Below are 55,740 nucleotides of genomic sequence, written 5' to 3' on the forward strand. Positions count from 1 at the left end.
ATGGGGTCACCTCCGTCAAAAGTAGCATTTTATTTATTTGCCTTATAGTTCACAAAGCAGCATTTATAGTATAAATTATACATGATGATAAAAGGCGTTGGCGTGGACATCATTTCAGTGGAACGTTTTGATCGTGTTTTGCAAAAACACGGAGACAGGTTATTAAATACATATTTTGCAAAAGAAGAACGGGAAATGCCGTTGCTTTCCTTAGCAGCTCGTTTTGCAGCCAAGGAAGCGGTTAAGAAAGCACTGAACACTCCCAAGATATCTTTTAAAGATATCTTCATACCGTCTCCTGCAAAGGAGGCAGTGTTACGTAATATTGACATAGACGGTCGCATCCTTGTATCTATAAGCCATGAAAAAACGATGGCGGTAGCCGTAGCCATTTGGGAGAGTGATTAGTATGATTCCCTTGGTTGGCAGAAATATGAAGCATATTGAGGAAAACCTTTTTAATACATTCGCTGTTTCACCTTCTGCCCTGGTAGAACTGGCAGGGCAATCAGCCTTTCGCGAAATAGTTACATCTTTTGATGTAAAACATGTCGGTGTTGTGGCAGGTAAGGGAAATAACGGAAATGATGCTTTAAGCTGTGCTCGTTTCTTGCTTAATGCTGGATACATGGTTGACGTGTATTCTCTTTCGCAATCATCGCAACTAGATTACCTAAAGGCATTCGGTGCTCATCTGTCATTGGATATTTCCGAACTAAAAAACGCTGAGCTGATCGTAGATGGCATGTTTGGTTACGGATTTGTTCCTCCGCTGTCCGACAATCTTAGGCATGTGGTAGAGGTTTTAAATGAATTAAGATGCCCTATCCTTAGTTTAGATATTCCTTCGGCTCTTCCAGCTGAAGGTGCGTTGGACGATTTAATGGTTCATTCATCAGAAACGGTTATCATGGGACTTCCCAAGCTCAACGAAGTGACAGGATTGGGGTTGATAAACAGTGGGAAATTGGTTCTAAATAACTTCGGGTACCGTGGGTATTTTTATGGTGTAGGTGCTGATGCTTATATGGTTGAAGAGAGCGATGCTATCAACTTTTGGAAAAAAGCACAAAAAAATACATACCACAAACGCGATGCAGGCCAGGTGACCATTGTAGCAGGTTCTGATCAGTTTCCGGGTGCAGCCATTCTTGTGGCTAAAACATTGGTCTACATGGGCACTGGTTTGATATATATATCCGGTAGTGAATCTGTGCAGAATATGATTGTGAATCTTATTCCGCAGATTATAAAGGGGAATGGCAATGGTGTCTATGTAGCTGGGCCTGGCGTTGTAGAACCCTATTCATGCGTAAGATATTTGCCTGCTGATTCAATAAAGGTTTTAGATGCAGGAATGCTAAGAAGCGATATCCTTGAGGATGTTGATAATGCGGTAATAACGCCTCACGAAGGTGAGGCCGCTCGTCTTTTAAACACAACACCAGAAGTGGTCAGGATGAACCGTTATAAAGCAGCAAAAGATCTTTTTGATAGATTTGGACATGTGGTGGTACTTAAAGGTCCGGGAACCATCATTTACGATGGTTCTTCATACTTTGTTATACCAATCAATGAACCGAAATTGTCCACTGGTGGTACAGGAGATGTCTTGTCTGGTCTCATAGCTTTCTTCCTATGCCATGGATTGGGTTTTGTGAAGGCTTCTATAGCGGCTGTCTATCTGCATGCTTTTGTTGCGAAGTCTTTCACTACGGGTTTGGATTTAAACAAGTTCATTGAAAAACTTTCAGAATGCTGGTGGTCGAACTGTGACCGTTGATGAAGCGGCTGTTTACATACGTAATAACGTTGACATTGTAGAAATCATTTCCCGATATGTTTCTCTGAAGAAAGTCGGACGAAATTACTTTGGTCTTTGCCCATTTCATAGCGAAAAAAGTCCTTCTTTTAGTGTGAATCAAAGCAAGGGCATTTTCAAGTGTTTCGGATGTGGCGAAGGTGGAGATGTCATAAAGTTTTTGTCAAAAATAGAGAACATTTCTTATAGGGAAGCTGTTATCCGTTTAGCTGGAGAAATAGGCATCACTGTTGAAGTGGATGCTAGAACTGAAGCTCTTTTCAAGCTAACTGAGGATTCTCAGAAACTTTTGAATACTGTTTTAGAAACGAAGGCGGGTAGTCTGGCTTTAAGTTATCTGAAAGACAGAGGAATAAAGGACGAAACAATAAAAAAGTTTGGTATCGGGTATGACCCTGCAAGAGATTTTTTGCAGAAGGGTTTGACGAAACGTGGCTACAAACTGGATATGCTTCGAGCTGCAGGCTTAATAAATTCATCTGGCAACGACTTTTTTGCGTATCGTGTGGTCTTTCCCATAGATAACATGAGTAAGCGGGTGGTTGGGTTCGGTGGGCGCTCGTTAGACAATAATAATCCAATAAAGTACTTAAATACTGGAGAAACGCCATTGTTTAAGAAATCGAGAGTACTTTATGGACTTAGGCAGGCTTTGCCCATTATTGATAAGAGCAAGTCAGTCATTTTAGTGGAAGGGTACTTCGATACAGTAGTATTAAGTCAAGAAGGGTTTATGAATGTGGTTGGCATCCTTGGAACTTCTGTTAGTCCTGAACAGTCCAGATTATTGAGCCGTAGGGTGAGGCGTGCCATATTGCTACTTGATGCCGATGATGCAGGCATAACAGCAGCATTAAAAGGGTGCTTTGCCTTACTTTCCCAGAATGTGGAACCTGTGGTGGGCATTTTACCTGAGGGTCTGGACCCCGATGAGACAGCGTTAAGATACAAAGACAAACTTATGGATATTCTGAATGCACCCATGAATCTTGTACCTTTTATAAGCTTTGTAGCAACCAAGTATTTCAAGGGAATTAGGTCGCCGGAGTTCCTCGAGGTGCTTTCTCAGAATCTCCGTGGTTTATCTACCTCTCCTCTGCTGGAGATGGCCTTAAAAGAAATCTCCGAGGCTATGGGGGTGGAGCCAAGGACGTTACTGGGATTTGTTTCTATGAAAAGCAATTCTTCAGAAAATGATTTTAGTGACCGCTCAGTGCAAACGCAGAGAAAGTTAAGTGATGTGGAAAATATTGAAGAGCAGATGGCACGGCTTATCGCAAATACTCCTGAATTGAGTACTGTAGTTATGGCGGATGAATATTTTTATCCCTATACTCCTGGTTTAAAAGAGGTTATGGACGCTGTGACAAAATGGGATCCAGAAATCCACAATGCAGAGAATTATATAGATTTATTTCCCGATTACCTAAAAGACTTTGTTGAAGAATCGCTTGCAGAAAACTTTGGTACATATGAACAAAAAGAAAAACTGGTGAAAGAACTACTTGGGAGGTGGCGAGTAAAAGATTTGGATAATTTCATTAAAAAACTCAGAGAGCAGATTGAACACGCTCCAAGTGATAATTTACTGGAGCAATTACAGGAAGTGCTTAAAGAACGTGAGGAGGTAAGTAGAGAACTTCAAAATATAGAATAGTTTAAGAAGTTCGTTTAATCTTATTATATTTTGGGTATACCATTATGGAGAATTCTTAAGGCAGAGGTGGTGTTTTGGAGAATATGGCCAGTAGAGGGAAAAAAGCGAAAAAAGATTTGAGTGAAGAATTAGAAAACCTCTACAACAGTAAGAAGTTTGGCTTAATGGAAGAAGATTTAGATTTGCTCATCAACAGTTTGGATCCTGAAGAACTGGATGTGGACCAAATTGACCTGTTTTTAGAGGAAAAAGGTATTAGTTTAATTCCTGAAGAGCCTCGTATTTATGGAGAAAGTGTTTCCTATGAACAAGGACTTCCGGAAGAGGAGGAACAGGTAAGAGAGCTCATGCAGGTTTACCTGCATGATGTGGGACAATACGACTTGCTTACCGCTGAACAAGAACGTATTCTTGCTCAGAGAATTGAGAAGAATGATTCCGCAGCACGTGAAGAACTCATTAAAAGAAATCTACGTCTGGTGATTTCTATTGCAAAGAAATACACTAATAAAGGCCTCAGTTTTATGGAACTTATACAAGAAGGTAATATAGGGCTCATAAAAGCAGTAGAAAAATTCGATTGGCGCAAAGGTTACAAGTTTTCTACTTATGCTACGTGGTGGATAAAACAGGCGATAACGCGTGCTTTGGCAGACCAGTCAAGGCTTATTAGACGCCCTGTTCATATGGTTGAAGCATATCACCAATTCCAGAAGAAGTTAAATGAGCTGTACAACCAATTAGGTAGAGAACCTACAGCTCAAGAACTCGCTACTGCTCTTGGATTTAGTGAAGATAAAGTTCTGGCTTTGAAACAAATGTCCAACCCGGAACCGCAATCTTTGGATGCTACCATAGGTGACCAAGATGACAGCCGCGTACAGGATTTTGTTCCTGACACAGGTGAGGGTGCTGCTGATAAGTATTTCTGGGAAGAAGAACGTAGACGTGTCCTTGAAGAAGTCCTCAGTACTCTTAACAAAAGAGAACGAGAAATAGTCGAGATGAGGTATGGCTTAGTTGATGGCGTGGAGCACACGTTGGAAGAAGTGGGAGCGAGCTTCAATATAACACGGGAACGAGTTAGACAAATAGAAACTAAAGCGTTGAGAAAACTTCGTCATCCAACAAGGATTAGAAAGCTTAGAGAATATCTGGATATAGAGTAGGCATGAAGGAACAATTTCGTGTAGAAGCGCCGTTTGTACCAAGTGGCGATCAGCCTGAAGCTATTAATCAATTGGTTCAGGGAATAAAGAACGACTATCGTTTTCAGACGTTACTTGGTGTTACTGGTTCTGGAAAGACATTCACTATGGCAAAGATTATCGAAGAGATGAACATGCCAACTTTGGTAATATCTCCTAACAAGACATTGGCTGTGCAACTGTACTCAGAATTTAGAGAGTTCTTTCCTCATAATGCTGTAGAGCTTTTTATGAGTTACTATGACTACTATAGACCAGAAGCGTATATCCCAGAGACGGATACATACTTGCCAAAAGACGCAGCAATAAACGAGGACATTGATAAAATGCGTCTTTCGGCAATCTCTTCTTTGCTTTCACGCCGAGATACGATAGTCATTGCTTCTGTGTCATGTATTTATTCTTTAGAGAACCCTGAAGTGTTTGCTGGTTCTTCCTTCACTGTGAGCGAAGGCATGAAGCTGGATACGAAGTTATTCATACGCCGCTTATCCCAGATAAGTTATGAAAGGAATGATATCGAATTAAGACCAGGTAATTTTAGGTCTCGAGGTTTTAAAGTGGATGTTTTTCCTCCACATGCCCAAGGAACTATTTCTGTGGTGTTCGATGACGACATTGTCGAAGATATTTATGAAACAGACCCACTCACAGGTGAACGCTTGTTTTCTTACCATTCTTATACGTTCTTTCCTGCAAAGTATTTTGTAACTTCAGAGGAAACAATTCGAAAAGTTGTCGATCAAGTTATGGTAGAGCTTCAACGCCAAGTACAGCAATTCAAAGAGGAAGGTAAGTTCATAGAAGCTCAGCGTATTGAAGAACGTACTAAGTATGATATGGAAATGCTCTTGTCAACTGGCTACTGCAGCGGCATAGAAAACTATTCCCGCTACTTTAGTGGACGACAGGAAGGACAAAGGCCTTATACTCTTTTGGATTATTTCCGAAAACCATACTTGTTATTTATCGATGAGAGTCATCTAACGGTCCCTCAAGTGAGAGCAATGTATCACGGAGAAATGCAAAGGAAAGAAACATTGATTAGGTTTGGATTCAGGCTTCCCTCAGCGAAAGACAACCGTCCTCTTAATTTTGATGAGTTTTTGTCGCTGTTGGACAAAGTTGTTTTTGTTAGTGCAACGCCTGGACCTTTTGAGCTAAGCGTTTCTGATCAGGTGGTAGAGCAGATTGTGCGCCCCACAGGGTTGGTGGATCCTCAAGTAGAAGTAAAACCTGCAACTAACCAGGTGGAAGATGTGGTTAGAGAACTCACAGAGATTGTCAAGCGTGGCGAACGTGCTTTAGTTCTTACATTGACGAAACAAATGGCTGAGCGTCTTTCAACATACCTAAGTTCGCTCAAGTTTAAGGTGCGATATTTACATTCAGAAATCGATGTTATAGAAAGGTCCAAGGTATTGAAAGAACTCAGAACAGGTGTGATCGATGTGGTTGTTGGTATTAACCTTCTTAGGGAAGGGCTTGACCTTCCAGAAGTATCTTTGGTCGCAGTGTTGGATGCTGACAAAGAGGGCTTTTTGAGAAGTGAACGGTCACTTATTCAAATGATAGGACGCGCGTCACGTAATGTAAACGGAAAAGTGATTTTATATGCTGACCAACTAACTGATTCCTTAAAGTTGGCTATCGATGAAACCAACAGAAGACGAGAAAAACAGTTGGCTTACAATGAAGAACACGGTATCACGCCTCAAACTGTTCGTAAGAGAGTTGTAGATTACCTCGATTTCATAAGTGGTCAAGCAAACAGCGCTCGTATGAGTAGAGAAGAAGTTAGCTCTATGCTCATGCAGCTTGAACAGCAGATGTACGATGCAGCTGAGGCACTGGAGTTTGAAAAAGCTATTGAAATTCGCGATAAAATAAAAGAACTAAAAATGGCATATAAAGTATAGCCGATACTCCTGTCAGCAGCAGGGTTGAAAGCTTTTCATGTTTTAATGTTCTTTCCTGTGTTCAATTGCATGCCTGTTCTTTTTATGTTATAATGTCAACCTGAAATGGTTGACAGAAAACGTTTTGACAGAAATGTTCGTTTGTTGGACATATATGGAAAAGTATTGTCACAAGCAGAATTTGAAGTGGCGAGAGACTCTTTATACTATGAGCTCTCTTTATCTGAGATTGCATCTCAGCGGAACATAAGTAGGCAAGCAGTTGAAAAACAACTAAAAAATGCCTTGGCAAAAATGGAGCGGTTGGAAAAGCAAGTAGGTTTTTTACGATTTGTCGACAAAATAGTAGACGCTTTACCCCAATCGGAAAAAGAAATACCCATGAAGATTCTGGAGGAGAATAGCGATGTTTGAAGGATTGGCAAGAAGGATTCAAAACATTTTTGCGCCGTTTAAATCTAAAGGCATACTGAAGCAGGAAGACATCGATCAATTCTTGAAAGACCTTCGCTGGCTCCTCATTGAAGCAGATGTCAGTCTTCCTGTGGTTAATGAACTTATTGAACGATTAAAGAATACACTTAAACCACAAACAGGTGTTGTTTCACCACAGGATTATTTACTAAAGACCGTTTACGAAGAACTTACAGGAATTCTTGGCTCATACAGACCATTAAAAAACAATCCCAAAGGCGTATCTATTTACCTGTTGGCTGGTTTGCAAGGTTCTGGTAAAACAACCACTGCCGCCAAGTTGGGTTACTTCTTGAAACGCTCTGGGAAATCCGTGGTTTTAGGGGCTGCTGACCCTTATAGGCCAGCAGGTGCAGAGCAGCTAAGAGTTCTGGCTCAAGAAAACGGTCTTAATTATGAGAGCTTTATCGAAGATGGCCATGTTAATGTGAACAAGATCAAAGATTTTGCCAAGCGCAGTCTGCATGATGTACTTATTCTCGATACAGCAGGTCGTTTGCATGTCGAGGCAGACATGCTTAAAGAACTTAGCATGCTAAACGCGCAACTAAATCCACAAGAGGTATTGCTCGTTGTGGATGCCATGTTAGGACAGGAGGCTGCAAACATTGCTAAGTCCTTCAAAGAGGCAGCTCCGGTAAGTGGTGTTGTCCTAGCTAAAGCAGATGGAGATGAACTCGGTGGCGCTGCGTTGTCTGTTGCCTTTGTTTCTGGCGTGCCTATTTTGTTCATGGGAACGGGAGAGCATATTAAGGATTTTGAGCCCTTTGACCCAGCGGAAACAGCGGCCATGATACTGGGCATAGGAAATCCAAAATCATTTATGCGGAAGATCATGGAACTTCAGCAGGAGATGGAGGATAAGCCTTCAGCAAAGGGCAAAGAAGAAAAATTCGATATGAGCATGTTGCTGGATGCCTTTGATTCCATAAGCAAAGAATCGTTAGTGGATTATATGGCTCGAGCTCTTCCTGTAAATGCTAATGTGGATCCTGAAGCATTGGAACAAGGTAAGGAACGCATTAAACATATGAAAGCTATTATTCAGTCCATGACTGCTTATGAACGTAAGCACCCGGAGGTGCTCAACGCCTCTCGGAGGCGCCGCATTGCTAATGGTAGTGGAACGACAGTACAAGAGGTTAACATGCTTATGAAACAATATGGAATGATGCGTAAATTTGCTAAGAACCCTTCTCAGCTCAGAAAGATGCTGAAGGGCGGTCTAATATAAAAGGAGGTGTTTTGTAGTGGCAGTAAAGATGAGATTGTTACGTGTAGGAGCCAAAGGTCAACCGTCTTATCGTGTGGTAATTGCAGACGAGCGTTCGCCTAGGGATGGTAGGTTTATTGAGATTGTGGGATTTTATAACCCGAGAACAGAGCCAGAAACCATTCAGTTAAAAGAAGACCGTGTGAAGTATTGGCTTAGCGTCGGTGTACGTCCTACAGATTCTGTAAGAATGCTCCTAAGGAAATCAAACATTTTAGGCTAATGAGGAAGTGATGTCATGCAAGTGAAAAGAAATGTTGTTATTAAAGGGATTGTCACGCCGTGGCTTAGGGACGATTTGAGAGCAAAAGCCAATGCTTTGATAAAACAAACAGAAATAGAAATGCAAACATTGGAGCGTCAGATGCGTCAATTGTCTGTTATGGTGCCTGGAGAGAATGATGCTCAGAAGAATATGGTTCGGCAGCAGCTCCAGTTGGAACTGAACGATAGGGAAACATTGATCAGGCAGTTGAAATCGGATTTGGCTAACATCGATAAGCTCCAAGACGGTGAAGAAGTTGTTTATGCAGTTTTAGAAGGCTTTGTGGATCTGCAGCCTGGTGATGTATTTGAAGATAAGATCAACAAGGCTGAAGTTATCATAAAAGATGGAGCAGTCGTCGAACTGAGAAATGCCTAAAGAGAAAATTTGCTTGGGAAGTTTCGGTAGAGTCTTCGGCGTTAAAGGTGAGATTTATTTTAACCTTTATGGATCTCCTGATATATTGCAAACGGCCGATTCTTTATTCTTAGATGATGGAACAGCGCTAGTGATTCAGCACGTAACTTTAGGTCCTGATGGGCGTTACTTAATAAAATTCCGTGGTGTTAATAGTGCCGAACAAGCCGAAACACTTGTGAACAAGAAGGCGTACGTAAAGGGACGTACTGGATCAGGTGATTTCTATACTACCAGTGAGCTTATAGAGATGGACGTAGTGTTAAACGGGAGTATCGTCGGCAAAGTCTTGGACTTGCAAGGTACAGAAGATGCTCCTTATCTTGTATTGGATATAAATGGAAAAGAAATGCGCACACCGTTCATTAAGGAAGCATTGAGAATCGATCGTGAGGCTAAAAAAGTAGAAATAATAAGCGAGGGTTATTTGGTGTGAAGAAATTCGTTGTGGTTACGCTTTTCCCAGAGGTCTTGGATTGTTGGCTAAACGCAAGTGTCATAGGTAGGGCTCGTGGTAACGTCTTTGATGTAAAGTATGTGAATCCAAGAGATTTTTCCACAGATAACTACCATTCCGTTGATGATTATATGTTCGGAGGCGGAAGTGGCATGCTTATGCGCTATGACGTGTTGAAGCCTGCTTTAGAGCACGCCAAAGCTATGAGCACTAATCCGTTTTGTTTGGCTTTTTCCGCTGGCGGAAGGGTTTTGAAGCAAGACATGTGCCAAGAGATGAGCGAGTATGATGGAGACATCGTCCTGATGTGCGGTCATTACGAAGGCATGGATGATAGAATCATGGACGATGTTGACTTAGAACTCTCCATAGGAAACTTTGTCCTCAGTGGTGGAGAAGTGGCTGCAGCAGTTTTAATGGAGTCAATAATACGTCTGCTTCCTGGTTTTGTGGAAAAACCTATCAATGTGCAAAAGGAAAGCTTTGTTGATGGACTTTTGGAAGAACCTCAGTTCACACGTCCTCGTGTGTATGAAGGTAAGAGCGTTCCTGATATCCTGTTAAGTGGCCATCATGAACGTATCGAACAATGGAAAAGGGAACAAAAGCTAAAAAGAACTTTACTGCAAAGACCTGATTTATTGCTTTCTACACATTTAGATAAAAAGGACATGCAACAGCTCAAACAAATTTTCCAGGAATTAGAAGACGTGAAGAGGGCGATATTTAGTGGACAATAGTAATGGGCAGTCTGAGCGAAGACATTGCAGTTTGTCTATTGCTCTTATGCATTATCCCATGTATGATCGTGAGTATAAGGTTGTCACCACATCCATTACAAATCTCGATATTCACGACATTGCCCGATTGAGTAGAACATACAACTTATCGGATTTTTGGGTCATTACGCCCATAAAGGCGCAGCAGGAGCTCGTAGGGCGCATTATAAAGTACTGGAGTTCTGATGCGGGTAGGTCTTACAATCCCCATCGGGGTGATGCTTTGTCGTTGGTAAGAGTTGTTGATGATATTGAGAATGTCGTAGAGATTATTCATAATCGTGAAGGAAAACTGCCAAAGTTGATAGCTACAGACGCGAGGCCTTACCCCAATATGGTAAACTATGAGTTTGTAAAGGATTTGGTCAGAGCTAATGAACCTGTGGTTCTTGTTTTAGGTACAGGCCACGGTATTGCATACGAGATGATTAGAAGAATGGATTACTTCCTGGCACCGATAAGGCCAAATGGGGATTTTAACCATTTGTCTGTTAGGTCGGCCGCATCCATTCTGGTTGACAGAATCATCGGCGACAGTTTGTGAATGTAAGGAGGTTGTAAAAAATGGACATCGTTAGAAGAATTGAACAAACGATGATGAGAGAAGATTTGCCGTCTGTTGATGTAGGCGACACAGTACGTGTAAAATGGAGATTCAACGAGAAAGATCGCAGCGGTGAGGAAAAGAGCCGTGTGCAGGCTTTTGAGGGTATTATCATAGCTAAAAAGGGTACAGGCATAAGCGAATCCATTTTGGTAAGAAAAATATCTTCAGGCATTGGCGTGGAGAAGTCTTTTCCTATTCACAGCCCCAATCTGGTCGGACTTGAAATCGTTACCAAAGGTAAAGTAAGAAGAGCAAAACTTTACTATTTACGCGATAAGAAACACTTGGTTGTGAAGAAGAGAAGCAGATTCTAATATGCCTCGAAAATTTCTTGGCGAAATTTTTGAGTGGATTATCGCAATAGTCTTGGCTGCAGCCATAGTTATTCCCCTAAGGGTGTATGTGCTGCAGCCTTACAAAGTTTATATGACTTCCATGGTTCCTACTTTCGAACCTGGTGATGTGGTTATTGGCCTTAAGAGTACCGTTGCAGGCAAGATTGAACGCGGCGATGTAGTGATAGTGGGTGGTCCGTTTAGTAACAACGAATTGTATATTAAACGTGTCATCGGACTGCCTGGTGAAATCATTTCCATATCTAATGGCGTCGTGTATATAAATGGTTCCCCCTTGGCCGAGCCGTGGCTTCCCAGCGATGCACTGAACGCATCGGGAGAAATGCCTCCAACAAAGCTCTCAAATGATCAATACTTCGTGATGGGTGACAACAGAATCGCAAGTAGAGATAGCAGAGCCTTCGGGCCAGTTACCAAACAGGAAGTAAAAGCCAAAGTTGTACTTCGTATATATCCGCTGGATAAAATAAGGAGTTTCTGATGAAAGACACACCGTCATGGGAGCTAGAACATCAGCTGTTCGGTGACGCTGTGGTGGGTGTAGATGAAGTGGGAAGAGGCTCTGTGGCGGGCCCATTAATTGTTTGCGCTGCTCGTTTTCATGATTTTCCACCTGTTACTTGGCGCGACTCTAAACAGATGACTCCCCGTGGACGAAAGAATGTTTTCCCCATGCTTTTAGACTCCTGCGATTTCGGTATAGGTATGGTTATGCCTTGGGATATAGATAAGCATGGAATAACCTGGGCCTTATCTTATGCTGCCGAAGAAGCGCTATCTAAAGTTTATGACAATAAAAGTGTAGTTGTCTTCGACGGACGTATTCCTTTGACCAGAGGAGTTAAAAACGGACGCTGTATGGTAAAGGGAGATGCCTTGCTCCCCACAGTGGCTGCTGCAAGTGTTATTGCTAAAGTGACCAGAGACGAGCTGATGGTGTGCTTAGATGGTTTTTTTCCTAAATACGATCTATGCCATAACAAAGGGTATGGCACGAAGAAACACTTGGAAGCTGTAAGACGTTACGGTGTAACAAACCATCATAGACGCTCTTTCCTGAGGTCTTTTGTTGGGGAAGAGTAGACACTTTTCTGAAGACGCAGTGGCGTCTTTTTTATCTTCTCAGCATTACGTTATTTTGGACAGGAATATTGTTTTTCCCGGTGGAGAAGTAGATATTGTTGCCGAAAAAAAGCAACAACTTGTTTTTATTGAAGTGAAGTACAGAAAGTATTTTGATGCTGCGGAGGCTTTTGATTTAAGAAAATTTCAACGCATATGGAATTGTGCTTATCTTTATACGAGGGGAGAACGCAGTTTTCGTGTCGACCTCTTTGCATGCGGACCGAAAGAAACATTCTGGTATAAGGGGGTTAGAGAAGATGGATGTTGTGACAGTATGGAGCGGGTTAACTTATGGTAATGCGTTCATACCTGTGGAAATACAGGTTACCTATGGCGCAGGTCTACCTGCTTTTCATATGGTGGGAATGGTATCGGAAAGCGTGGAGGAATCCAAAGAGCGTGTTCGATACGCTTTAAAATCTGTTGGAAAAACGCTACCTCAAGGAAGGGTCATGGTAGCTTTTTTACCAAGCGAAGTAAGTAAAAGCGGGGCACACTTCGATTTAGCCGTGCTCTATGCGTTCTTAAAAGGCAGCTCAGAAAGGTTCATTGTGGGGGAAGTTGGATTAGATGGAACGGTGAGGATTACTCCTCAGAGTTTAAAGGTGATTGCATCGGCATATTTGAACGGTAAACGTTCTTTCATTTGTCCAACGCTGACGAGCGACATATTGGAACTCATGCCTGAGGCAGATTTTTTTATGATAGATAAAGTTTCTCAGCTCATGGATGGTGAAACATCTAAGCCCCTTCCGTCTCCTAACAAGGTTGCTCAAGCTAAATATGACCTAAATGAAGTAAAAGGCTCCGGTATAAAAAGAGTTGCGTTAATTGCTGCTGCCGGTTGGCATCATATGCTTCTACTCGGTAATCCAGGTGTTGGTAAGACTATGGTCGCCGAGCGTTTGGTAGGGATCATGCCAGAGATGAGTCAAGAAGAGAAATTGGACTTGCTGTCAACTACGGGGTCTTTTCCTGTACAAAGGCCATCTCGTTTTACGTCTTGGAATAGTACGCCCGCTGGTTTCTTTGGTTCAGCAAAGGGATCTCCAGGTGAAGCGACGTTTTCTCATAGGGGCATTCTTATCATGGACGAGTTTCCTCAATATAGAAAAGATATCCTGGAGGGTTTGAGAACGGTTTTAGATACAGGAACGATTGTGGCTTCATACGGGAACCAGCGGCTCACCTGGCCAGCAGATTTTCTTCTGGTAGCCACTTCAAACCCATGCCCGTGCGGATATTTAGGACATCCTAAAAAAGTTTGTAAAGATGCTCCGAGTAGTGTTTTGAGATACTTGGGACGCTTAAGTGGACCGGTGGCTGATCGTATAGATCTTCACTATTGGGTTAAGAGCGATGAAACCGATAGATATGTAGAAGGGGCATGTGACAAGGTTAAAGCGGTTTGGGAGAAGCAATATGAACGGTGGCATAAAGAGGGCATAGATCATGCAGGTAAAATTCCTGGCGAACACGTAGATGATTTAATATGTGTCAGTAGCAGTATAAAAAGCATGCTTAATGACTCAGTAGAAAAGTCTGGGCTCTCTCGTAGAGAACGCCATAAAATACTACGTTTAAGCAGGACAATAGCAGATTTGGACGGTGAAGAAGACATAAGTGTGGCGCATCTTGCCGAAGCACTGTCTTACAGGCAGGTTTTGCCTTGGTTAAAATCTTTGGTGCCATAAGATGGATTACGTGTTGAACGGTAAAGATCCCCTTTTCAATGACAGGTTAGCGGATTTAGATCCCAAGCGTTCTTTGTACCTCCGTGGAAACAGAATAGGTTTGGAAAGAACAGTTGGTATTGTCGGTACAAGGCATGCGTCTCCATATGGTTTAAGAATTGCTTATGAGCTTGGACGCTATTATGCATGCGAGGGCTACGTGGTCATCAGTGGGCTGGCTTACGGGGTCGATGAGAAGGGCCACGAGGGGGCACTTTCTGTGGGTGGTAAGACTGTCGGCGTTTTGGGCCATGGTTTGAACCATCACTATCCAAAGGCAACGCTGCCTATTAGGAAGCAAATTGAACAAACAAGCTTTGTCATAAGTTGGTATGAACCTGACCAAGGTCCACGTAAGCCGTTTTTCAGAGAACGCAATTGGCTTATTGCAGCACTGAGTGATTTCATCGTTGTAGTGGAAGCTCCTTTGAAGAGTGGGGCATTAATCACAGCTAGTTTTGCTTTGGAAATGGGCAAAGATGTTAAAGCAGTACCCGGTGATATAGATAGACCCAGTGCTGCTGGCAGTAACTTGCTCATACTGGATGGTGCGGAGCCCATTGTTTCTGTACCAGAAAGCGAAATGCAGAAATACAAGAGCTGCAAAACTTTACAGGACATAATTGCTGTCAGTGGTAGTCTGGTAGAGGCTGGCCGATTGTTGGCTAAATGGCAGTCTACAGGTATGCTTACCATGGATGGCGATATCATAAAGTGGCGTAGCTAAGTGTTTTTAAAGCGCTGATGAATTGTAAAATATAAACATGGATGTTTTTGTCATAGGCGGCGGCTTAGCTGGAAGTGAGGCTGCTCTCACACTTGCAGATGATGGTTTCCATGTAAAGCTATTTGAAATGCGTCCTTTCACTATGACGCCGGCTCATAAAACCGGCGACTTTGCTGAACTTGTTTGCAGCAATTCGCTTGGATCATTATCTCAGGAAAACGCAAAGGGTGAACTCATCTTTGAATTGACTAAACTCGGTTCTCACCTTATCCGGTATGCCTTTTTGTCTCGAGTAGGAGGCGACAAGGCATTGGTTGTGGATCGGGAAAAGTTTTCTTTGCTTGTTACAGATGCTATCAAGAATCATCCAAATATAGATATCGAGCAGAAAAAGTGTTCTGAGGTGCCTTCCACTGCACCATGCATTATAGCTCCAGGTCCTTTAGCCAGTGGTGACCTGGTTAACTTTTTATCGGAAGCCGAAGGTACGTTAAAAGCAGAGTACTATGATGCAAGTAGCCCCAGTGTGTTAACAGAAACCATTGATATGGACTATGCTTTCTGGGGAAACCGCTTCGATGAAGGGGCGGATTACTTAAATGTTCCTTTATCAAAAACAGAATACGAGTGGTTTGTAGAAGAATTGCTTTCGGCACGTATGGGATATAGGCACGAGTTTGACAGCATGGACAGTTTCTTTGAACGTTGTCTGCCTATCGAAGAGATTGCGCACAGGGGCAAAGAAAGTTTGGCTTTTGGACCCATGAGGCCTACTAATCTCAATATTCCGGATCGCTTTAAGGATGTATACGCTGTTATTCAATTAAGAAAAGAGAATGATACTGGTTCCATTCTAAACATGGTAGGTTTCCAAACAGGCATATCCCAGCAAGAGCAACTTCGTATCTTTAAGAGTTTGCCAGCATTCAAAAATGCAGTATTTGTTCGCTTGGGGCAGATACACCAAAATACGTTCCTTCCTGGTGCTGTGAATAGATATTTTCAAAGCAAGAGCCACGCAAATTGGTTTTATGCGGGCCAGTTTACAGGGACTGAAGGTTATGTCGAAGCCATAGCTGGAGGTTTGTGGGCGGCTATTAACCTGTCACGTTTTCTTAAGAACGAACAGCTTTATGCCCTTCCTGAAGAAACCATGCTCGGCGGGCTGACAACTTATGTGGAGACAACACTTCCTTCTATTCGTCAGCCTATGGGTTCTAATTGGGGTCTGGTTCCTTCCGTAAAAGGTAAAAAGAGCCAAAGGAAAGTACAGAGGGCAGAGAAAGCGAGGATAGCTATAGAAAATGCAGTTAGAGAATTGGGAAGAACTGCTGGATGACTTTTGTAACTCCATGATGTCTGCCGGCTTCTCTGAGCATACGATAAAGTCGTATTACACAGACCTGAAGCAGTTTTTCACCTTTACCACAATTATCGACCAAGATAATGTTGACAATTACTTGATGCACATGTCTTCTAAAGGAATATCTCCTACGTCACTCAATCGCTTTCTTTCATCTTTTAGAAAATTCTGTACATTCTTGGAAAAAAACGGCTACAGGCTTCCCATAATGGAACTGAGCGGTTTTAAAACCGGATTCAAAGTTCCAGAGGTCATCTTAAAACAGGACGCAGACGTGCTCCTTACCTTGCCTGAAGACAACGCTTCACAAATAAGAGATAAAGCGCTTATTTGGTTCTTACTGGGGACGGGAACAAGGATAAGTGAGGCACTTTCGTTAACAATTGAGGATATCGATTTTGCAAATGGCAGCTGTCAAGTTCTTGGTAAAGGGAACAAAAAGCGTACTGTCTATATTCCATCGAAAGCGTTAAAATTATTGACAAGATACATTAAGGAATTTAATATTAAGGAAGGGCCGTTATTCGTAAACTTGAAAGGTGGTCCTCTTACAGACAGAGGTGCCAGATACATTTTGCAGAAAACGAGTGTAAGATATGGGCTTAGAGAGTTATTGCACCCGCATATGTTGCGGCACACATTTGCTACCCATTTGTTAGAAGAAGGAGCAAATTTGAGAGAAATACAAGAATTGTTAGGGCACAGCAGTTTGCGTTCTACGCAGATTTACACACACGTCTCGCCAGCTATGGTAAAAGAGGCAATAGAAGCGATGAGGAAGGAGGCTGGCAAATCCATATGAAAGTAACATTCAAAGATTGTTGGTACCCGGATTTCGACAACCAGCTATTAAGAAAAGGCACGTTTTTTATCGATGGAGACAAAATTACATTCAAAGAGCCTGTTGGCGAAAATGATGCATTATTTACTAATGCCCTGGTTACTCCAGGGCTTTTTGATGCCCATAGTCACGTTGCTATGGACCTTTTTAGAGGTATTGGTGATGATGTTTCTTTGGATGAATGGTTAAATGACTACATTTGGCCACTGGAAGCACGCTTGAACGATGACTATGTTTACTGGTCTTCCTTATTGGCATGCTTGGAGCTGATAAGGAGTGGTTCAACGACATTCTTAGATATGTATTTCTGGGAAAAGGCGACGTTAAAGGCAGCCAAAGAAGTAGGTATAAGACCTATTTTTACACCAGGCGTCATTGAACGTCCAGGTTGGGAAAGCGCGTTAGAAAGGGTAGAGGAGCTTAAGAACTTAGGCGCTTTAGTAGGAGTGGGGCCACATGCTTTGTATACAGTTTCCATGAAGATAATGCCTGAAGTGGTTGAGTTTGCAAAGAAGAATAATCTCTTTCTCCATATGCACCTTATGGAAACCGCGTCGGAAGAAGCTTTCATCCATAACACATTGGGAAAAGATTATCTGAAGCGTCTGGAGGACATCGGGTTCTTTGATGTTCCTGTGGTGTTTGCTCATGGAGTACACTTTTCTGAAGAAGATTTTGATTTTCTCGGAAAGAAGAATGTTGTGGTAGCACACTGTCCTCAAAGTAATATGAAATTGTCCTCAGGCCTTTTCCGCTGGGATAAAGCAAAGAACAACGGTGTTAAAGTTGGCATAGGCACAGATGGTGCGGCTTCTAACAACAATTTAGACTTCATAGAAGAGCTTAGAACAGGCGTTCTATTAGCAAGAGGCGTATCGGGGAAACCTGATCTTCTTTCTCCATTGGAAGCTTTAGAGTCGGCAACCGCCGTGCCAGCAAAAGTGCTGGGTTTACCATTAGGCGAAATAAAAGAAGGGTATTGGGCAGATGTTGTGGTGTGGGATGAGAGTGACATATCTATGGTCCCTGTAGATAAACCTGAAGATTGGCTTTCGCATATTGTTTACTCTTCTGGTAGTCAAGCTGTGAAAGATGTTTTCGTTCAAGGGCGCTGGGTACTTCAAAATAAGTCATTTGTTGGTATCAATCCCTTAGAAGTTTCCGACGAAGTAAATAAGAGAAGGCAAAGTATTAGGAAGGAGGACATATTGTGAAAATAGGCGTTATTGGTGGATCCGGAATTTATAAAATCGAAGGTTTACCATCAACAGAGATCAGTGTCAATACAGAGTATGGTGATGTTTCCGTCTTTGTAGCTCAAGTCGATCAAACGGAGGTATATTTTTTGCCACGTCATGGATTGGGGCATTCTGTTCCACCCCATCTGGTCAATTATAGGGCAAACATAAGGGCACTGCAAGGATTAGGTGCTGACCGAATCATAGCTACAAACGCTGTAGGTAGCTTGAACCCTGATATTAAACCGGGTACTGTGGTTTTAGTGGATCAATTTCTCGATTTTACCAAACTGCGTAAATCGACTTTTTTTGAAGAAGGAAATGTTGTACACACAGATATGACTTATCCCTATTGCCCAGAAATGATTGACGTTGCTTACAATGTGCCTACGCCATTCCCTAAGAGGAAAGGCGGCGTCATGGTTGTTACTGAAGGTCCACGTTTTGAAAGTGCTGCGGAAGTGAAAGCCTATGGAATGCTGGGTGGAGATGTAGTAGGGATGACGTCTATCCCAGAAGTCGTTTTATCTCGAGAAGCTGGAATGTGTTATCTATCTCTTGCTATTGTAAGTAACTTTGCTGCCGGTTTACAAACAGAAGTAAGCCATCATGAAGTCTTAGATATCATGGATAAGCTAAACAATCAGATTCAGACGTTCATAGTTGATTTAATCAAGGCTATGCCAGAAGAGAAACACTGCAACTGCCCGAGGAGGGCTTAGGTGATTTTATTTAAGGAGGTGCTGTGAAATGCGAGTAGTTATCGGTGCAGATCACGCAGGTTATCATTTAAAAGAGTTAGTTAAAGAAAATCTCATCGAATTAGGACATGAAGTTATTGATAAAGGAACAAACTCTTTGGAATCTGTAGACTATCCAGACTATGCTGCTGCCGTATGCACGGACATCGAGAAAAATGGTGGCTTCGGTATTCTCATATGCGGTACAGGAATCGGTATGAGTATCGCTGCGAACAAATTTCCTGGCATAAGGGCTGCTTTAGCATATGACCTGTACGCTGCCAAGAAGGCACGACAGCACAATGACGCTAACGTGCTTTGCTTGGGTGGCAGAGTGTTGGGCCCTGATATCGCCACTGAGATTGTACAAACTTTTTTAAACACGTCTTTTGAAGGTGGTAGGCACCTTAGAAGGATAAGAAAAATAGAAAAGATAGAAGAAAAATATAGTGGTGGGGGATGTGACGAAGAATGATGACCTATGATGATATCGGCAAAGAAGATCCAGAAATCTTCGAGCTTATTAACAAAGAAATGAATCGTCAGCAGGAATCATTGGACCTTATAGCTTCAGAGAACATTGTTTCACCAGCAGTTTTGGAAGCTACAGGCTCAATCTTTACTAATAAATACGCTGAGGGTTATCCCAACGCACGGTACTACGGTGGTTGCGAGTTTACTGATGAAGTGGAATTACTTGCGATAGAAAGAGCAAAGAAGTTATTCGGTGCTGAACACGCAAATGTTCAGCCTCATTCTGGTTCTCAGGCTAACCAAGCGGTTTATTTAGCATTTTTGAAACCCGGTGATACCATTCTCTCCATGTCACTTGCAGCAGGTGGCCATTTATCCCATGGCGCACCTGTTTCTATGACCGGAAAATGGTTCAATATCGTTCACTATGGTGTCAGCCCAGAAACAGAAATGATCGATCTTAACGAAGTGGAACGGTTAGCAAAAGAACATATGCCTAAAATAATCATCGCGGGTGCCTCTGCTTATCCAAGGTTCATCGATTTTGAAGGGTTTAGACGCATAGCTGATGAAGTCGGTGCCATACTCATGGTGGATATGGCTCACATTGCTGGTTTGGTTGCTGCAGGAGTTCATCCGAGTCCTGTGCCTTACGCCGATGTTGTTACCACAACTACTCATAAAACGTTGCGTGGTCCCAGGGCTGGGCTCATATTGTGCAAAGAAGAGCATGCAAAAGCTATAGACAAGGCTGTATTTCCTGGCCTTCAAGGTGGTCCGTTAGTTCATGTTATTGCAGCGAAAGCAGTAGCCTTTAGAGAGGCAATGGAACCATCTTTCAAGGAATATTCTTCTCAAATTGTCAAGAACGCAAAAGTTATGGCAGAAACGTTCGCAAAAAAGGGCATACGAATAGTAACCGGTGGTACTGATAACCACTTAATGCTATTGGATGTCACTTCTGTTGGGACAACGGGCAAGGATGCTGAGGCCATGCTTCACGATGTAGGCATTATCGTTAATAAGAACGCTATCCCCTTTGATAAGTTGTCTCCACGAATCGCAAGTGGTATAAGAATTGGTACACCCAGTATAACTACCAGAGGGCTAAAAGAGAATGAATGCCGTGCAATAGCAGAACAAATCAGTGACTTTTTAATAGAAAAAAGCGATGAGCGCAAGAACGTACTGCGGCAGACTGTGCAGGAGATGGTTAAGAAGTTTCCGGCTTACGGGGAGTGGTTGTAGATGCTGACGGTGGTCGACCATCCGCTTATCAAGTATAAAGTTAGCCTGCTTCGTGATAAGAACACGGGTCCTAAGGAATTTCGGGAATTAGTCCAGGAGCTTGCTATGTTCTTAACGTATGAAGCGACTAAAAATATTGAGTTAGTGGAGCAAACGGTGGAAACCCCGCTATCGGCTACCACAGGTTATGTTCTTTCGCGTAAAATTGCCATTGTTCCCATACTTCGTGCAGGGTTAACTATGGCAGAAGGTGTATTGAAAGTTATTCCAAATGCTAAAGTTGGTCATGTAGGACTTTATAGAGACCATACAACACTCAAGCCAATAGAATACTACGCGAAGTTTCCCTCAGGATTGAGTGACATGGAGTGCATCATTGTCGATCCCATGTTGGCTACAGGCAACTCTATCAAATACACAATAGAACTCTTAAAAGAACAGGGCGTAAGCCAGATAAAAGTTCTTTCTATAATCGCCGCTCCAGAAGGTATAGAGAATGTACTTTCCTGCAGTGATGGTATAGAGCTATACATTGCTGCAAAAGATGAGAGGCTGAATGAAGAGGGCTACATAATACCTGGTTTGGGAGACGCTGGTGACAGGCTTTTCGGCACAAAGTGAGATCTATCTCTTTGGTATATTAGCGGGTGTGGGTAGTTTTCTAATGAGCTGGCTGCTCACACCTCTTACCATAAAAATTGCCTTCAAGTATGATTTTTTAGATTACCCAAATGAGCGAAAGGTACATCATGAAGCGACGCCAAGAATAGGTGGTATGGCTGTTGTACTTGCTTTCGTTATTGGGGAACTCGTTTTTTGGCATGGCAACCCGCCTTTGGGTTATGGTGTTTTAATAACGGTTCTTTTGTTTTTCTTGGCCATGCTTTTTGATGATAAATACGACCTGCCCGCTGTTCTTAAATTTGTTGTACAAATAGGGGCAGCTTTGGCTGTGGTTCTTATGGGCGTCAAAATAGGCGTTGTCACTCTTTGGGGAGGAAGATACGCGGTATTCCCCCAGTGGCTTGGTGTAGGAATATCCGTTTTATGGTTGGTCTTACTGTCTAATGCGATAAACCTTATTGATGGCTTGAATGGACTTTCATCGGGCATAAGTGCAATTGTTCTCATTTTTGCAAGCATTATCACTTTTGGCAAAGGTATTTTTAGCGTCGGTTTAGATTCTTTGCTTCTGGCAGGTGCCGTTCTCGGCTTTTTGCCGTATAACTTTCCCGATGCGAAAACATTTATTGGTGATTGTGGGGCTCAGACGCTGGGTTTTATTATTGGGATACTTTCCATTGTCGGTACCTTTAAAAGCACTGCAGGTATTATGTTTATCGGTTTTCTACTCCTTCTGTTTTTACCTGTTGAGGACACGCTCTCTGCATGGTTTAGAAGACTCGCTGCAGGTCAACATCCTTTTACCGCTGACAGAAAACATTTACATCACAAATTATTAGATTGGGGCTTAACACCCAAGCAAGTAGTGCTTCTTATGTACTGTGCTACAATTGTTCTTGGTATTATCGCTATTTTGTTGATGGGGTGGGCAGCCTGAAAAAGAGAATCGGTATTGTTGTTGGTACAAGGCCTGAAGCTATTAAAATGGCTCCGGTCTATTTAGCGCTTAAAGATAAGTTTGACGTTGATTTTATAGCTACTGGTCAGCACAAAGAAATGTTTTACCAAGGTCTCAGTCCGTTTGGAATAAAACCCACGGTCGATTTAAAAATCATGGAACAGAGTCAATCGCTGGAATCTGTACTATCTAAAACGGTGACAGGCCTTTCTGAAATGTTTAAAGATAAAAAATATGATATGGTACTTGTCCATGGTGATACCACTACAACCTTGGGTGGTGCTCTTGCAAGTTTTTATAATAAGATTCCTTGCGCACATGTGGAAGCCGGCTTGAGGACAGGCGACCTTGATTACCCTTACCCAGAAGAGGCTAACAGAGTATTGGCTGATGATATCTGCACTATTCTCTATGCGCCCACGCCATGGTCTTGGGATAACTTAAAACACGAGGGGCTTGCTGACAGAGAACATTTGGTTACGGGCAACACAGTAATAGATGCACTAACGATAATGCAAAAGAGACTTGGTATTAATACTGATGAAAAAGAGAATTTGGTTGTTGTTACTACACATCGTAGAGAGAATTGGGGCTCACCTTTGGAACATATTTGTGCTGCTATTAAAGATTTGGCATTGGAATTTAAAGATTTTAAATTTGTTTTTCCTGTACATTTGAACCCTGTGGTAAGAAGAGTGGTATATTCAGTTTTGGATGGAATACCTAATCTGGAACTGACGGATCCTATGGAATACGATGATTTTTTGAAATTGCTTGCTAGAGCAAAGGTTGCTCTTAGTGACAGCGGAGGAATTCAGGAAGAAGGACCCCATTTCGGAGTTCCAGTTATTCTGCTTAGGCATGTAACGGAACGTCCAGAAGGAATTCCAAGAAAAATAGTTTTTTTAGCTGGTCCTGATAGCGAAAAAATAAAAGAGTATTTTCATTTTGTCGTTGAAAACACATGGTGGGAGTATGTCAGTAACCAGCCGAATCCATATGGTGATGGCAGAGCATCGGAACGAATAGCGGCTCATTTGTCACACTACTTTGGAATCAGCGAAACGATCCCATCAGCATTTGAGGAGGTGTTTTAGGTCCAATGAGCGTTTTGATTATAGATGGTGGAGTTCCATTAAGAGGTAGAGTAACTGCGCAAGGTTGTAAAAATAGTGCTTTAGCCGTTCTGGCTGCTGCCGCCTTATGTGAAGACAAGGTTTACTTAACAAATGTTCCCGACATAGGTGACGTCAGGACCATGATTAGCATATTAAGATCGCTTGGTTACAAAGTAACATGGAATAGTGGTGTAACGATAAAACCCGGTAATACTATAAAGAACTATGATTTAACAAGAACGGGCGCTGGTTCAATAAGAGGTTCTCTACTTTTCTTAGGTGCACTTTTAGGACGTTTAGGCAAAGTTGTTTTGCCTATGCCCGGCGGCTGTAATATTGGAACACGCCCGATTGATCTCCATTTGAAAGGTCTCAGTTTAATGGGAGCCAAACTCGATGTACAAGGTGGAAGTATACGAGGAGAGGCCCCAGATGGGCTAAAAGGTGCTTATGTTTATTTGGATTTTCCCAGTGTTGGTGCTACAGAAAACATTATGATTGCTGCAGCATTGGCAAATGGCGAGACAACCATAGAAAATGCGGCTCAGGATCAGCAAGTAGTTGAGCTTGGTAAATTTCTAATGGCGTGTGGTGTAAAAGTTCACGGTCTTGGCACAAAAGTTATACGCATAAAGGGCAAACGAGAAATAGGTGGCGTGACATTTAGGGTATCAGGTGATAGCATAGAGGCAGGAACATACATTATTGCTGCTGCTGCTACCAGAGGTTCTATAACCGTTGACGGTATTGATGTGACGTTTTTAAGGCCACTTTTATTTAAGCTTCAAGAGGCTGGCATAGAAGTTGTAGTTACTAATGGTCATGAGATAACTTTGCATTCCAGTCCTCGACCCAGAGGAATTACGATAAAAACTATGCCTTTCCCTGGTTTTCCTACGGATCTTCAACCATTAATGGCTTCCTTGCTTGCTACTGCAGATGGACGTTCTGTGATTACAGAGACTGTCTATGACGGCAGAATGGGGCACGTGAGTGAACTTTGGAAAATGGGTGCCAACATAGAGGTGGAAGGAAATACGGCCATTATCAACGGTGTGGAGAAACTTACCGGTGCACCGGTAGTAGCTAATAATCTCCGTGCTGGAGCAGCTCTTATCGTTGCAGGCTTATCTGCTGAAGGACGTACGGCTGTTTACGGCATGGAACATGTTATGCGCGGTTATTCCAGTATAAATCAAAAACTGAAAGCCCTAGATGCTAGGGTGCAGCTTTTAAGTGATGAAGAAGCCGTCAGTATTGCTTGAAATAGATAGGAGTGCAGTCCCAGTCGTTGCGGTAAAAGAGCCGCTTAAGGACTGGCTGCACGAGCTTCATGTTTCCTTGAAGGTAGGAAAGTTAAGGAAGCACAATTGTGATGTTTACTACTGGGACAAAGGCAAGATATTGTACCATGAAAATTCTGTAGTTATTGTGCCAGAAGAGATGCGAAAGAGTGCGCTGGAGGCTGGGTACAAGCCATGGCAAATATTTACCTTACCTGCTTCTAAAACAGATATTCTTTTTATGTTGAAGCAGGTAAGTTGGAGAAAAAAACAGGGCTACCGATGAAAAACGTTTTAATGGTTGGTTATTGGGGTGGGTTTAATGTTGGAGATGAGGGCTTTCTTGAGATTGTTCTTCCGCGGCTCATGAATATTGCCAATGTAACGGTGGCATCTAAAAATCCAGAAAATACGACAAATAACTTCCATGTTAATGCCATTAAAGCGGAGCCTAAGTCTTTGCTTAACGAGATTAAACGCAGTGATGTCGTTTTAGAGGGCCCTGGCGGTCTTTATCAAGATGCCACAAGTTTCAAGAGTCTGTTTTATTATGCTTCGGCCGTGTTTATGGCAAAACATTTTCGCAAAAAAGTGTATTTATATGGTATAGGTATAGGGCCTATAAAGAGACATGTAAGTGAACAGTTAACAAAAAAAGCATTTTCCATGGCTGATGGTCGCTTTGTACGAGATAAATTTTCTTATGAATGGCTGATGAAGCGAGGAATACAAAGCGAATACGCGGCTGACGTGGTTTTTACGGCAGCAAGCGAGCAATTCAAAGGTTACAAACCTGGGCATGATTCCGTATTGTACATACCCAGTCATAAATGGGAAAACTTGGATGTGGATCAGGTGGATGGGAGTATGGTCATTTTCTTTCCCGGTAAAGATATGCCTATAACAGCTGCTTCCGGTGGCGATTTCATTGACGGTTTACAACTCGGTATTGCTGAGATATTAAAGCTGTTTAAAGAATATAAAGGTGCCGTAGTGGGAAGACTACATGCCGGCATTTTAGCAACCATAGCGGGATTACCATTTGTGTGCATACCATACGATGTAAAGTTGAGCGAATACGCCAAAGAACTTTCAGCAGCCTTAGATGTTCCTGAAGATGCCATTGTTGCATCAAACATAACAGAAGCAAAAGCAAAGTTATCTTCGCTTTTAGAAAATGCTTCTGAGGTTAGTGATAAACTTATACGCTTTTCTTTGGCTCAAAAGGAAAGAGCCGACAGAATGATGCATTATATAGAAGGTTCTGTGTTATGAAGAAAGCAATATTAGTAGATAGTAATTCACTCCTCTATAGGGCGTTCTATGCATTGCCAAAGTTCACATCATCAGACGGAATGCCCACAGGGGGCATTTACGGTTTTCTGAGGATACTTTCGAAGCTTCTTAAAGAGCCTCACAGCCATTTTATCGTAGTTGGTGATTCAAAAGGACCATTATCGCGATCTTCCATACTAAAAGAGTACAAATGCAATAGGCCTAAAGCACCTGATGAGTTGAGCGTTCAACGTAGTGAATTGCCGCAAGTGCTGGCTGCATTGAACATACCTTATGTTGTCTTCGAAGGAAAGGAAGCAGATGATTCTATAGCTTCCTTGTCGGCATTATTCGAACATTGGGGATTCGATATCGACGTTTATACGTCGGATACTGACATGCTCCAACTTATTTCAGACCACACGCGTATTGTAATGTTCAAGAAGGGAATCACCCAGGTAAAAATATACGATAAGAGTACTTTCACAGATGAATATGGTTTTTTACCCAGCCGTTATGTAGACTATAAGGCATTAGTTGGCGACCAGTCAGACAATATTCCAGGAGTAAATGGCATAGGGCCAAAGACTGCGTCATCACTAATGAGAGAATCGGACAGAGATGCCATTAAGAAGAAATATGGAGAGATTTTCGATCGAAACGTGGAATTGATAACATTAGAACGTTTTGATGTACCATTGTCCATGTTTCTTTATAGGATAAAACCTGTCTTCGATTTTGGAACATTGGATGATCTACAATTTCGCTCGTTGATTCCATCGCTTCAAAAAGTTTTGAGTCCTATTGAGGTACAAGTAAGCTTATTTGGTTTAGAGGGGTTAAATGCGTTACCTTGGCAATCTTTGGAACAAAGCACCGTTGTTGCTGAACCATTTCCATTCGCATTCATAAAAGGGCAGGAACCTATAATGAGTTCATGCCTTCTTTTTGCACAGTCTTCTTACTCCATAAACAACCTTCAATTTGCTTCTGTTTTTGTTGATGGTGAGGCAATTGAGTTAAATGAGCAGCTTACTGCGACGCTAATAAATGCTGCATCGTCAGTGAAAGTGGATGGGAATACCTTATGGATTCAGGCATAACCTTAGGATTAGCTGGCTGGATAGGTGTTGGCAAAAGCACTATCGCTTCATATTTTGAAGAACAATTAGCGGCAGAAACATTCCGTTTGGATGACATAAGCCACGATCTTTACAAAAACGACGAATTGTGCGCTCAGCTGAGAAAAACTTTTGGAACGTCGGAACGAAAAGAAATCGGTTTCATTTTACAATCACAGCCTTCTCTTTGGGATAGTCTCGATGGTATATTCAAACCCTTTCTTGTGGAAGAAACGCGTAGGCTATGGAGTTTGTCCCCGTCGTCCTTTCGTATCATAGAAGGCAGCTTGCTCTTAAAGTTGGACTTGCAAGATTTGTGCGACGTGGTAGTTTGGGTCACAATGCATCCTCTGGAAGAAGCTCTAAAACGTAGTAGCGTACGAATGAATAAACCATATGCTTATTGCTTAGGAATCATGGACAGGCAGATTAAGTCTGGTTTGTTCGATCCAAAGAAAATTGACATTTTAGAAGTGGAAGATCAGGAAAGGGATTCGTTGTCTGTGTATGAAGATATTAGACGGCACTTACGCTTATAAACTACCATTTGGCCTCTATCTGTGCATAGATGTAAAAAAGGATTTATTACTTAAATCATGGTTCTCTGATCAAGCGGTTTTTCTCGACAGTCCTCCACCGCCGTTAAAGACGTTTTTGGACGGTTATTACAACGGTTTATGGCAACCAGATTTGTACTTTCACCTCATCCCTTGGTCTTCTTTTAAGGACAAAAGAGCAGCAGTTTATAGATGTTTGATCAATGTAACAACAGGGACCACTGTGACGTATGGTGAATTAGCGCGCTATACAGGCTGTGCCAGTCGTGAAGTTGGTACCTATATGCGTACAAACCCATTACCTCTTTTTATCCCTTGCCACAGGGTAGTGGGAGAAAAAAGTTTGGGTGGATTCACTCCTAATGTAGAATGGAAGAAAATGATACTTGATTGGGAGTCGGCGCAATGCAAAAAGTTATAGTGGTAACTGGGCTTTCAGGAGCAGGAAAATCAACGGTATCTAAGGCACTGGAAGATCTTGGATATGTTGTCGTAGATAATGTTCCCGTGGAACTTCTGAATAGTTTGCTCCAATTGTACGAAGCAAAGAACCAAGAACAGCGTGTGGCTGTAGTTGTCGATAGTAGAAGTTTAAGGGGCCAAGCAGATGTGTCTAACTTTGTCTCCGATTTGCAATTTCTCAAAAGTAAACTACCTCTGAGTGTTGTTTTCTTGGAAGCAAGTACGGACACGCTTTTGTCTCGTTTTAATTTGACGCGGCACTTACACCCGTTGGTTCATGCCACAGGTAGCCGCTTGGCTCTGATAGAGGCTATCGAAAGCGAAAAAGAGTTAATGTCCGAGCTTAGAGATATTAGTGATTTTGTGCTTGATACGACGAACATGAAAGACAAAGAACTTGTTTATCATGTTGAAAACTTTGTTGGTAAGGACAGGGGACCAGAGTTTTACCTAATCAGTTTTAGTTATCAGCGGGGTCTTCCTACTAACGCCGACATGGTTTTCGACGCAAGGGTATTCAGAAATCCTTACTACGTTGAAGAATTGCGTACCCTAACGGGTTTGGACGACGGTGTAGCAGCGTACGTTAGAGCCGATGATAAGTATCCTTTCTTCTTGGACTTGTGGCTTCAATTAGCAGAGAGGACATATGAAGAGCATGTGAAACTTGGTAAACCTTATGTCGTTATCGCTGTAGGATGCACAGGTGGTCAACATCGAAGTGTGCTTGTAGTACGTGATTTGGCTCAAAATCTTACAGATAGTGGCCACAGTGTTGTTACGTGGCACCGTGAACTGGGTAGTGTCAGTTAGCGAAAATTTCTGGATAGAACTTACATCTTTAGAAATAAAAAATCCACAAAGTGAACTCGAGGGTTTGCTATTGGGTTCTGGTGAAATGGATTTAAACGGTGATCTGTTTATTAGTTTTCGCAGAACGGAACCTGTGCGAAGAGTTGTCCGCATATTATCTCAGCTAAAACTTCCCTATGAAATCACTTTTCAAAAGAACCATGCTGCTGGGTCACGACAGACTTACGTTGTAAAGGCAAAAAACGTAACATCTGTTTTGAAGAATCTACCACTGAAAGATACCACAAGGCTAAACTGGGACGTTATAAGAGGCATAATGCTGACTACAGGTTACATATCTGACCTAAATCCTTGGTATCATGCGACAATGGATGTGGAAGTGCCGGAGGATGCAGAAGAAGTAAATTACTGGCTCAAAGAAAGAATCGGAAAAAGTTACCTCATTTCTAAGCAGAATACTAATACAATTCATATAAGATCCTTTGATGCTCTCTATCGGTTTGTTGATGGGTTAGGTGCTATTAAAACACGTGAAGAAATCTATGAGCATCACTTCATGCGGATGAAAAAGATATCTGCTCAACGATTGGCAAACTGTGACAATGCTAATTTAAAGCGTCAGGTTGCAAAAGCAGAGTTCTATAAGGAATTGTTGGATAATAAGGACATAACTATCTTAAATGATGAAGAAGTGTCACTGCTCAAACTTAGAGTCGAAGAGCCTGAACTTTCTTATTCGGAAATCGGAGAGCGCCTTGGGATTAGCAAGAGCAAAGTTGCTCGGCTATTAAAAGCAATAGAGGAGAAGCTGAAAAGTGAATAATAGCGGCTCGCAAAAACAAGTTCAGCGCATAACGGTCAAAAGGCGACAACTCCTTCGAACTTATATGTCAGAAGGGCTAGCACTTCCATTTGCGGATTTTGTTACGAAGTACAGCAGTGTATCGGTTCCTGATGAACTTCTTGAAGATCGCATAAGTAGTCAACCCCAAGATATTGACTGGGAACTTGTGGAACTGCAAATTGACATGATTTTCGAGGAAGAAGAAGCACAAATTGCTTATGGGATCTTAAAATCACTCGATTATCGAGGTTATTTTTCTGGTGATATCCGAGGGCTTTCTTCACAATATAATGTTTCGCTGTCAAAGGTGGAGGAAGTAAGAAAAAAACTAATAACACAGGTGGAACCGTACGGACTGGGAAGTTTAGGAGAAGACGAATTCTCTGAAATCATAAGACAATTAAAATTGGATCGTCGTGAACACCCTATAGAAAGCCAAGATAATAGTCTGCGACAAACAGAACCAGATTTCTATATAAGCATAGAGGACGGTACTTTTACGTTACGCCTCAACGACAAATACGAGTACGTTATTCAGAATACCACAGGCATTTATAAGGTAGTGGCTGAATACCGAATGGATTTGATACGAAGGCTAGCACAGTTGATCATTGAAAACTGCGCTTCAGAATTGGCTAATGGACGAATGACGTTTCTCACACTTGACCAAGCCGCTCATGCACTTGGTGTTTCTAAATCTACTGTTTCAAGGTTGGCAAAGTCAAAAGTATTCGATTTTTGTGGCGCCTTGTACGATGTTTCTCATTTCTTTACAAGAAGCATAAAAGGTATACCGCAAGGTGAACTTCTTATGGAGATTGCAACCATACTAAAAGAGAACCCTACTGCAACAGATGAAATGATTGCCCAGCTCTTGAGAATACGTAAGGGATGGAAATTTTCTCGAAGAACAGTGAATAAATACCGTAATATTTTAAGGGAATATGAGACGAAGACGTGAATTTGTTTGCATAAAAGTATCTTAAACAAGGTTTTTGTGACTTATAATACGATTAATAATGGAGGTGACAAAAATGGCAAAAGTAGGAATAAATGGTTTTGGACGTATTGGAAGACAGGTATTCAAGTCGTTATTTGAAAGGTATCCTCAAAATGAGGTCGTTGCGGTTAATGATATAACCGATACAAAAACGTTAGCGTTTTTGCTCAAGCACGACTCTACTTATGGTACTTTTAACGCTGATATTACCTACGATGCCGACCACGTAATCGTTAATGGTCGCCCGATAAAGGTCTTTGCTGAAAAAGACCCTGCTAATATACCATGGAAAGATTTGGGTGTAGAAGTTGTCATTGAATCTACAGGTTTATTCACCAAGGCAGAAAAGGCTCGTGTACATATTGATGCCGGCGGAGCAAAAAAGGTAATCATTTCTGCACCTGCTGATGGTGATGATATAACGATCGTGTTGGGTGTTAATGAAGACCAATATGATCCCGCAAAACATAACATAATAAGCAATGCTTCTTGCACAACTAACAGTTTGGCTCCTGTGGCCAAAGTTCTTAATGACAAGTTTGGTATTGAGAAGGCCTTGATGACCACAGTACATAGTTACACCAACGATCAGCGCATTTTGGATCTTCCTCATAAAGACCTTCGCAGAGCTCGTGCAGCAGCGCTGAATATCATTCCAACGTCTACTGGTGCCGCTAAGGCAATTGGTAGAGTCATACCTGAACTTAATGGGAAAATGCACGGAATTTCCCTCAGGGTTCCGACTCCTACTGTTAGTATCACAGACTTGACTGCCATACTGAATAAAGATGTTACTACTGACGAGGTAAACAATGCATTCAAGGAGTACGCAGAGGGAAGAATGAAAGGCATCCTTGGCTACACTGATGAACCACTTGTTTCCATGGACTTTAAGGGAACAACATTCTCAACAGTTGTGGATGGATTGAGCACATTTGTTATCGGTGGGAACCTGGTAAAAGTATTAGCATGGTACGATAACGAGTGGGGTTATTCCACAAGATTAGCTGATCTGACTAATTTTGTCATCGAGAGAGGTTTGTAATATGAAATTGAGGACAGTCCGAGAGGCGGATGTAAAGAACAAAAAGGTCATTGTTCGTGTCGACTTCAATGTGCCTCTGGATGCAGACGGAAATGTCGTGGATGATTTCCGTATAAGAGCAGCGTTGCCTACTATACAGTACCTCATTGACAATGGAGCAAAAATAATTCTAATCTCTCATCTTGGAAGGCCGAAAGGAAAGAGAGATAAGAAATATAGTTTGGTAGGAGTAGCTAAACGGTTAGCCGAATTGCTTCACAAAGAGGTTCTTTTTGCTCCTGATGTCATAGGCGAGGAAGTGGAATTGGCAGTCAACGGACTTAGAGCCGGAGATGTTCTTCTCTGTGAGAACGTGCGTTTCCATGAGGAAGAAGAGAAAAACGATCCAGAATTCGCAAAGACTATTGCTTCTATGGGCGAGCTTTATGTAAACGATGCTTTCTCGGCAAGTCATAGGGCCCATGCGACTGTGGAAGCCATAACGAAGTATTTGCCATCATATGCTGGTTTCTTGATGGAAAAGGAAGTTAATTACCTTTCCATGCTCACTGAGAATCCTGAAAGGCCATATTTCCTTGTTTTAGGCGGCGCTAAGGTAAGTGATAAAGTGGCTCTTTTACAAAATCTACTACCTAAAGTCGATGGTATGGTGATCGGCGGAGCCATGGTGTTCACTTTCTGGAAGGCTCAGGGTAAAGAAACAGGAAAATCTATTGTTGAAGCGGATTTGGTTGATTTTGCCAGACAGCTAATGGAAGACGCTTCAAAGCAGGGCAAAGAAATCGTTTTGGCACAGGACTTTTTGGTTAGCGATGAAGCAAAAGAGAGCGTTTCCGTTAAGAATATAAACGATTTTGGACCAGAAGATATCGGATATGATATCGGCCCAGAAAGTATAAAGTCTTTTAAGAATGCTTTGGTAAAAGCCAAAACGGTATTCTGGAATGGCCCACTGGGTCTCTTTGAGGAAGAAAAGTTTGCTAACGGGACCCGAGAAGTAGGTACATTCTTAGGTGATTTTTCAGGAACAGTGGTAGTGGGCGGTGGAGACACTGCTAATGCAGTTCGAGAAATGGGATTGTTCGACAAATTTGACCACGTTAGTACGGGTGGAGGAGCTTCTTTGGAGTTCTTAGAAGGCAAAGTTTTACCTGGCATTGCTCCTCTTTTGGAGGCATAAAGCGTGCGATACGTGTTTGGTAACTGGAAAATGAATGGAACTATAGCTTTCACGCGTGATTATGTGAAAGCGTTGCTAAATGAAGTGCGACCTGCCACAGTGCAGGTCGCACTTTTTCCTCCATTTACTGCTTTAAGCAATATGGCTGATGCTGTAAACGGTTCATTTGTTAAGTTCGGCTCTCAGAATATGTATTTTGAGGAGTCTGGTGCTTTTACAGGTGAAATTTCCCCTGCGATGTTAGAGGAAATTGGAGTGGATTATGTTTTACTTGGCCACTCTGAGAGACGGCATATATTTAATGAGAGCGACGAACTCTTAATGAAGAAACTTGAAGCAGCCCATAGACACAATTTCCCTGTGGTTTTCTGTATAGGAGAAACACTTGATGAAAGGAAGTCCGGGGTTACCAAAGATGTTATCAAAAGGCAACTGATTCTTGTAAAAGATCTTCTAAGATTAGGTGATCTTGTGGCTTACGAACCCGTTTGGGCCATCGGTACCGGTGTTACACCTACGATGGATGAGATTGCAGAAAGTATTTCTTGGGTCAAGGACTACTTGAAGACAGACATACCTGTACTTTATGGCGGAAGTGTAAATAAAGGCAACGCGAAGGATATTGCTGCAATAAACATTGTTGATGGTGCTTTGGTTGGAGGAGCAAGTTTAAAAGTTGATGAATTTGCTATTATAATAAAAGCGTTCGGCGAGAATAATTAGCTGCGAGGTGTTTAAGCTATGAAAGAAGTTTTGATGATTGTTTTAGGCGTTGTGTCTTTTATTTTGCTTCTGCTGATTTCGTTCCAGGAGCCTAAGGAAGAAGGTTTAGGCGCCATTGGAGGTTCTGCATCCATGTTCCACGGCGCATCTCCACGGAGTAAGTTGTTTGACAAGATGATTATAGGTTTTGGAATTGCCTATGTGGCGTTGGTAATTCTGACTGTACTTTTGTAGTGCTAAAATAGTGATTGTATCTAATTAACAGTGGTTCCAAGGTACAAACGTTATTGAATAGCACGATTGTTCAGTTTTGATGAAAATACTGGACAAATCGCAAGTAGGAGGTATTTATATGGATAAAGAATTGAAGGAAAAGATTATTCAGGAGTATGCTACGCACCCAGGGGACACAGGTTCCCCAGAAGTTCAGGTTGCATTACTTACTACTCGGATACAAAATCTCACTGAACATCTACGTAGAAACCCTAAAGATGTGCATTCCCGGAGAGGCCTCATTCTTATGGTAAGTAAGAGAAGAAAACTTTTAAATTACCTGAGGGGGAAATCTCCAGAGAGGTATCAAACATTAATTCAGCGATTAGGATTGCGACGTTAGTATGATTGAAAGAAAAAGAATAGAAGTCAGTGGAACTATAGCTGGTAAAAATGTTGTTTTTCAATCTGGCTTTTTAGCTCTTCAGGCGAATGGGGCCGTGCTTGCTCGTTTTGGTGACACTACAAGCTTGTCTACAGTCCTTATGAGCAGTGAACCGAAACTGGATCAGGATTTCTTCCCACTTACTGTGGACTATGAAGAAAAGTCATATGCAGTAGGCAAGATACCTGGCGGGTTTTTAAAGAAGGAAGGGCGTCCCAGTGATGCTGAAATATTAAAAGCTAGATTGATTGATAGGGCCATACGCCCTATGTTTCCAGATGGCATGCGCAATGAAGTACAAGTTCTTAACATGATATTGTCGGCTGATATGGAAAATCCACCTGATATCGTTGCTCTAAATGGAACTGCCGCTGCCTTGGCTGTTTCTGATATTCCTTTGCCAGAACTAATCGCGGGCGTAAGGGTAGGGTACATAGATGGTAATTACGTGCTCAATCCGACTTTTGAAGAAATGTCCAAGTCTAAATTAGACTTGACAGTCGCGGGCACTCGTGATGCCATAGTCATGATCGAAGCTGGTGCGGCAGAGGTAGATAAAGAGTTACTACTGGGTGGATTGAGGTTTGCTCAAGATGGCATACGCCAGATTATTGATTTAATAGCGGAACTGCAAGAAAAAGCAGGACGTGAAAAGACGCAGGTAACTGTTGTGGAGTTCCCCACGGAACAGATGGACTTTTTGCGAGGTTACAGTGACCAATTGCAAAAAGCTATGGTTACCCCTATTAAGCAGGAAAGAGAGAAAGCTGTCGGCGAACTGAGAAAATCTGTTTACCAGACGATGCTTGAACAATATCCGGACTTAGGAGAACCGCTCTTCAACCTAATGTTTGAAGAGATTCAAAGAGAAGTAGTCAGAGCCTATATGAAATCTACACGAAAACGTGTTGATGGAAGAAGCTTTGATGAGATAAGGCCTCTTTATGCCGAAAGCGGTGTTCTCCCTCGGGTTCACGGTTCTGGACTTTTCATCAGAGGTCAGACGCAGGTAATGTCCACGGTTACATTAGGGAGTTTTAGTGATGTACAGTTTATTGATGCTATAGGTTTGGAAGAATTCAAACGTTTTATGCACCAGTATGATTTCCCGCCTTTTAGTACGGGTGAGCTGAAACCTCGTAGGGGACCGTCGCGTCGAGAGATTGGTCATGGTGCTCTTGTGGAAAGAGCGTTATCGTATTTGATTCCTTCTGAAGAAGATTTTCCTTATACCATACGCGTGGTAAGTGAAGTCCTTGAGAGCAATGGGTCTACTTCTATGGCAAGCACGTGCGCAAGTTCTATTGCCTTAATGAATGCTGGTGTCCCTATAGCTCGCCATGTTGGTGGTATTGCCATGGGTTTGATAGAGTATGACGATGAAAATATTGTTCTTACAGATATTCAAGGTCTGGAAGATCATCTGGGCGATATGGATTTCAAGGTTGCTGGAACGCGCCAGGGCATTACTGCCTTACAGTTGGATGTTAAGGTTAAGGGCATAAGTGTTGACACATTAGATAAAGCTGTGGACCAAGCCGAAATAGCTCGGATGAAGATACTAGATGTGCTTTATAACGCTATTCCTGAGCCAAAGTCGCTTTCCGAAACCGCTCCAAGAATTGTGAAAATTGAGATACCTATTGATAAAATAGGTGAAGTTATCGGACCCGGTGGAAGAAACGTTAAACGTATAGCTCAGGATACAGGAGCGACTATTGATATTCGTGAAGATGGTGTTGCTTTCATAAAAGGTCTTAGTGATGAATCTGTGAATATGGCTAAACAGCAAGTCGAAATGATTGCAAAAGATCCTGAAGTGGGAGAAGAGTTATCTGCGCGGGTTATTAAAGTAACCCCTTCTTACGCTATAGTAGAAATAGCTCCGGGAAAAACAGGATTGCTTCACGTTTCAGAAGTTTCAGAAACACGTATAAAGACGCTTGAGGATGTACTCAGCGTAGGAGATACAATAAAAGTTTGGGTAAAAGAGAAAGATGCCGAAGGGCGTCTCAGGTTTACCGCTAAGGAGAAAAAAGTCGAATCTCGGAAACAGGAATAATCGATGAACGAAAACCTATGGAAAGAGCTTGAACACTTTGCTCTTGGTTGCACCGCTTGCGAACTGTGCAAGACTCGAAAAAATGTGGTTTTCGGTTCAGGTGATCCGTTTTCCAGATTATGGCTCATTGGAGAGGCTCCTGGATCAACAGAAGACGAAAAAGGTTTACCTTTTGTAGGACAAGCTGGTTCTCTTTTGGATGGTTTTCTCACTAAGAATGGGTTCAAAAGAGACAGCTTGTTCATAACAAACGTGATCAAATGCAGGCCGCCTAATAACGCTGATCCTACTGATGAACAAAAAGATCAGTGCTTTCCTATTTTGACTGCTCAGTTGTCCATAGGTAAGCCTAAATATGTTTTGGCTTTGGGAAGACATGCCGCAGAAGCATTGGTACCAAGGCCATTTAAAAGTATAAAAGAAATTAGAGGACAGATCATCCAGTTGGATGAAGTAAAAGTCGTAGTCACTTATCATCCTGCAGCGGTTCTTAGAAATCCTCGACTCGGTGAAATTGTTGACCATGATATTCAGATGATGTCCAAACTTATTGCTGGAGAGTGAATATGATTAGGTTTTATGCACTTGGTGGTTTAGGTGAAATTGGTAAGAATTTGTATGTTGTAGAAAAAGATGGAAAAATACTCATACTTGATTGTGGTCTTAAGTTTTCGGATGTTCCCGGAGTAGATTTTCTTCTTCCAGATTTTTCATATTTAGAAAAAAGAGCGAAAGATATTGTCGGGCTATTCTTGAGCCACGGGCACGAAGATCATATTGGTGGTGTTCCATTTTTCTTGCAACGTGTTCGTGTACCTGTGATAAGCTCCAGACTAAGCTTGGAACTGGTAAAAGCGAATCTCGGTTCCAAAGCATCAGAATATGAGTTTATTCAGGTAGCACCTGGCGAATCTATGGAGTTAAACCCGTTTGAGCTTCACTTTGTGGAAATGCGTCATTCAATACCGGAAGCATTAGGTCTCTACATTAAGACTGATGAAGCGCGAATTTTCTTTACAGGTGATTACAAAATCGAAGTGGCCCCAGTCTCTGGGAAACCAACTGATTTTAAAACGCTGTCCAGTATAGGAGAAGAAGGTGTTGATTTCCTTCTTGCAGATTCGACGAATGCCGAGCCATCCATGGTGTGGAATGGAGGAGGAAGTGCGGCAGATTGTCTGACTGAACAACAGGTTTATGAGTTGCTGGACAAAGAGATAAGTAGTTCCACGGGTCGTGTAATTGTAAGTACGTTTGCTTCTCACATTGACCGTATTCAACAGATTATTAAAATCGCTCAGAAGGAAGAACGCAGTGTAGCCATTGAAGGCCGCAGTTTAATTAAAAATATGAAAATTGCTGAGAAGCTCGGATATATGGATGGTTTAAGCCATCGTATTGTCACTGCTCAAGCACTGGAGGCACTTCCAAGAAATAAGCAGATGATCATCGCTAGCGGTAGTCAAGGTGAGCCACTTTCAGCTTTGGTCAGGATATCTTCGGGAACACATAAACGTGTGAAAGTTGAAAAGGGCGATAAGGTTATCATAGCAGCTTACCCCATACCTGGGAACGAAAGAGCCGTTACAGATGTCATTAATAGTTTGCTTTACAAAGGAGCAGAAGTTAGGTTCATACATAGCTCTGGGCATCCTTGTACAGCAAAAGATCATCAACTAATCATGCTTAATCTTTTGAAACCGCGCTATCTAGTACCCATTCACGGAGAGTGGCAACATTTGGTGGGGCATGCAGATATAGGAAAACGTGCAGGTTTACCTTCCGAGAATATTTTTCTCATGGAAAATGGTGATGTCTTGGTTTATGAAAAAGACAAGGACAACCCTAGGATAAAGAAGCATGGTATAGAGAACGTTGGTACCTTTATAGTGGATGGCATACTTAGCAAAGTGGAAGCGGCTGTGGCTGTTAAAGAACGTATGAAAATTGGTGCTGAAGGTGTTGTGATCGTCGAAGCTGTTTATATGGAAGACAAGCATGACTGGTTGGTGGATACTGTCATGCTTGGTGTCGTTACGGAATCTTCGCAAAACACAGTGAGCAAATCTCTTAACGATGCTCTTTACAAAATGTTGAGTGACCAATCTCCTGATGCTATGAGTGGGTTAGAATCGCGTATAACAGCTTCAGTAAAAGAGTACCTAAAAGGTATGAACCAGTATCCTGAAGTAGTGGTCCGCCTAAGTACAATATAGACTACCGTTCAATTGAGCTCAGGTGGGGAGGTGTTTGTTATGCTAAAGGGGTTTAGGGAGTTTCTCTCTAGAGGCAACGTTGTTGACCTGGCTGTAGCTGTTATTGTAGGTGCTGCGTTCAACAATGTGGTGAATTCGTTAGTAAAAGACCTTTTCACGCCATTGCTCGGTCTTATTGGCGGTTTACCAGATTTTAGCAATTGGAAACTTGGCCCAGTGATGATCGGTTCTTTTATAAACAGTGTAATTTCTTTCGTTGTTATTGCGGGCATTGTTTATTTTGTTATTGTTCTGCCACTTAACAGTCTGGAAAACAGAACTAAACAGCGAGAGCAGAAAATAGCCTCACCGCCGGAACCATCTGAAGAAGTTAAACTCTTACGCCAAATCGTTGAATTACTTCAAAAGAACTCCGGCGGCGAGCAGAGCTAGTATGCTTAATCGCGCTTAGGAATTACGCAAATGAACTTCCACACAGAAGAACCAGTGTTTTCGTAGCCATGAAGTGCTTGCGGTTCTATGAACATTGCATCTCCTGCTTTTACATCTACAGGTTCGTCACCTACAGTTATGCGCCCTTCTCCTTCTAATGTAAAAATCTCATGTTCCCAAGAATGACGGTGAGGAAACATTTTGGCTCCCACCGGAAATTCGAAGAGCCGCATCTCAAAGTGAGGGACACCTATGTCCTTGTGAAGTAACCAGCGGATGCTTACGCCTCCCTCTGTACCTGAAACATCCTCTGTAGGTACATCTTTGTAATTGACCTTATAATAATCAGCCATACGATCACCTCCAAGGCTTATTCTATCATTGTTGCTGTGCTATAATTAAAAAGCTATGGAAGTAAGCACGTCCCTTTTAAGGCATGGCTCCCACATAAATAGTGGGTAATAGGGGCGGAAGAATAAAAACCATTTGGAGGTGTTTTTTGTGGCAGTAGTGACGTTGAAACAGTTATTAGAGGCCGGTGTACATTTTGGCCATCAGACAAGACGCTGGAACCCTAAAATGAAACCATTCATTTATGCTGAGAGGAATGGCATATACATTATTGATCTGCAAAAGACGTATGAGCAGTTGGAGAAGGCGTACGATTTTGTGAGGGATGCCAGTAAAGATGGCAAAGTTGTTCTGTTTGTAGGTACAAAACGGCAAGCTCAGGAACCAATTCGTGAAGAAGCGGAAAGAGCAGGCATGCCTTATGTCAATCAGCGGTGGATCGGTGGGTTCTTAACGAACTTCCGTACCATACGTGGTCGTATAAAGAAATATAAGGAACTGCTTGCACTTAAAGAACAGGGCTATATTGAGTCACTCGGTTATAAAGAGCAGAAAACAGTGATGAGAGAATTAGATAAGTTGGATAAATACTATTCGGGTGTGAAAGATATGGAAACGCTTCCGGATGTGCTTTTTGTGGTTGATACGAAAAAAGAGGAAGCAGCAATAAGGGAAGCAAAGAAGATTGGTATACCTGTGGTCGCAATGGTAGATACAAACTGTGATCCAGATATGATCGATTATCCCATACCTGCAAACGACGATGCTGTTAGAGCTATCAAACTGGTTACTTCTAAAATTGCGGACGCTATTTTAGAAGGCCGGGAAGGACGTCAAGGTGTAGTTACACCAGAAGGCCAACAGGCAAGCATGGAAGAAATAGCTGAGGAACTGGAAGGCATCGATGAGACCGAGAAATATCTCGATTTGATCGAAGACCAAGAAAAGGAGGAAGAGTAACAATGGATATATCTGCTTCATGTGTGAAACAACTCCGTGATGAAACCGGAGCTGGTTTCATGGAGTGCAAAAAAGCATTACAGGAAACAAATGGCGATATGGAAAAGGCAAAGGAAGTACTGAAGGAAAAAGGTCTTGCTAAGGCTGAGAAAAAGGCCGGGCGTGCTGCGTCACAAGGGCTCATCCACTCTTATATTCACGGTGAGGGTAAACTTGGCGTCCTTGTTGAGGTTAACTGCGAAACCGATTTCGTTGCAAGGACGGACGATTTTAAAGAACTTGTCCACGAAATAGCGTTGCAGATAGCAGGTATGGCTCCTGAGTACGTCAGCATTGAAGATGTACCTGCTGACGTGTTGGAGCAAGAAAAAGAACTGTACAGAAAACAAGCTGAAAATGAAGGGAAGCCTGCTGAGATTATAGATAAGATCGTAGAAGGAAAAGTACAGAATTTTTATAAAACCAAAGTTCTATTGGAGCAACCTTATGTAAGAGACGATTCTAAGGTCGTAAAAGATCTCATCAAAGAAAAAATAGCTTTGATCGGCGAGAATATCGTCGTACGTCGGTTTGTTCGTTGGACTTTAGGTGAGTGAAGGCCATGCAGCCCTTTAAAAGGTTGCTGGTAAAATTAAGTGGCGAATTGTTGGGCGGAGAAAACATCGTTTTCTCCGCTCCTTATTTAGATGCTCTCTGTAATGCGGTTAGTGCTCTGAAGCAGTCCGACCGAGAATTGGCATTTGTGGTTGGCGGAGGAAATATATGGCGAGGGCGCGATGCAGAGAGATTAAAGATTGATAGTACTGATGCAGATTACGTAGGTATGTTGGCTACTGCAGTGAATGGTTTAATGCTTAAAAGTGTCTTTGAAAGCAGAGGCATAGGAACAGAATTAGTTTCGAGCTTCAACATTGATGGTATAGCCTGTCGCAAACATCCTTCGGAAGTAAGAGAGCTGATCAAACAGCAGGTTGTAGTTTTTGTGGGAGGAACAGGTATGCCTCATCTAACCACTGATACCTTGGCTGCGATAAGAGCTGTGGAAATTGGTGCGGACACATTGGTTAAACTGACAAAAGTTGATGGCGTTTATGATAAAGATCCTGAGAAATACAAAGATGCAAAGAAATTTGATCGTATTTCCTTTGATGAAGCTTTGCAAAAGCGTTTAGAAATTATGGATTTAGCAGCTTTCGAATTGTTGCGTGATCATCATATTTCGGTGGCTGTTATAAAAGGAACAGATCCAAAAGCGTTAACACGTTTTGTAGATAACCCGCAAGAAGGAACATTGGTTTTGCCAACAGTGGAGGTGTGAACTTTATGAAAGAGCATGAAATAACCAAGGAAGCCAGAGACCATTTCAAGAAGACTATAGACACTATGAGCGAACAGCTCAGCACTATTCGTGCTTCACGGGTGAGCCCTGCCATACTGGAGCCTATAACTGTGGAGTATGGTGGCTCTAAGTACAGGATAAATGACTTGGCTATGATAGTTGCTCAGGATGCACGTACACTGTTAATAGAACCTTGGGACAACTCCATGATTCCGGCTATTTCAAAGGCCATACAGAAAGCTAATATCGGTGCTAATCCTAGTGACGATGGTAAAAGCATAAAACTGCTGTTTCCTACACTATCTCAAGAGCGACGTCAAGAACTCACAAAACTTGTAGATAAGTATCTGGAAGAAGCTCGTATCGCCTTGCGTAATATCCGCCGCGAGTACGTGGATGAGGTAAAAGGAAAAGAAAAGAAGAAAGAACTCTCAGAAGACGAAAGCAGACGAGTCCAGAATGAAATTCAGAAAGTCTACGAAGAGTTTGAAAAAGAAATGGAGCAAATTTGTGATAAGAAACGAAAAGAGATTATGGAAGAGTGAATCAGGTTGCTTGGGGGGCTAATTGATCACGAGCTCATTGTACGAGCTCTATGGGGCATAATTGTTGTCGTATTAGTCGTAGTGAGCATACTTTCTAACTGGAGTTATGGTTTATTGACATTTTTCATTGGGTTGATGTCTGTTCTTGAACTTGCAAGCATGTTTAGGGTAGACTACATCCATGCAATTATCATTTATGTTGTGGACTACGTTGCTACGGTGTTCTTCGGCTTAGGTATTGGTCTGGCTCTTGGCCTGATAATCGTTATTTTATCCTCCCTTAGGTTAAATCCGTTAGAAAGCACAGATAAGCGTTGGATACTTGTAAAAGTTGTCTCAGTCTATATAGCACTTTGTACAAGCAGCTTTATAATGTTCAAATTGTATGTGCCTTCTCCGTGGATAGTGTTGTGTTTTTGGCTTTCCCTTTGGGTTTTTGATTCTACAGCGTATTTATGGGGAAGGAATACAGGCTCTGAGCGTTTTGCCCCGTTTATAAGCCCTGGGAAAAATTTAGAGGGGTTTGTGTTTGGCTATATAACAACGATACTGTGCAGTGCACTACTGAGTGTTATCTTTAAGCAACCTATCATAAATATGTTTGGCATTTTCGTTCCCTTGTCTGGTATATGTGGAGATTTGTTGGAATCTTGGGCTAAGCGTATAGCTGGGGTAAAAGATTCCGGAAAAATCATTCCGTATCATGGCGGCATATGGGATAGATTTGATAGCTCATTGCTTGCATCACTGGTTGTTTTGGTGGTGATCGAATGTCTGTAAAAGTTGCTGTGTTCGGCGCTACTGGTTCTGTGGGCATGCAGACAATGGAAGTTTTAGACGCTTATCGTAACCAGTACGAGCCTTTTTTGTTATTAGGTGGTCATAACGTAGAGCCTTTAGAACAACTTGGTGCTAAATATAATTGTCCTATCTACAGTCCATGGTTGGCCAATTTTAGCCGAGAACAATTACGTGATCATCTAAAATTGGCGGACATATTAGTGTACGCTGTTTCCTCTGTTGATTATTTGCCAGAGCTGGTCAATTTTCTTTCCCAGGGTAAGCCTGTCTGCCTTTCCACAAAAGAAGTCATTGTTGAGGCTTGGCCATTTATAAAAACTTATTCCGATTTAATACGACCGGTGGATTCTGAACACAATGCCCTGTGGAGATTGGGAGCTGGACACAAAGGTATAGATAAGCTTTACGTTGTTGGGTCTGGAGGTTCTCTTAGAGAAAAAAGTAAAACCGAAATTGAGGAAGCAACTCTCAAGGATGTTATGAACCATCCCGTATGGCAGATGGGTCCAAAGGTTACGTTTGATTCAGCATTGCTTATTAATAAATCTATGGAAGTTATAGAAGCCAGCCATTTATTTGGGTTAGATGGCGAGAATATTGAGGTAATCATAGAACCTTCGGGACATGTACATGGCGTGGTGGATTTCTGCGATGGTTCTCGTGAGGTTTTGCTTTCCGAACCGACAATGAAATTACCTATTGCTTATGCGTTATCATTTCCAGAATATCTACCCAGTGTTTCCTCTCTGCGGTCTTTGCTTGAGGAACAGTTGAACTTCAGAAAGCCTGATACAGAGCGATTTCCATGTGTTGAACTCGGGCATCTTGCCCTTACCGTTGGATATACAGGTTGTATGGCATTTTCTGTCGCCGACCAAATAGCATTTCAAGAATTTTCTCTTGGTCACATAAGGCCATCGGAAGTTTATAAACTTCTTTTAAATGCCATAGACTACTATAGGGGTGAAACTTATCCTGATACTATAGAAGACTATTTTGAATTGAGGCAGGAAATGATAGAAGCGATTACAAAGGAGGCTCACGAGATTTGAATGCTCTTTACGTGGTTATAGCCATAATAGCCATATCTGTATTGTTGGTTGCACATGAATATGGTCATTACTTGGTAGCTAAACGTCTCCATTATGAAGTAACGGGATTCGGTGTAGGGTTTGGTCCCGTTATTTATAAGCGGAAGCATGGAGAGACAGAGTTTAGATTAGGTATAATACCATTTGGCGCTTACGTAGAAGTACCGGCTATGGATGGACAAGGGGCAAGTATTATTAGACCACTTCATAAGGTAGCCATCGCAGTAGCTGGGCCATTAATGAATTTTGTTCTTGCGTTTATTATTATATTCGTTGTGCTCATTGCAGGGAATCCCACTGAGCCGAGTACAACTATTGCATCCATAGTTCCCAATTCGCCAGCATCTCAAGTACTTCAGGTGGGAGATAAAATACTGCAAATAGATGGTCAGAATGTGGCAGACTATTCACAGTTCCAACAGACCATTTCTAAGAAAAATGTCGGAGAACCTGTAGAACTTTTGATCCAGCGTGACAATCAACAATTAAAGGTGCGATTAACAGTGGAGAACATCTCTTACGATGGCCAAAAATTTGTCGGAATAGGCATCACTGCTGCCCCAAAGAAGTATTCTCCTGTTGATGCGTTTGTGAAGTCATTTTCGGAAGTCTGGTTAATGATAGAGCAACTATGGCAAGGGCTGATACTATTGGTGACACGCCCGAAGACCACTGAAGTTATGGGCATCATCGGGATAACGGCCACTATGGCAACGTTTGCGCGTTCGAACTTTGTTGTGTTCTTATACCTTGTTTCACTTATTAGTGCGAACTTGGGTTTTGTCAATTTGATTCCTTTTCCCGCTCTGGATGGTAGCCTCATACTTACGGGGCTTGTTGAATCAGTTATAGGAAAACCACTTCCACAGTCTTGGATTAATGTCATAAATGCTATCGGGTTTGTGTTTTTGATGGGACTCATGGTCTATGTGTCTTTCCTTGATGTAGGAAGGTTGATAGGTCTATGATTGAACGCAGAAAAACCAGGTCTGTAAAAGTTGGAAATCTAACCATTGGCGGTGATGCTCCTGTCATTGTCCAAACGATGTTGAAAACAAATATTGCCAATTTAGATGATGCGTTATCAGAACTCAGAGAAGATATTTCTGCTGGTGCACAGCTTGTACGCTTTGCTGTTCCGGATAAAACTGCGGCGGCGAATATATCAGCTTTAGTTAAGGAAAGTTCAGTTCCTTTAGTTGCGGACATTCATTTTGACCCGCAGTTGGCCATTATGGCTCTTGAGAGTGGTGTTTCAAAACTTCGACTAAACCCTGGAACGATAAAAGATAAGCTTGCTCGAAAAGATATTGTCTTATTAGCGAAAGAAAAGCACGTTCCTATACGTATAGGATTAAATACGGGTAGTTTGCCTATGGAACGAAAACGCCCTGAAGAGGAATTAATCTCATTTGCAATCAGAGTAATGTCTGAGGAAGTGGCAATGTTAGAAGAATTATCATTCTTTGATATCGTTCTTTCTATAAAGAGTTCTGACCCTGTAGAAAATGTTGCCATAAACCGAAGATTGAGCGAAACGTTCGACTATCCTGTACATTTAGGTGTCACTGAAGCAGGGCAGGGGACAGAAGGATTAATTTATTCTGTTTCAGGTATGGCGCCTCTTTTAATGGATGGCATAGGGGACACCATAAGGGTTTCCCTAAATGGTCCTTCTGTAGAGGAAGTTGAAGCTGCCTATCATTTACTTCGCTCCTGCGGTAGGCTAAAAAAAGGCGTTCATATTGTGGCATGTCCAACGTGTGGGCGTCTTGAGAGGAAAACGTGGGATGTTGTTAAGACTTTACGAGAACAGTTAAAAGACGTTGAAAAACCTTTGACAATTGCCGTAATGGGATGCATGGTTAATGGACCACAGGAAGCATCTCGCGCAGATATCGGTGTAGCCTTAGGTTCAGCGGGCGCTGTCCTGTTTAAGAAAGGGAGCGTCATTCGTGTTCTTAAGCGTGATGAAGATATTGTTAACGCTATAATGGAAGAAGTAGGGAGGTTATCATGATCGCACATGCAAAAAACTTTTTTTACAAAACCCTTAGAGAAGACCCAAAGGATGCGGAAGCTGTTTCACATAAGCTGCTTATACGTTCCTCGATGATAAAGCAAATTGCCTCTGGAATATACGCATTCCTACCCCTGGGGCACCGTGTTCTCAAAAAGATAGAAACCATCGTACGTGAGGAGATGGATGGGATCGGTGGCCAAGAGATGACCATGTCCATTATGATGCCTGCAGAAATGTGGAAAAAGACAGGACGTTGGGATATTTACGGTGACGATATGCTAAAACTCAAAGACAGAAAAGAACAAGATTTTTGCCTTGGTCCCACCCACGAAGAACAAGTCACCACACTGGCAGGGCAGGTAATTTCATCATATAAACAGCTTCCTTTGCTGGTTTATCAGATTCAGACAAAATTCCGTGATGAGCCTCGACCACGTTTTGGATTGATAAGATTGAGGGAATTTGTCATGAAAGATGGTTATTCCTTCCATGACAATGAAGAGAGTTTGCATGAAACATACATGGAAGTGCTTAAAGCATATCAACGTATTCTGGGACGGATGGACCTAAGCTTCAGCGTTGTTGCCGCAGACCCCGGCCAAATAGGTGGTAACCTTTCTCACGAGTTCATTGTTCCTGCAAAGGTAGGAGAAAGTACGGTGTTCAAGTGCGATAAATGTGGATACGTTGCAACCTCAGAAGTGGCTACTTCAGTAGCACCAGCACTCGACACCTTGGAAAAACCGGATCAGGCTAAGTTGCATACACCAAATAGTTCATCCATCGACGATGTTTCACAGGTTTTGTCTTTGCCAAAAAGCCGTATTGTCAAGGCTGTCATGGTTATCGGTGATAGCAAACCGTATATGATCTTGGTGCGCGGCGATAGAAATGTGGACGAATCGAAAATGAATAGGCGTTTTTCTGAATGGCGTATGATGACTGATGAAGAGATTACCAACATGGGATTAGTCCCAGGCTTCGTTGGGCCAAAAGCTCATATAGAAGGGCTGACCATTCTTAAGGATAAATCGCTGGATAATGTTGACTGGGGTGTAGTAGGGGCTAACGAAAAAGACTATCATATTGTTGGTGTGAGTTTGGGCGACATACCTTATGATGAAATTGTGGATGTGGGCGCCGTTGTAGAAGGTGACGCATGTCCCAACTGCGGTGGTCCACTGAGTAGTTTTACAGGGTTGGAAGTAGGCCACATTTTTAGATTGGGAACACGTTATTCTGAGCCATTAGAAGCGTTTTACCATGACGCGAATGGAGAAAGAAAACCTTTTATCATGGGCTGCTATGGCATAGGTGTAACGCGGTTAGTGAGTGCTATTATCGAACAGCATCATGACGACAATGGCATTGTTTGGCCATGGGTAGTTGCACCTTTTCACGTCGTTCTTATTCCCATCGGCACTGTACAATCTTCTTTGGATGAACTTTCTGATAGTCTTGTAAAAGCCGGTTTGGATGTTTTTGTGGATGACCGTGATGAACGTCCTGGCGTTAAGTTCGTTGATGCTGATCTGGTGGGGTTCCCTGTTAGAATCGTTGTCAATGCAAAAAACACCGACCAAGTGGAAATAAAATTTAGAAAAACGGGCGAAGTTGTCCGCGTCAGTAGGAATGAAGTTGTCAAGACCATATTAGATGAGGCTAAAAACTTGTGAAGGATAGCGATCAATCATTTTTGGTTCTTATTCCTGCTCTAAATGAGGAGAAAACAATTTCCAGTGTTATAGCTCCTCTTATTGCTGAAAACATTCCCGTAGTTGTAGTGGATGATGGTTCCACTGATGGAACGGCATTCGAATCTGCTTATGCAGGTGCAGTAGTAGTGATCTTCCCCAAAAATCGTGGGAAAGCGGATGCAGTACGTCAAGCTCTAAGGTTTCCAGTGAAGAAAGTGCTTCTTTTGGATGCTGACCTTACTAATTTCACTCGTGAGCATGCTACTCAGGTAAAGAAATGGCTGAGCCAATATGATTGTGCGCGCATAGAATTAATGGGAGGCAGAACTGCTACTACATTGTCTCATATGATAAGTCCTGCACTCGCAGGTCAGAGAATTCTTTCCATGAGCATACTAAGCTCATTCTTTGGTGAATGTTCTGTGAACCGTTTTCAACTTGAAGTGGCCTTAGAGGACTTCTTAAAGAAGCATGGCTACCATGAAGAAGATTTAGTGCTTAAAGGCGTTGGCCAAGTTATGAAAGAAGAAAAGCGTGGCTTGTGGAAGGGCATAATTGCCCGCCTGGGTATGTATAAAGATATTATCCAATACAAACTAAAAAGCAGGGCCGCATAGCCAACGACCCTGCTCTGTTTTCTACTTTTTTAATTTATTGTGTGCTTTTTTTGTTACTCTCTGGGTTCAATGATGAATTTGATCGCAGTTCTGTCTTCTTCTCCAATTTTTACATCGGTAAAACCTGGGATACAAACGATGTCGATGCCGTTTGGAGCCAAAAATCCTCTTGCAATAGCTATGGCCTTGGTAGCCTGGTTGACTGCACCAGCACCTATGGCTTGCAATTCAGCTTCTCCGTGCTTTCTAATTACTTCCGCAAGTGCGCCAGCGGCTTTCTTCGGATCAGTCTTCGCAGAAATCTTCAGTACTTCCATGCTAGAACCCTCCTTGTATCAGTGATTAAGTTTATTATACCCTATGTACGTTAAAGAAAAACGCGTCCCATTTTAGCTCTTGCGTTTCTTATAAGCTTGTGGTGCCCACCATGGCTCATCCCACATTTCTGCAGCTAAGTTACCCCATGGAGCCTTGATAAGTGAAATAAGAAGACCTAAAACCAAACCACCTGCTAATCCGAAGATACCAAAAACATGGGAGATTATCCATCCCATGGTACATGCAGAGGTCAACACTTGAAGATAACGTGCCACAGGTTGCTTCCTAGTCCTGCGAACTATTGCCAACACTACCAAACCAACGGTAATTACGCCTAAAATTGCTGGTAATGTTATCATGTAGTAGAAGTCATAAACAACCATCAGCAAAACCAAAGCCACAAGCCAATAAGCTTTGGACGTTGTCGATGGTGCATGGTTGGGGCTGAGAAAGTATTGAACAAATGCTCCCCAAAAGAACCAGAACACATAAGCGGTAATAAAAGTTATTAACACAGTTCCTACAACAGCCATGGAGAAATTATACTTCATAGGACGAGGTGATATTGTGAGAGTTGGATGGGATATTTCTCATTTGGAATTTACTGTGACTGATTATTATTATTTCGGGAAGCTAAACATGTTTTTGCAGAGGAACGGGTTTGTTGTTGAAGAAGTAGGCGACTTTAACCAATTATCCAGTTTTGATACCATTGTTTTTAATTATCCTGAAGTAGCATTTAATGATATTGAGATTGGCAATATTAGACAATGGGCAGAGGCAGGTAAAAACATTATTTTCGCTGGTTATTACAAGAATGAAGATGGGGTCGGTAGCAACATTAACAAGGTGACACAACATTTTGGACTACGTATGAAACTCGAGGAGCCACAGGATCCTACAAGTGAAGATCCTTATTTCTTAAACGTGAAAAGCAGGTCAGGTCTGGAAGGCGTATTCCCTTGCAGTGACATCGTCGAAGGAGGAGAAGCGCTATTAACTTCAGCCGTGGGTACAACTGCTTGTAAGATAGATGTTGGTAAAGGTAAAATTGTTTTACTAGGGAGTTGCGTTTTCTGGGATTCTTTTAGTCTACCGTTGAAGCAGAACTCTGCTATAACGTCATGCTTATTAAGAGGAGAAAATTTTTAAACAAATCTAATATCTCCTAATAACGGCCATAACTTTGCCAACGATCTTCGCGCCATCGTTAAGGGGTATGCGGCTATATTTTGAATTACTTGGTTCAAGCCACCAAGATCCTGTTTCGTCTCTTCTTATACGTTTTACCGTAGCCATATCTTCTACAATAGCGACTACAACGTCTCCATTAACCCAATCTAAGGAAGAATTTACAATGACAATATCGCCTTCAAGAATGCCGGAACCCTCCATAGAATCGCCTTTTACCCGAAGCCCAAATTGATTGGGTCCATAGAACAAATCCTCTAAAGAGAGGTAACCGTCAAGGTCTTCTACTGCAAGTGTCTTAAAACCTGCAGTAACTTTTCCTATGAGTGGTACTTCCATGGGGACTACAATGGAACGGTGGCCAGAGGTCCGCTTTATGTAACCTTTTTTTTCCAGTGCTTCTAAATGTTTTGCGACACCCCTTGGTGAGGAAATACCAAGAATAGCACAGAGTTCTCTAACAGTAGGTGGATAGTGATTCTCAGCTGTAAAAGACTTTATGGCTTCAAGCACTTCTTTTTGCCTGTCCGTTAACTCTTTCATACAACAATAGTATACCATAACGGCTTTAGCCTTTACATAGATGCTTGTTTCGTGTATAATTACTTTTGATTGTGGGGGCGTGGCGGAATGGCAGACGCAGCGGACTTAAAATCCGCTGGGCTTACGCTCGTGTGGGTTCGACTCCCACCGCCCCCACCAATATGGAAGGAAAAGTCCCTGTTTCTGTTATTGGTAATCTTGTTGGTCATTACTTTGGAAATGTACGGGAAGAAGTGATTGTTGACGCGACATCACTTACAGATAGTGCTATAGTCGATTTAGGTGCTCCTCTGGTGGTGAGCACTGACCCTATAACAGGGGCGGAAGACTATGTTGCTCAACTGGCTGTACATATAAATGCTAATGACGTGCGTGTGGCTGGCGGTGAGCCGGTGGCATTCTTATCTGTTTTGCTGCTCACTCCATCATTCCCTGAAGACAAGTTAGAGCACTTTTTTGAACACTTTAATGCTGGTTTGTCTTTCGAGAATGCGCAACTTATCGGGGGTCACAGTGAATACACCTCTGCGGTTAATAAGCCCGTAGTTATAGGCACCATGATAGGGAAAAAAGTAAGAGATCTAAACCACAATAACATTGGCTCCGGACAATATGTTTTTCTTGCAGGTCATTTAGGGCAAGAGGGGCTTATGCTGCTCAAAGGAACATATCATGAAGACATACTAAAAGTTTCCATTAAACCCATAATGGATGTTGCATTTACTGTACCGTCTTTAGTGTTTGCTCATGATTTGACGGAGGGTGGTTTAGTTGCTGGTTTATGGGAACTGGTAAGAGGTACTCCTTTCGGCATACGCGCTACTCTGGACCCGGTTTACATCGGTGATGAACTGCGTACACTCTCACATTCGATGAATTTCAATCCACTTAAGCTGATTTCCTCTGGTTCTGTGCTATTAGTATGTAATAAAAAAGATGAAATTGAAAAGGCATTCAATGAGCACCATATTCCATTCGCTTTCTTGGGGACATTGGACGACACAGGAGAAGCTTTTTTGAATGGCATCAAAGTAAAAGACCTTGACCCTGAGGGCCCAGATGAACTGTGGTCGGTGAAAGCAAGCTCTTCCGTAGACAAGTAGCGATTAACCCTTTATGAAATGATAAATGTTTTATGCAATTTGTGGTCAAGCGTTCTTTACTTTAGCGTGTATAATTCTATCAGATTATAAAAAGGAGGCCTGCTGCATGGCTATTAAGGTAGACAAAGACATGTGTATCGCATGTGGAGTGTGCATGGCTCTATGCCCAGAGGTATTTCAAGCTGACGCTGAGGGTAAGAGTGAAGTAATACCAGGAGCGGATGAGAGTTTGCCTTGCGTTGATGAGGCAATAGATTCTTGTTCCACAGGTGCTATTAGTAGAGAGTAGAGCTTAGCTGACGTTCTGGCTTACTTGTTGTAAGTTCGAAAAAATGTGCCTGATATGAAATATTGACAATACCAATGCTAATGATGTATGATTGATTTAAGTAAACGATTTTGTTGAGAGGAGTGATTTAATGGCAAATACGATATCAGCTAAGAGGCGCATACGTTTAACTCAAAAGGAAACAGCTTACAACAGATATTGGCGTACCACGATGAGAACTTACGTCAAGAAGGCTAAAAAAGCTATAGAAGCAGGAGATCGCCAAGCGGCTCAAGAAGCAGTGCTCAAGGCACAAGGGATTTTGGACAAAGTTGCAGTGAAAGGTGTGATTCACAAAAACGAGGCAGCGAGGAGAAAATCACGTTTGATGAAGCTATTCAACGAGAAATTCTCTGATACTGCATCCAAAGCTGAGTAAATTGTTTCATGGCTCTTGGTGAAAGGAGGAATTTAGTTGGCTTTGAAGGTGGATAAAGACCTTTGTATCGCATGTGGGGTATGCATGGCTCTATGCCCAGAGGTATTTCAAGCGGATGATGAAGGTAAGAGCGAGGTAATACCTGGAGCAGACGAGAGTTTGTCCTGCGTTGATGAAGCCATAGATTCCTGCCCAACAGGTGCTATCAGTAGAGAGTGAGGCTTATGCCTCACTCTCGTTGCTTATAAGGCAGACGAGATGATACTTCCTGACGTTCTTATTTGCGAACTTATAGAGCAAAAAGCTTTGTGCATAAATCCACTAAATGAATCGCAAATTCAACCATCTTCTGTGGATTTGTGTCTTGGTTATGATTTTCTAATCATGGATAACCTAAACATGCCGTTGGTAGACCCTAAGAGCAAAAACAGCATAACATACCGTGAAGCGCATGTGCAAGAGGGTTCTAAGTTAATACTTCAACCTGGTGTTTTTTTGCTCGGAACTACTATCGAGAAAATCATGCTTCCCAATTTTTTGGTGGCCCGTGTTGAAGGTCGTTCTTCACTCGGGCGAATGGGTATACTTATTCATGCCACTGCTGGTTATGTTGATCCTGGCTTTTGTGGACAGATAACGTTGGAAATTTCAAACGTCAGCAACATCCCTGTGGCACTTTACCCCAAAATGAGAATATGTCAGCTTAGTTTTGAACTTTTATATGAGAATTGTAAAGTTCCTTATGGTGTTAAAGGAAAGTACCAGGGCCAAGAAGGACCAAAAGGAACTAAGATATATATGGATTTTCCAGAGGAGTGATGTAACGTGTATAGTGCTGTAATATTAGCGGGAGGCGTTGGCAAACGGTTCAACTCTAAGACCCCGAAAATAATGCATCGTTTGGGCGAGAAGCCAATCATTTATCATTCTTTGGAAACATTAAAAGCTTTAGGAGATGTAAATGAAGTTATAGTGGTGACTTCTCCTCAGATAGCTAAACTTTTGCCAGAAGATATAAAAATTGTCATACAAGAAGAACCTTTGGGAACAGCCCATGCAGCTTTTTTAGGTGCGCAATCGGCTATAAATGATTCGCTGTTGATTGTGAATGCAGATATACCTTTAGTTTCAAAAGAAACATTTGAAAGTTTCATTAGTTCGCCATCTCTGCGTAGTATCGGTGTGACGCGTTTCCCCTTCGAAAGTGATTTTGGAAGAGTCCGCTTTGCTGATGGTCTGCTGCGGCAAATAGTGGAATTCTCAGACTTAGAAGGCCAAAGAGATAAGGACATCCCGTTTGTCAATACGGGAGTTTACAAGGCGCTAAAACAGGATATTTTAGAGATATTCCCGTTGTTAAGGACAGAAAACGCGAAGAAAGAATATTACATAACTGACATGTTTAATATGCTTGCGCAAAAACAAGGCGTAAGCATACTTATGTTCAATGATTGGGAACAATTCCTTGGAATTAATACGCGTCATGATCTTGCCAAAGTGTTCGCTGTTTACAAAGAGCGCATACTGGAAAGAGTAATGGAACAAGCTACAGTAATTGACCCAAATACAACATTTATTGGTGAGCGTGTTTCCATTGGTCAAGATACGGTGATTTATCCTAATACAACCATTTTGGGTGAGACCATTATTGGACAAAATTGTTCCATTGGGCCAAACGTAGAAATAAAGGATAGTAAAGTGGGCGATGATTGTGAAATTAAGTTCTCTGTTGTTGAAGAAGCTACCATTGATAATGATGTTAGTGTAGGCCCATTTGGAAGGGTAAGACCTGGAGCGCATTTATGTGATGGTGCAAAGATAGGTAATTTCGTGGAAATAAAGAATAGCAGTATCGGTAAGCATACTAAAGTTAATCACTTATCCTACATTGGAGATGCTCAAGTAGGTGAGGACACGAACATCGGTGCTGGTACTATAACATGCAACTATGATGGTTATACAAAGAATAGAACTGTTATCGGTGACAGAGTATTCATAGGCTCCGACACAATTCTGGTGGCTCCTGTAGAACTTGAGGATGATGTCTTCACGGCAGCCGGTTCTGTAATAACAGACAAAATCCCGCGATATAGCTTGGGCATAGGTAGAGCAAGGCAACTAAACAAGGATGGTTGGGTCAAGGAATATAGGCGTAAGAAGGAGATGAAGTAATCGTGGGCGTAGACGGCAGGCCGATGGCTGTCATATCAGGCACAGCTAATAAGCCTTTAGCCCAAAAAATCGTGGAAGCACTTGGAACAGAACTCTTACCTGTGGAAACATATAGATTCAAAGATGGAGAAACAGGAATTCGGATAAAGGAATCGGTCCGCGGTTATGAAGTTTTTGTTATACAACCTACTTCTCCACCTGTAAACGAAAACCTTATGGAATTACTTATCATGCTCGATGCGTTAAGAAGAGCGTCTGTCGCTGAAATAACCGTAATAATGCCTTATTATGGTTACGCGCGTCAAGACAGAAAAAGTAAGCCGCGAGAACCTATTACTGCACGTTTGGTAGCTGAGCTTATAGAGGCCGCTGGTGCTGATAGAGTGGTTGCTGTGGACTTGCATGTTCCACAGATACAGGGTTTCTTCAAAATTCCAGTAGATAATCTTACCGCTATGCCTTTATTCGCAGATTACGCGCGCGATGCTTTGCCTTTCTTGCAAAATGCTGTAGTCGCTTCTCCTGACGTGGGAGGTGTGGTTAGGGCGAACGGTTTAGCATATCGTCTCGATAATAGGCCTCTGGTCATATGTGATAAACGTAGGACTGGAACTAATGTAGCAGAAATTGTTCATGTAATAGGCGATGTGGCGGATAAAGATGTACTTATCGTTGATGATATAATAGACACTGGCGGTTCCTTGATGAAAGCTGCGAAAGTATTTAAAGAACGTGGAGCAAAAAACATATGGGCTTTCGCAACGCATGGCTTATTCAGTGAAGGTGCCGTAGAAGCTATGGAGGAATCCGTATTGGAACGTATCGTGGTGACGGACACAGTACGTAGCGAATACTCGAGTGAAAAAATTCAAGTTGTAAGTGTGGCACCGCTCATCGCGGAAGCCATAAGACGTATAAGAACAAATCAAAGCATATCGGCATTGTTTGATTAAAGGAGTGGTTTAGATGGCATTGAAAGTATTGAAGAGAACAGAAACGGGCACGAGAAGAGTAAAAAAGTCGAGAGTTTTAGGACAAGTGCCTGCCATTTTATATGGGCAAGGCGTAAATCCAACACCTCTCTTAGTAGAACGTACTGATTTAGCAAAAGAACATGTGGCATTGGGGCGGTCTGTTGAGTTAGATTTGGATGGGCAGCTCATAAGAGCCATTGTTAAAGACGAGCAG

69 protein-coding genes and 1 tRNA gene (2 of these 70 only partly in view) are annotated in these 55,740 nt (G+C 42.2%); 65 read left to right on the top strand and 5 right to left on the bottom strand.

Going from position 1 to position 55,740, the window contains the following annotated elements:
- Nucleotides 1-2, bottom strand: a 2-nt sliver of a protein-coding gene (locus D890_RS0102815; RefSeq protein WP_018963018.1) for a bis-aminopropyl spermidine synthase family protein. 1,033 nt of this gene lie to the left of the window's left edge; a 2-nt sliver of its 1,035-nt coding sequence is all that appears in the window; only part of the start codon is in view: it crosses the left edge, with 2 bases visible at nucleotides 1-2; the stop codon falls past the left edge of the window.
- Nucleotides 3-81: 79 nt separating this feature from the next.
- Here D890_RS0102815 and D890_RS0102820 point away from each other — a divergent pair, with 79 nt between their 5' ends.
- From D890_RS0102820 to mscL, 45 genes are all read left to right on the top strand, one after another.
- On the top strand, nucleotides 82-408 hold the full coding sequence (locus D890_RS0102820; RefSeq protein ID WP_051073661.1) for a holo-ACP synthase: 327 nt from the start codon (nucleotides 82-84) through the stop codon (nucleotides 406-408).
- Nucleotide 409: 1 nt separating this feature from the next.
- Complete coding sequence (locus D890_RS0102825) at nucleotides 410-1,783, top strand: NAD(P)H-hydrate epimerase (protein ID WP_018963020.1); 1,374 nt, start codon at nucleotides 410-412, stop codon at nucleotides 1,781-1,783.
- On the top strand, nucleotides 1,773-3,479 hold the full coding sequence (gene dnaG / locus D890_RS0102830) for a DNA primase (RefSeq protein WP_018963021.1): 1,707 nt from the start codon (nucleotides 1,773-1,775) through the stop codon (nucleotides 3,477-3,479). The genes D890_RS0102825 and dnaG overlap by 11 nt, the downstream gene beginning before the upstream one ends.
- Before the next feature lie 83 nt (nucleotides 3,480-3,562).
- The gene (locus D890_RS0102835; protein WP_018963022.1) at nucleotides 3,563-4,648 is read left to right on the top strand and encodes a sigma-70 family RNA polymerase sigma factor; all 1,086 of its coding nucleotides are present in this window, start codon (nucleotides 3,563-3,565) and stop codon (nucleotides 4,646-4,648) included.
- Between the two features lie 2 nt (nucleotides 4,649-4,650).
- Entirely contained in the window at nucleotides 4,651-6,606 is a 1,956-nt protein-coding gene (uvrB, locus tag D890_RS0102840; RefSeq protein WP_018963023.1) for an excinuclease ABC subunit UvrB, read from the top strand.
- Between the two features lie 105 nt (nucleotides 6,607-6,711).
- On the top strand, nucleotides 6,712-7,020 hold the full coding sequence (locus tag D890_RS0102845) for a helix-turn-helix domain-containing protein (RefSeq protein WP_018963024.1): 309 nt from the start codon (nucleotides 6,712-6,714) through the stop codon (nucleotides 7,018-7,020).
- Nucleotides 7,013-8,314, top strand: coding sequence for a signal recognition particle protein (locus tag D890_RS0102850; RefSeq protein ID WP_018963025.1), 1,302 nt, complete (start codon nucleotides 7,013-7,015; stop codon nucleotides 8,312-8,314). The genes D890_RS0102845 and D890_RS0102850 overlap by 8 nt, the downstream gene beginning before the upstream one ends.
- A 16-nt stretch (nucleotides 8,315-8,330) precedes the next feature.
- Nucleotides 8,331-8,576, top strand: coding sequence for a 30S ribosomal protein S16 (rpsP, locus tag D890_RS0102855; protein WP_018963026.1), 246 nt, complete (start codon nucleotides 8,331-8,333; stop codon nucleotides 8,574-8,576).
- 15 nt (nucleotides 8,577-8,591) lie between these two features.
- Complete coding sequence (locus tag D890_RS0102860; protein ID WP_018963027.1) at nucleotides 8,592-8,996, top strand: YlqD family protein; 405 nt, start codon at nucleotides 8,592-8,594, stop codon at nucleotides 8,994-8,996.
- Between the two features lie 13 nt (nucleotides 8,997-9,009).
- Nucleotides 9,010-9,471 carry a ribosome maturation factor RimM gene (locus D890_RS0102865; RefSeq protein ID WP_245533129.1) on the top strand — a complete coding sequence of 154 codons (462 nt, stop codon included), beginning with the start codon at nucleotides 9,010-9,012 and terminating at the stop codon, nucleotides 9,469-9,471.
- The gene (gene trmD / locus D890_RS0102870; RefSeq protein ID WP_018963029.1) at nucleotides 9,468-10,232 is read left to right on the top strand and encodes a tRNA (guanosine(37)-N1)-methyltransferase TrmD; all 765 of its coding nucleotides are present in this window, start codon (nucleotides 9,468-9,470) and stop codon (nucleotides 10,230-10,232) included. Before D890_RS0102865 ends, trmD begins: the two co-directional genes overlap by 4 nt.
- Nucleotides 10,222-10,815, top strand: a complete 594-nt coding sequence (locus tag D890_RS0102875) for an RNA methyltransferase (RefSeq protein WP_018963030.1) — start codon at nucleotides 10,222-10,224, stop codon at nucleotides 10,813-10,815. Before trmD ends, D890_RS0102875 begins: the two co-directional genes overlap by 11 nt.
- Nucleotides 10,816-10,835: 20 nt before the next feature.
- A complete protein-coding gene (gene rplS, locus D890_RS0102880) occupies nucleotides 10,836-11,192 on the top strand; it encodes a 50S ribosomal protein L19 (protein WP_018963031.1) in 357 nt (118 codons plus the stop codon).
- Nucleotide 11,193: 1 nt separating this feature from the next.
- Complete coding sequence (gene lepB / locus D890_RS0102885; protein WP_018963032.1) at nucleotides 11,194-11,715, top strand: signal peptidase I; 522 nt, start codon at nucleotides 11,194-11,196, stop codon at nucleotides 11,713-11,715.
- Nucleotides 11,715-12,317: a ribonuclease HII gene (locus D890_RS0102890; protein WP_018963033.1), complete on the top strand. Its 603-nt coding sequence runs from the start codon at nucleotides 11,715-11,717 to the stop codon at nucleotides 12,315-12,317. Before lepB ends, D890_RS0102890 begins: the two co-directional genes overlap by 1 nt.
- Complete coding sequence (locus tag D890_RS0102895; protein WP_018963034.1) at nucleotides 12,304-12,657, top strand: YraN family protein; 354 nt, start codon at nucleotides 12,304-12,306, stop codon at nucleotides 12,655-12,657. Before D890_RS0102890 ends, D890_RS0102895 begins: the two co-directional genes overlap by 14 nt.
- Nucleotides 12,617-14,053 carry an ATP-binding protein gene (locus D890_RS0102900; RefSeq protein ID WP_018963035.1) on the top strand — a complete coding sequence of 479 codons (1,437 nt, stop codon included), beginning with the start codon at nucleotides 12,617-12,619 and terminating at the stop codon, nucleotides 14,051-14,053. The genes D890_RS0102895 and D890_RS0102900 overlap by 41 nt, the downstream gene beginning before the upstream one ends.
- A gap of 1 nt (nucleotide 14,054) precedes the next feature.
- Nucleotides 14,055-14,819, top strand: coding sequence for a DNA-processing protein DprA (locus tag D890_RS07755; RefSeq protein ID WP_018963036.1), 765 nt, complete (start codon nucleotides 14,055-14,057; stop codon nucleotides 14,817-14,819).
- Between the two features lie 37 nt (nucleotides 14,820-14,856).
- Nucleotides 14,857-16,158, top strand: coding sequence for a methylenetetrahydrofolate--tRNA-(uracil(54)-C(5))-methyltransferase (FADH(2)-oxidizing) TrmFO (gene trmFO, locus D890_RS0102910; protein WP_018963037.1), 1,302 nt, complete (start codon nucleotides 14,857-14,859; stop codon nucleotides 16,156-16,158).
- Complete coding sequence (locus tag D890_RS0102915; RefSeq protein ID WP_018963038.1) at nucleotides 16,124-16,984, top strand: tyrosine-type recombinase/integrase; 861 nt, start codon at nucleotides 16,124-16,126, stop codon at nucleotides 16,982-16,984. Before trmFO ends, D890_RS0102915 begins: the two co-directional genes overlap by 35 nt.
- Nucleotides 16,981-18,237 (top strand): amidohydrolase family protein, encoded by a 1,257-nt coding sequence (locus D890_RS0102920; RefSeq protein ID WP_018963039.1) that lies wholly within the window; start codon nucleotides 16,981-16,983, stop codon nucleotides 18,235-18,237. Before D890_RS0102915 ends, D890_RS0102920 begins: the two co-directional genes overlap by 4 nt.
- Nucleotides 18,231-18,983, top strand: coding sequence for a phosphorylase family protein (locus D890_RS0102925; RefSeq protein ID WP_026291296.1), 753 nt, complete (start codon nucleotides 18,231-18,233; stop codon nucleotides 18,981-18,983). The genes D890_RS0102920 and D890_RS0102925 overlap by 7 nt, the downstream gene beginning before the upstream one ends.
- A gap of 28 nt (nucleotides 18,984-19,011) precedes the next feature.
- Entirely contained in the window at nucleotides 19,012-19,476 is a 465-nt protein-coding gene (rpiB, locus tag D890_RS0102930; RefSeq protein ID WP_018963041.1) for a ribose 5-phosphate isomerase B, read from the top strand.
- The gene (locus D890_RS0102935; RefSeq protein WP_018963042.1) at nucleotides 19,473-20,723 is read left to right on the top strand and encodes a serine hydroxymethyltransferase; all 1,251 of its coding nucleotides are present in this window, start codon (nucleotides 19,473-19,475) and stop codon (nucleotides 20,721-20,723) included. The genes rpiB and D890_RS0102935 overlap by 4 nt, the downstream gene beginning before the upstream one ends.
- Complete coding sequence (gene upp, locus D890_RS0102940; RefSeq protein ID WP_018963043.1) at nucleotides 20,724-21,344, top strand: uracil phosphoribosyltransferase; 621 nt, start codon at nucleotides 20,724-20,726, stop codon at nucleotides 21,342-21,344.
- Nucleotides 21,319-22,284 carry an MraY family glycosyltransferase gene (locus D890_RS0102945; RefSeq protein WP_018963044.1) on the top strand — a complete coding sequence of 322 codons (966 nt, stop codon included), beginning with the start codon at nucleotides 21,319-21,321 and terminating at the stop codon, nucleotides 22,282-22,284. The genes upp and D890_RS0102945 overlap by 26 nt, the downstream gene beginning before the upstream one ends.
- Complete coding sequence (gene wecB / locus D890_RS0102950; RefSeq protein ID WP_018963045.1) at nucleotides 22,272-23,402, top strand: non-hydrolyzing UDP-N-acetylglucosamine 2-epimerase; 1,131 nt, start codon at nucleotides 22,272-22,274, stop codon at nucleotides 23,400-23,402. The genes D890_RS0102945 and wecB overlap by 13 nt, the downstream gene beginning before the upstream one ends.
- A gap of 5 nt (nucleotides 23,403-23,407) precedes the next feature.
- Nucleotides 23,408-24,688: a UDP-N-acetylglucosamine 1-carboxyvinyltransferase gene (gene murA / locus D890_RS0102955; RefSeq protein ID WP_018963046.1), complete on the top strand. Its 1,281-nt coding sequence runs from the start codon at nucleotides 23,408-23,410 to the stop codon at nucleotides 24,686-24,688.
- Nucleotides 24,663-24,992: a hypothetical protein gene (locus D890_RS0102960; RefSeq protein ID WP_040363480.1), complete on the top strand. Its 330-nt coding sequence runs from the start codon at nucleotides 24,663-24,665 to the stop codon at nucleotides 24,990-24,992. Before murA ends, D890_RS0102960 begins: the two co-directional genes overlap by 26 nt.
- Nucleotides 24,989-25,981, top strand: coding sequence for a polysaccharide pyruvyl transferase CsaB (gene csaB, locus D890_RS0102965; RefSeq protein ID WP_018963048.1), 993 nt, complete (start codon nucleotides 24,989-24,991; stop codon nucleotides 25,979-25,981). The genes D890_RS0102960 and csaB overlap by 4 nt, the downstream gene beginning before the upstream one ends.
- The gene (locus D890_RS0102970; RefSeq protein ID WP_018963049.1) at nucleotides 25,978-27,084 is read left to right on the top strand and encodes a 5'-3' exonuclease; all 1,107 of its coding nucleotides are present in this window, start codon (nucleotides 25,978-25,980) and stop codon (nucleotides 27,082-27,084) included. Before csaB ends, D890_RS0102970 begins: the two co-directional genes overlap by 4 nt.
- A complete protein-coding gene (locus D890_RS0102975) occupies nucleotides 27,069-27,641 on the top strand; it encodes a dephospho-CoA kinase (RefSeq protein WP_018963050.1) in 573 nt (190 codons plus the stop codon). Before D890_RS0102970 ends, D890_RS0102975 begins: the two co-directional genes overlap by 16 nt.
- On the top strand, nucleotides 27,610-28,080 hold the full coding sequence (locus D890_RS07760; RefSeq protein WP_018963051.1) for a methylated-DNA--[protein]-cysteine S-methyltransferase: 471 nt from the start codon (nucleotides 27,610-27,612) through the stop codon (nucleotides 28,078-28,080). The genes D890_RS0102975 and D890_RS07760 overlap by 32 nt, the downstream gene beginning before the upstream one ends.
- Nucleotides 28,065-28,934, top strand: coding sequence for an RNase adapter RapZ (gene rapZ / locus D890_RS0102985; RefSeq protein WP_018963052.1), 870 nt, complete (start codon nucleotides 28,065-28,067; stop codon nucleotides 28,932-28,934). Before D890_RS07760 ends, rapZ begins: the two co-directional genes overlap by 16 nt.
- Nucleotides 28,885-29,757 carry a DNA-binding protein WhiA gene (gene whiA / locus D890_RS0102990; protein WP_245533130.1) on the top strand — a complete coding sequence of 291 codons (873 nt, stop codon included), beginning with the start codon at nucleotides 28,885-28,887 and terminating at the stop codon, nucleotides 29,755-29,757. Before rapZ ends, whiA begins: the two co-directional genes overlap by 50 nt.
- The gene (locus D890_RS0102995) at nucleotides 29,750-30,739 is read left to right on the top strand and encodes an RNA polymerase factor sigma-54 (protein WP_018963054.1); all 990 of its coding nucleotides are present in this window, start codon (nucleotides 29,750-29,752) and stop codon (nucleotides 30,737-30,739) included. Before whiA ends, D890_RS0102995 begins: the two co-directional genes overlap by 8 nt.
- Before the next feature lie 73 nt (nucleotides 30,740-30,812).
- Nucleotides 30,813-31,823, top strand: coding sequence for a type I glyceraldehyde-3-phosphate dehydrogenase (gene gap / locus D890_RS0103000; RefSeq protein ID WP_018963055.1), 1,011 nt, complete (start codon nucleotides 30,813-30,815; stop codon nucleotides 31,821-31,823).
- A gap of 1 nt (nucleotide 31,824) precedes the next feature.
- Complete coding sequence (locus tag D890_RS0103005; protein WP_018963056.1) at nucleotides 31,825-33,003, top strand: phosphoglycerate kinase; 1,179 nt, start codon at nucleotides 31,825-31,827, stop codon at nucleotides 33,001-33,003.
- Nucleotides 33,004-33,006: 3 nt separating this feature from the next.
- Nucleotides 33,007-33,726, top strand: a complete 720-nt coding sequence (gene tpiA, locus D890_RS0103010; protein WP_018963057.1) for a triose-phosphate isomerase — start codon at nucleotides 33,007-33,009, stop codon at nucleotides 33,724-33,726.
- 18 nt (nucleotides 33,727-33,744) lie between these two features.
- Nucleotides 33,745-33,960: a preprotein translocase subunit SecG gene (gene secG, locus D890_RS0103015; RefSeq protein WP_018963058.1), complete on the top strand. Its 216-nt coding sequence runs from the start codon at nucleotides 33,745-33,747 to the stop codon at nucleotides 33,958-33,960.
- Between the two features lie 118 nt (nucleotides 33,961-34,078).
- Entirely contained in the window at nucleotides 34,079-34,342 is a 264-nt protein-coding gene (gene rpsO, locus D890_RS0103020; protein ID WP_018963059.1) for a 30S ribosomal protein S15, read from the top strand.
- A 1-nt stretch (nucleotide 34,343) separates the two neighbouring features.
- On the top strand, nucleotides 34,344-36,446 hold the full coding sequence (locus D890_RS0103025; protein ID WP_018963060.1) for a polyribonucleotide nucleotidyltransferase: 2,103 nt from the start codon (nucleotides 34,344-34,346) through the stop codon (nucleotides 36,444-36,446).
- Nucleotides 36,447-36,449: 3 nt separating this feature from the next.
- Nucleotides 36,450-37,010: a uracil-DNA glycosylase gene (locus D890_RS0103030; protein WP_018963061.1), complete on the top strand. Its 561-nt coding sequence runs from the start codon at nucleotides 36,450-36,452 to the stop codon at nucleotides 37,008-37,010.
- 2 nt (nucleotides 37,011-37,012) lie between these two features.
- Entirely contained in the window at nucleotides 37,013-38,662 is a 1,650-nt protein-coding gene (locus tag D890_RS0103035; RefSeq protein ID WP_018963062.1) for a ribonuclease J, read from the top strand.
- Between the two features lie 39 nt (nucleotides 38,663-38,701).
- Complete coding sequence (gene mscL / locus D890_RS0103040; protein WP_018963063.1) at nucleotides 38,702-39,094, top strand: large conductance mechanosensitive channel protein MscL; 393 nt, start codon at nucleotides 38,702-38,704, stop codon at nucleotides 39,092-39,094.
- A 5-nt stretch (nucleotides 39,095-39,099) separates the two neighbouring features.
- Here the strand turns inward: mscL and D890_RS0103045 are convergent, their stop codons facing one another.
- The gene (locus tag D890_RS0103045; protein WP_018963064.1) at nucleotides 39,100-39,447 is read right to left on the bottom strand and encodes a cupin domain-containing protein; all 348 of its coding nucleotides are present in this window, start codon (nucleotides 39,445-39,447) and stop codon (nucleotides 39,100-39,102) included.
- Between the two features lie 148 nt (nucleotides 39,448-39,595).
- Between D890_RS0103045 and rpsB the strand changes: the two genes are divergently transcribed.
- Genes rpsB through D890_RS0103095 form a run of 10 tightly spaced genes read left to right on the top strand, consistent with a single transcriptional unit; the run spans nucleotide 39,596 to nucleotide 48,518 of the window.
- Nucleotides 39,596-40,405, top strand: a complete 810-nt coding sequence (gene rpsB, locus D890_RS0103050) for a 30S ribosomal protein S2 (RefSeq protein WP_018963065.1) — start codon at nucleotides 39,596-39,598, stop codon at nucleotides 40,403-40,405.
- 2 nt (nucleotides 40,406-40,407) lie between these two features.
- Nucleotides 40,408-41,001 (top strand): translation elongation factor Ts, encoded by a 594-nt coding sequence (gene tsf / locus D890_RS0103055; RefSeq protein ID WP_018963066.1) that lies wholly within the window; start codon nucleotides 40,408-40,410, stop codon nucleotides 40,999-41,001.
- Between the two features lie 5 nt (nucleotides 41,002-41,006).
- Complete coding sequence (locus tag D890_RS0103060; RefSeq protein WP_018963067.1) at nucleotides 41,007-41,723, top strand: uridine monophosphate kinase; 717 nt, start codon at nucleotides 41,007-41,009, stop codon at nucleotides 41,721-41,723.
- Between the two features lie 5 nt (nucleotides 41,724-41,728).
- Complete coding sequence (gene frr / locus D890_RS0103065) at nucleotides 41,729-42,289, top strand: ribosome recycling factor (protein WP_018963068.1); 561 nt, start codon at nucleotides 41,729-41,731, stop codon at nucleotides 42,287-42,289.
- 6 nt (nucleotides 42,290-42,295) lie between these two features.
- The gene (locus D890_RS0103070; protein ID WP_018963069.1) at nucleotides 42,296-43,069 is read left to right on the top strand and encodes a phosphatidate cytidylyltransferase; all 774 of its coding nucleotides are present in this window, start codon (nucleotides 42,296-42,298) and stop codon (nucleotides 43,067-43,069) included.
- Complete coding sequence (locus tag D890_RS0103075; RefSeq protein WP_018963070.1) at nucleotides 43,060-44,142, top strand: hypothetical protein; 1,083 nt, start codon at nucleotides 43,060-43,062, stop codon at nucleotides 44,140-44,142. Before D890_RS0103070 ends, D890_RS0103075 begins: the two co-directional genes overlap by 10 nt.
- Entirely contained in the window at nucleotides 44,139-45,149 is a 1,011-nt protein-coding gene (locus tag D890_RS0103080) for a M50 family metallopeptidase (protein ID WP_018963071.1), read from the top strand. Before D890_RS0103075 ends, D890_RS0103080 begins: the two co-directional genes overlap by 4 nt.
- Nucleotides 45,146-46,201 (top strand): flavodoxin-dependent (E)-4-hydroxy-3-methylbut-2-enyl-diphosphate synthase, encoded by a 1,056-nt coding sequence (gene ispG, locus D890_RS0103085; protein ID WP_018963072.1) that lies wholly within the window; start codon nucleotides 45,146-45,148, stop codon nucleotides 46,199-46,201. Before D890_RS0103080 ends, ispG begins: the two co-directional genes overlap by 4 nt.
- Nucleotides 46,198-47,880: a proline--tRNA ligase gene (locus D890_RS0103090; RefSeq protein ID WP_018963073.1), complete on the top strand. Its 1,683-nt coding sequence runs from the start codon at nucleotides 46,198-46,200 to the stop codon at nucleotides 47,878-47,880. Before ispG ends, D890_RS0103090 begins: the two co-directional genes overlap by 4 nt.
- A complete protein-coding gene (locus D890_RS0103095; RefSeq protein ID WP_018963074.1) occupies nucleotides 47,877-48,518 on the top strand; it encodes a glycosyltransferase in 642 nt (213 codons plus the stop codon). Before D890_RS0103090 ends, D890_RS0103095 begins: the two co-directional genes overlap by 4 nt.
- Nucleotides 48,519-48,571: 53 nt before the next feature.
- Here the strand turns inward: D890_RS0103095 and D890_RS0103100 are convergent, their stop codons facing one another.
- Nucleotides 48,572-48,835 (bottom strand): stage V sporulation protein S, encoded by a 264-nt coding sequence (locus D890_RS0103100; protein ID WP_012544244.1) that lies wholly within the window; start codon nucleotides 48,833-48,835, stop codon nucleotides 48,572-48,574.
- Between the two features lie 72 nt (nucleotides 48,836-48,907).
- Complete coding sequence (locus D890_RS0103105) at nucleotides 48,908-49,369, bottom strand: hypothetical protein (protein WP_018963075.1); 462 nt, start codon at nucleotides 49,367-49,369, stop codon at nucleotides 48,908-48,910.
- A gap of 34 nt (nucleotides 49,370-49,403) precedes the next feature.
- Between D890_RS0103105 and D890_RS0103110 the strand changes: the two genes are divergently transcribed.
- The gene (locus tag D890_RS0103110; RefSeq protein WP_018963076.1) at nucleotides 49,404-49,988 is read left to right on the top strand and encodes a hypothetical protein; all 585 of its coding nucleotides are present in this window, start codon (nucleotides 49,404-49,406) and stop codon (nucleotides 49,986-49,988) included.
- A 6-nt stretch (nucleotides 49,989-49,994) separates the two neighbouring features.
- Here D890_RS0103110 and lexA read toward each other — a convergent pair whose 3' ends face one another.
- Nucleotides 49,995-50,570 (bottom strand): transcriptional repressor LexA, encoded by a 576-nt coding sequence (gene lexA / locus D890_RS07835; protein ID WP_026291301.1) that lies wholly within the window; start codon nucleotides 50,568-50,570, stop codon nucleotides 49,995-49,997.
- A gap of 73 nt (nucleotides 50,571-50,643) precedes the next feature.
- Between lexA and D890_RS0103120 the strand changes: the two genes are divergently transcribed.
- From D890_RS0103120 to D890_RS0103160, 9 genes are all read left to right on the top strand, one after another.
- Nucleotides 50,644-50,729 (top strand) — tRNA-Leu (locus D890_RS0103120).
- Nucleotides 50,730-50,731: 2 nt separating this feature from the next.
- Nucleotides 50,732-51,673 (top strand): AIR synthase related protein, encoded by a 942-nt coding sequence (locus D890_RS0103125; RefSeq protein WP_018963077.1) that lies wholly within the window; start codon nucleotides 50,732-50,734, stop codon nucleotides 51,671-51,673.
- Between the two features lie 106 nt (nucleotides 51,674-51,779).
- Nucleotides 51,780-51,962 (top strand): ferredoxin, encoded by a 183-nt coding sequence (locus D890_RS0103130; protein WP_018963078.1) that lies wholly within the window; start codon nucleotides 51,780-51,782, stop codon nucleotides 51,960-51,962.
- A gap of 130 nt (nucleotides 51,963-52,092) precedes the next feature.
- Nucleotides 52,093-52,380 carry a 30S ribosomal protein S20 gene (rpsT, locus tag D890_RS0103135; protein ID WP_018963079.1) on the top strand — a complete coding sequence of 96 codons (288 nt, stop codon included), beginning with the start codon at nucleotides 52,093-52,095 and terminating at the stop codon, nucleotides 52,378-52,380.
- A 36-nt stretch (nucleotides 52,381-52,416) separates the two neighbouring features.
- Entirely contained in the window at nucleotides 52,417-52,599 is a 183-nt protein-coding gene (locus D890_RS0103140) for a ferredoxin (protein ID WP_018963080.1), read from the top strand.
- 39 nt (nucleotides 52,600-52,638) lie between these two features.
- Entirely contained in the window at nucleotides 52,639-53,199 is a 561-nt protein-coding gene (gene dcd, locus D890_RS0103145; RefSeq protein WP_018963081.1) for a dCTP deaminase, read from the top strand.
- A gap of 6 nt (nucleotides 53,200-53,205) precedes the next feature.
- Nucleotides 53,206-54,552, top strand: a complete 1,347-nt coding sequence (glmU, locus tag D890_RS0103150; RefSeq protein WP_018963082.1) for a bifunctional UDP-N-acetylglucosamine diphosphorylase/glucosamine-1-phosphate N-acetyltransferase GlmU — start codon at nucleotides 53,206-53,208, stop codon at nucleotides 54,550-54,552.
- A gap of 23 nt (nucleotides 54,553-54,575) precedes the next feature.
- Nucleotides 54,576-55,505, top strand: coding sequence for a ribose-phosphate diphosphokinase (locus D890_RS0103155; protein ID WP_051073672.1), 930 nt, complete (start codon nucleotides 54,576-54,578; stop codon nucleotides 55,503-55,505).
- Between the two features lie 13 nt (nucleotides 55,506-55,518).
- Nucleotides 55,519-55,740, top strand: partial view of a 50S ribosomal protein L25 gene (locus D890_RS0103160; RefSeq protein WP_018963084.1) — the start only. 402 nt of this gene lie beyond the right edge of the window; only the first 222 of its 624 coding nucleotides appear in the window; its start codon is at nucleotides 55,519-55,521; its stop codon lies off the right edge, out of view.

Source organism: Coprothermobacter platensis DSM 11748, from assembly GCF_000378005.1.
Taxonomy (GTDB): domain Bacteria; phylum Coprothermobacterota; class Coprothermobacteria; order Coprothermobacterales; family Coprothermobacteraceae; genus Coprothermobacter; species Coprothermobacter platensis.

What these genes read in the sequence shown, in the direction of transcription:
- D890_RS0102960 (WP_040363480.1), top strand. Translation starts at nt 24,663, where the DNA reads ATGAAGAAGCCGTCAGTATTGCTTGAAATAGATAGGAGTGCAGTCCCA.
- D890_RS0102975 (WP_018963050.1), top strand. Translation starts at nt 27,069, where the DNA reads ATGGATTCAGGCATAACCTTAGGATTAGCTGGCTGGATAGGTGTTGGC.
- D890_RS0102825 (WP_018963020.1), top strand. Translation starts at nt 410, where the DNA reads ATGATTCCCTTGGTTGGCAGAAATATGAAGCATATTGAGGAAAACCTT.
- D890_RS0103045 (WP_018963064.1), bottom strand. Translation starts at nt 39,447, where the DNA reads ATGGCTGATTATTATAAGGTCAATTACAAAGATGTACCTACAGAGGAT.
- csaB (WP_018963048.1), top strand. Translation starts at nt 24,989, where the DNA reads ATGAAAAACGTTTTAATGGTTGGTTATTGGGGTGGGTTTAATGTTGGA.
- frr (WP_018963068.1), top strand. Translation starts at nt 41,729, where the DNA reads ATGAAAGAGCATGAAATAACCAAGGAAGCCAGAGACCATTTCAAGAAG.
- gap (WP_018963055.1), top strand. Translation starts at nt 30,813, where the DNA reads ATGGCAAAAGTAGGAATAAATGGTTTTGGACGTATTGGAAGACAGGTA.
- tsf (WP_018963066.1), top strand. Translation starts at nt 40,408, where the DNA reads ATGGATATATCTGCTTCATGTGTGAAACAACTCCGTGATGAAACCGGA.
- D890_RS0103100 (WP_012544244.1), bottom strand. Translation starts at nt 48,835, where the DNA reads ATGGAAGTACTGAAGATTTCTGCGAAGACTGATCCGAAGAAAGCCGCT.
- dcd (WP_018963081.1), top strand. Translation starts at nt 52,639, where the DNA reads ATGATACTTCCTGACGTTCTTATTTGCGAACTTATAGAGCAAAAAGCT.
- D890_RS0102935 (WP_018963042.1), top strand. Translation starts at nt 19,473, where the DNA reads ATGATGACCTATGATGATATCGGCAAAGAAGATCCAGAAATCTTCGAG.
- D890_RS07760 (WP_018963051.1), top strand. Translation starts at nt 27,610, where the DNA reads ATGAAGATATTAGACGGCACTTACGCTTATAAACTACCATTTGGCCTC.
- lepB (WP_018963032.1), top strand. Translation starts at nt 11,194, where the DNA reads ATGCCTCGAAAATTTCTTGGCGAAATTTTTGAGTGGATTATCGCAATA.
- D890_RS07755 (WP_018963036.1), top strand. Translation starts at nt 14,055, where the DNA reads ATGGATTACGTGTTGAACGGTAAAGATCCCCTTTTCAATGACAGGTTA.
- rapZ (WP_018963052.1), top strand. Translation starts at nt 28,065, where the DNA reads ATGCAAAAAGTTATAGTGGTAACTGGGCTTTCAGGAGCAGGAAAATCA.
- D890_RS0102845 (WP_018963024.1), top strand. Translation starts at nt 6,712, where the DNA reads ATGGTTGACAGAAAACGTTTTGACAGAAATGTTCGTTTGTTGGACATA.
- D890_RS0102890 (WP_018963033.1), top strand. Translation starts at nt 11,715, where the DNA reads ATGAAAGACACACCGTCATGGGAGCTAGAACATCAGCTGTTCGGTGAC.
- D890_RS0102920 (WP_018963039.1), top strand. Translation starts at nt 16,981, where the DNA reads ATGAAAGTAACATTCAAAGATTGTTGGTACCCGGATTTCGACAACCAG.
- secG (WP_018963058.1), top strand. Translation starts at nt 33,745, where the DNA reads ATGAAAGAAGTTTTGATGATTGTTTTAGGCGTTGTGTCTTTTATTTTG.
- D890_RS0102850 (WP_018963025.1), top strand. Translation starts at nt 7,013, where the DNA reads ATGTTTGAAGGATTGGCAAGAAGGATTCAAAACATTTTTGCGCCGTTT.
- D890_RS0103060 (WP_018963067.1), top strand. Translation starts at nt 41,007, where the DNA reads ATGCAGCCCTTTAAAAGGTTGCTGGTAAAATTAAGTGGCGAATTGTTG.
- uvrB (WP_018963023.1), top strand. Translation starts at nt 4,651, where the DNA reads ATGAAGGAACAATTTCGTGTAGAAGCGCCGTTTGTACCAAGTGGCGAT.
- D890_RS0103075 (WP_018963070.1), top strand. Translation starts at nt 43,060, where the DNA reads ATGTCTGTAAAAGTTGCTGTGTTCGGCGCTACTGGTTCTGTGGGCATG.
- D890_RS0102835 (WP_018963022.1), top strand. Translation starts at nt 3,563, where the DNA reads ATGGCCAGTAGAGGGAAAAAAGCGAAAAAAGATTTGAGTGAAGAATTA.
- D890_RS0103125 (WP_018963077.1), top strand. Translation starts at nt 50,732, where the DNA reads ATGGAAGGAAAAGTCCCTGTTTCTGTTATTGGTAATCTTGTTGGTCAT.
- D890_RS0103025 (WP_018963060.1), top strand. Translation starts at nt 34,344, where the DNA reads ATGATTGAAAGAAAAAGAATAGAAGTCAGTGGAACTATAGCTGGTAAA.
- D890_RS0103035 (WP_018963062.1), top strand. Translation starts at nt 37,013, where the DNA reads ATGATTAGGTTTTATGCACTTGGTGGTTTAGGTGAAATTGGTAAGAAT.
- murA (WP_018963046.1), top strand. Translation starts at nt 23,408, where the DNA reads ATGAGCGTTTTGATTATAGATGGTGGAGTTCCATTAAGAGGTAGAGTA.
- rpiB (WP_018963041.1), top strand. Translation starts at nt 19,012, where the DNA reads ATGCGAGTAGTTATCGGTGCAGATCACGCAGGTTATCATTTAAAAGAG.
- D890_RS0103130 (WP_018963078.1), top strand. Translation starts at nt 51,780, where the DNA reads ATGGCTATTAAGGTAGACAAAGACATGTGTATCGCATGTGGAGTGTGC.
- rplS (WP_018963031.1), top strand. Translation starts at nt 10,836, where the DNA reads ATGGACATCGTTAGAAGAATTGAACAAACGATGATGAGAGAAGATTTG.
- D890_RS0102900 (WP_018963035.1), top strand. Translation starts at nt 12,617, where the DNA reads ATGGATGTTGTGACAGTATGGAGCGGGTTAACTTATGGTAATGCGTTC.
- D890_RS0103105 (WP_018963075.1), bottom strand. Translation starts at nt 49,369, where the DNA reads ATGGCTGTTGTAGGAACTGTGTTAATAACTTTTATTACCGCTTATGTG.
- upp (WP_018963043.1), top strand. Translation starts at nt 20,724, where the DNA reads ATGCTGACGGTGGTCGACCATCCGCTTATCAAGTATAAAGTTAGCCTG.
- D890_RS0103030 (WP_018963061.1), top strand. Translation starts at nt 36,450, where the DNA reads ATGAACGAAAACCTATGGAAAGAGCTTGAACACTTTGCTCTTGGTTGC.
- rpsO (WP_018963059.1), top strand. Translation starts at nt 34,079, where the DNA reads ATGGATAAAGAATTGAAGGAAAAGATTATTCAGGAGTATGCTACGCAC.
- rpsT (WP_018963079.1), top strand. Translation starts at nt 52,093, where the DNA reads ATGGCAAATACGATATCAGCTAAGAGGCGCATACGTTTAACTCAAAAG.
- lexA (WP_026291301.1), bottom strand. Translation starts at nt 50,570, where the DNA reads ATGAAAGAGTTAACGGACAGGCAAAAAGAAGTGCTTGAAGCCATAAAG.
- D890_RS0103090 (WP_018963073.1), top strand. Translation starts at nt 46,198, where the DNA reads ATGATCGCACATGCAAAAAACTTTTTTTACAAAACCCTTAGAGAAGAC.
- D890_RS0102915 (WP_018963038.1), top strand. Translation starts at nt 16,124, where the DNA reads ATGCAGTTAGAGAATTGGGAAGAACTGCTGGATGACTTTTGTAACTCC.
- ispG (WP_018963072.1), top strand. Translation starts at nt 45,146, where the DNA reads ATGATTGAACGCAGAAAAACCAGGTCTGTAAAAGTTGGAAATCTAACC.
- D890_RS0102970 (WP_018963049.1), top strand. Translation starts at nt 25,978, where the DNA reads ATGAAGAAAGCAATATTAGTAGATAGTAATTCACTCCTCTATAGGGCG.
- D890_RS0103155 (WP_051073672.1), top strand. Translation starts at nt 54,576, where the DNA reads ATGGCTGTCATATCAGGCACAGCTAATAAGCCTTTAGCCCAAAAAATC.
- D890_RS0102820 (WP_051073661.1), top strand. Translation starts at nt 82, where the DNA reads ATGATGATAAAAGGCGTTGGCGTGGACATCATTTCAGTGGAACGTTTT.
- mscL (WP_018963063.1), top strand. Translation starts at nt 38,702, where the DNA reads ATGCTAAAGGGGTTTAGGGAGTTTCTCTCTAGAGGCAACGTTGTTGAC.
- D890_RS0102860 (WP_018963027.1), top strand. Translation starts at nt 8,592, where the DNA reads ATGCAAGTGAAAAGAAATGTTGTTATTAAAGGGATTGTCACGCCGTGG.
- trmFO (WP_018963037.1), top strand. Translation starts at nt 14,857, where the DNA reads ATGGATGTTTTTGTCATAGGCGGCGGCTTAGCTGGAAGTGAGGCTGCT.
- D890_RS0103005 (WP_018963056.1), top strand. Translation starts at nt 31,825, where the DNA reads ATGAAATTGAGGACAGTCCGAGAGGCGGATGTAAAGAACAAAAAGGTC.